49 protein-coding genes (2 of these 49 running past the window's edge) are annotated in these 57,671 nt (G+C 60.0%); 29 read left to right on the top strand and 20 right to left on the bottom strand.

The annotated features are described in order from the left end of the window. The 3 genes from AC1DX3_RS01885 to AC1DX3_RS01895 form a co-directional block, all read left to right on the top strand. Positions 1–907 carry the 3' portion of a M23 family metallopeptidase gene (locus AC1DX3_RS01885; RefSeq protein WP_476987527.1) on the top strand. The gene continues 239 nt to the left of window position 1, outside the view, so 907 of the gene's 1,146 nt are visible here — the last part of the coding sequence; its start codon lies beyond the left edge, outside the window; it ends in the stop codon at positions 905–907. Continuing rightward, on the top strand, positions 888–1,412 hold the full coding sequence (locus tag AC1DX3_RS01890; protein WP_476987528.1) for a bactofilin family protein: 525 nt from the start codon (positions 888–890) through the stop codon (positions 1,410–1,412). The genes AC1DX3_RS01885 and AC1DX3_RS01890 overlap by 20 nt, the downstream gene beginning before the upstream one ends. Positions 1,413–1,530: 118 nt before the next feature. Continuing rightward, on the top strand, positions 1,531–2,577 hold the full coding sequence (locus AC1DX3_RS01895) for a YihY/virulence factor BrkB family protein (RefSeq protein WP_476987529.1): 1,047 nt from the start codon (positions 1,531–1,533) through the stop codon (positions 2,575–2,577). Positions 2,578–2,626: 49 nt separating this feature from the next. Here the strand turns inward: AC1DX3_RS01895 and prfB are convergent. The 3 genes from prfB to AC1DX3_RS01910 form a co-directional block, all read right to left on the bottom strand. Beyond that, a protein-coding gene (gene prfB / locus AC1DX3_RS01900) for a peptide chain release factor 2 (protein ID WP_476987530.1) occupies positions 2,627–3,749 on the bottom strand; the annotation gives its coding sequence in 2 pieces (ribosomal slippage) (positions 2,627–3,679 and positions 3,681–3,749; 1,122 coding nt in all). Positions 3,750–3,967: 218 nt separating this feature from the next. Next, positions 3,968–6,316: a penicillin-binding protein 1A gene (locus AC1DX3_RS01905; RefSeq protein WP_476987531.1), complete on the bottom strand. Its 2,349-nt coding sequence runs from the start codon at positions 6,314–6,316 to the stop codon at positions 3,968–3,970. Between the two features lie 270 nt (positions 6,317–6,586). Further along, the gene (locus tag AC1DX3_RS01910) at positions 6,587–7,783 is read right to left on the bottom strand and encodes an N-acetylmuramoyl-L-alanine amidase family protein (RefSeq protein ID WP_476987532.1); all 1,197 of its coding nucleotides are present in this window, start codon (positions 7,781–7,783) and stop codon (positions 6,587–6,589) included. A 720-nt stretch (positions 7,784–8,503) separates the two neighbouring features. On the opposite strand from AC1DX3_RS01910, the gene AC1DX3_RS01915 reads away from it, so the two are divergent. From AC1DX3_RS01915 to AC1DX3_RS01925, 3 genes are all read left to right on the top strand, one after another. Then, complete coding sequence (locus tag AC1DX3_RS01915; protein WP_476987533.1) at positions 8,504–11,230, top strand: Rne/Rng family ribonuclease; 2,727 nt, start codon at positions 8,504–8,506, stop codon at positions 11,228–11,230. A 185-nt stretch (positions 11,231–11,415) separates the two neighbouring features. Beyond that, positions 11,416–12,843, top strand: a complete 1,428-nt coding sequence (locus AC1DX3_RS01920) for a M48 family metalloprotease (RefSeq protein WP_476987534.1) — start codon at positions 11,416–11,418, stop codon at positions 12,841–12,843. Between the two features lie 9 nt (positions 12,844–12,852). Further along, a complete protein-coding gene (locus AC1DX3_RS01925) occupies positions 12,853–13,641 on the top strand; it encodes a DsbA family protein (protein WP_476987535.1) in 789 nt (262 codons plus the stop codon). Between the two features lie 3 nt (positions 13,642–13,644). Here AC1DX3_RS01925 and AC1DX3_RS01930 read toward each other — a convergent pair whose 3' ends face one another. Further along, the gene (locus AC1DX3_RS01930; protein ID WP_476987536.1) at positions 13,645–14,442 is read right to left on the bottom strand and encodes a thiazole synthase; all 798 of its coding nucleotides are present in this window, start codon (positions 14,440–14,442) and stop codon (positions 13,645–13,647) included. Then, a complete protein-coding gene (gene thiS / locus AC1DX3_RS01935) occupies positions 14,442–14,642 on the bottom strand; it encodes a sulfur carrier protein ThiS (RefSeq protein WP_476987537.1) in 201 nt (66 codons plus the stop codon). Before thiS ends, AC1DX3_RS01930 begins: the two co-directional genes overlap by 1 nt. Before the next feature lie 106 nt (positions 14,643–14,748). Between thiS and aroQ the strand changes: the two genes are divergently transcribed. From aroQ to AC1DX3_RS01955, 4 genes are read left to right on the top strand one after another with little or no spacing between them, the layout of a single operon-like run. Continuing rightward, on the top strand, positions 14,749–15,201 hold the full coding sequence (gene aroQ / locus AC1DX3_RS01940; RefSeq protein ID WP_476987538.1) for a type II 3-dehydroquinate dehydratase: 453 nt from the start codon (positions 14,749–14,751) through the stop codon (positions 15,199–15,201). A 40-nt stretch (positions 15,202–15,241) separates the two neighbouring features. Further along, a complete protein-coding gene (accB, locus tag AC1DX3_RS01945; RefSeq protein WP_476987539.1) occupies positions 15,242–15,730 on the top strand; it encodes an acetyl-CoA carboxylase biotin carboxyl carrier protein in 489 nt (162 codons plus the stop codon). A gap of 6 nt (positions 15,731–15,736) precedes the next feature. Next, positions 15,737–17,107: an acetyl-CoA carboxylase biotin carboxylase subunit gene (gene accC / locus AC1DX3_RS01950; RefSeq protein WP_476987540.1), complete on the top strand. Its 1,371-nt coding sequence runs from the start codon at positions 15,737–15,739 to the stop codon at positions 17,105–17,107. Between the two features lie 21 nt (positions 17,108–17,128). Beyond that, positions 17,129–17,686, top strand: a complete 558-nt coding sequence (locus tag AC1DX3_RS01955) for a cysteine hydrolase family protein (protein ID WP_476987541.1) — start codon at positions 17,129–17,131, stop codon at positions 17,684–17,686. Here the strand turns inward: AC1DX3_RS01955 and AC1DX3_RS01960 are convergent. Beyond that, complete coding sequence (locus tag AC1DX3_RS01960) at positions 17,683–18,318, bottom strand: glutathione S-transferase family protein (protein ID WP_476987542.1); 636 nt, start codon at positions 18,316–18,318, stop codon at positions 17,683–17,685. The genes AC1DX3_RS01955 and AC1DX3_RS01960 overlap by 4 nt on opposite strands. A gap of 103 nt (positions 18,319–18,421) precedes the next feature. Between AC1DX3_RS01960 and AC1DX3_RS01965 the strand changes: the two genes are divergently transcribed. After that, complete coding sequence (locus AC1DX3_RS01965) at positions 18,422–19,003, top strand: TetR/AcrR family transcriptional regulator (protein WP_476987543.1); 582 nt, start codon at positions 18,422–18,424, stop codon at positions 19,001–19,003. Positions 19,004–19,077: 74 nt separating this feature from the next. Then, positions 19,078–19,728 (top strand): leucyl/phenylalanyl-tRNA--protein transferase, encoded by a 651-nt coding sequence (aat, locus tag AC1DX3_RS01970; protein WP_476987544.1) that lies wholly within the window; start codon positions 19,078–19,080, stop codon positions 19,726–19,728. Here the strand turns inward: aat and AC1DX3_RS01975 are convergent. Continuing rightward, positions 19,725–20,471: a DUF2155 domain-containing protein gene (locus AC1DX3_RS01975; protein ID WP_476987545.1), complete on the bottom strand. Its 747-nt coding sequence runs from the start codon at positions 20,469–20,471 to the stop codon at positions 19,725–19,727. The two genes, aat and AC1DX3_RS01975, sit on opposite strands and share 4 nt — an antisense overlap. Positions 20,472–20,473: 2 nt before the next feature. After that, positions 20,474–20,887: an NADH:ubiquinone oxidoreductase subunit NDUFA12 gene (locus AC1DX3_RS01980; protein ID WP_476987546.1), complete on the bottom strand. Its 414-nt coding sequence runs from the start codon at positions 20,885–20,887 to the stop codon at positions 20,474–20,476. Positions 20,888–21,123: 236 nt separating this feature from the next. Between AC1DX3_RS01980 and AC1DX3_RS01985 the strand changes: the two genes are divergently transcribed. Both AC1DX3_RS01985 and AC1DX3_RS01990 read left to right on the top strand, forming a co-directional pair. After that, on the top strand, positions 21,124–23,868 hold the full coding sequence (locus AC1DX3_RS01985) for a TSCPD domain-containing protein (RefSeq protein WP_476987547.1): 2,745 nt from the start codon (positions 21,124–21,126) through the stop codon (positions 23,866–23,868). Positions 23,869–23,933: 65 nt separating this feature from the next. Then, positions 23,934–24,443: a pentapeptide repeat-containing protein gene (locus tag AC1DX3_RS01990; RefSeq protein WP_476987548.1), complete on the top strand. Its 510-nt coding sequence runs from the start codon at positions 23,934–23,936 to the stop codon at positions 24,441–24,443. A 149-nt stretch (positions 24,444–24,592) separates the two neighbouring features. Here AC1DX3_RS01990 and aspS read toward each other — a convergent pair whose 3' ends face one another. Then, the gene (aspS, locus tag AC1DX3_RS01995) at positions 24,593–26,383 is read right to left on the bottom strand and encodes an aspartate--tRNA ligase (protein WP_476987549.1); all 1,791 of its coding nucleotides are present in this window, start codon (positions 26,381–26,383) and stop codon (positions 24,593–24,595) included. A gap of 174 nt (positions 26,384–26,557) precedes the next feature. Here aspS and AC1DX3_RS02000 point away from each other — a divergent pair, with 174 nt between their 5' ends. The 3 genes from AC1DX3_RS02000 to AC1DX3_RS02010 all read left to right on the top strand — a co-directional run bounded on the left by AC1DX3_RS02000 (position 26,558) and on the right by AC1DX3_RS02010 (position 31,174). After that, a complete protein-coding gene (locus tag AC1DX3_RS02000; protein WP_476987550.1) occupies positions 26,558–27,247 on the top strand; it encodes a P-loop NTPase family protein in 690 nt (229 codons plus the stop codon). 59 nt (positions 27,248–27,306) lie between these two features. Continuing rightward, the gene (locus AC1DX3_RS02005) at positions 27,307–29,586 is read left to right on the top strand and encodes an RNA degradosome polyphosphate kinase (protein WP_476987551.1); all 2,280 of its coding nucleotides are present in this window, start codon (positions 27,307–27,309) and stop codon (positions 29,584–29,586) included. A gap of 106 nt (positions 29,587–29,692) precedes the next feature. Continuing rightward, positions 29,693–31,174 carry a Ppx/GppA phosphatase family protein gene (locus AC1DX3_RS02010; protein ID WP_476987552.1) on the top strand — a complete coding sequence of 494 codons (1,482 nt, stop codon included), beginning with the start codon at positions 29,693–29,695 and terminating at the stop codon, positions 31,172–31,174. Here AC1DX3_RS02010 and AC1DX3_RS02015 read toward each other — a convergent pair. Beyond that, complete coding sequence (locus AC1DX3_RS02015; protein ID WP_476987553.1) at positions 31,171–31,680, bottom strand: hypothetical protein; 510 nt, start codon at positions 31,678–31,680, stop codon at positions 31,171–31,173. The genes AC1DX3_RS02010 and AC1DX3_RS02015 overlap by 4 nt on opposite strands. Positions 31,681–31,802: 122 nt before the next feature. Continuing rightward, a complete protein-coding gene (gene rnd, locus AC1DX3_RS02020) occupies positions 31,803–32,951 on the bottom strand; it encodes a ribonuclease D (protein WP_476987554.1) in 1,149 nt (382 codons plus the stop codon). A gap of 115 nt (positions 32,952–33,066) precedes the next feature. On the opposite strand from rnd, the gene purM reads away from it, so the two are divergent. The 4 genes from purM to AC1DX3_RS02040 all read left to right on the top strand — a co-directional run bounded on the left by purM (position 33,067) and on the right by AC1DX3_RS02040 (position 37,898). Beyond that, complete coding sequence (gene purM, locus AC1DX3_RS02025; RefSeq protein ID WP_476987555.1) at positions 33,067–34,104, top strand: phosphoribosylformylglycinamidine cyclo-ligase; 1,038 nt, start codon at positions 33,067–33,069, stop codon at positions 34,102–34,104. After that, a complete protein-coding gene (gene purN, locus AC1DX3_RS02030; protein ID WP_476987556.1) occupies positions 34,097–34,675 on the top strand; it encodes a phosphoribosylglycinamide formyltransferase in 579 nt (192 codons plus the stop codon). The genes purM and purN overlap by 8 nt, the downstream gene beginning before the upstream one ends. A gap of 57 nt (positions 34,676–34,732) precedes the next feature. Further along, positions 34,733–36,814 (top strand): S46 family peptidase, encoded by a 2,082-nt coding sequence (locus tag AC1DX3_RS02035; protein WP_476987557.1) that lies wholly within the window; start codon positions 34,733–34,735, stop codon positions 36,812–36,814. Positions 36,815–36,923: 109 nt separating this feature from the next. Next, positions 36,924–37,898, top strand: a complete 975-nt coding sequence (locus AC1DX3_RS02040; RefSeq protein WP_476987558.1) for an alpha/beta hydrolase — start codon at positions 36,924–36,926, stop codon at positions 37,896–37,898. Positions 37,899–37,992: 94 nt separating this feature from the next. Here the strand turns inward: AC1DX3_RS02040 and ndk are convergent, their stop codons facing one another. Then, on the bottom strand, positions 37,993–38,433 hold the full coding sequence (gene ndk, locus AC1DX3_RS02045) for a nucleoside-diphosphate kinase (protein WP_476987559.1): 441 nt from the start codon (positions 38,431–38,433) through the stop codon (positions 37,993–37,995). A gap of 69 nt (positions 38,434–38,502) precedes the next feature. Between ndk and AC1DX3_RS02050 the strand changes: the two genes are divergently transcribed. Together AC1DX3_RS02050 and AC1DX3_RS02055 are read left to right on the top strand one after the other, a co-directional pair. Then, positions 38,503–40,398, top strand: a complete 1,896-nt coding sequence (locus tag AC1DX3_RS02050; protein ID WP_476987560.1) for an ABC-F family ATP-binding cassette domain-containing protein — start codon at positions 38,503–38,505, stop codon at positions 40,396–40,398. Between the two features lie 273 nt (positions 40,399–40,671). Further along, positions 40,672–42,693, top strand: coding sequence for an SPFH domain-containing protein (locus AC1DX3_RS02055; RefSeq protein WP_476987561.1), 2,022 nt, complete (start codon positions 40,672–40,674; stop codon positions 42,691–42,693). 12 nt (positions 42,694–42,705) lie between these two features. On the opposite strand, the gene AC1DX3_RS02060 is transcribed toward AC1DX3_RS02055, so the two are convergent. The 5 genes from AC1DX3_RS02060 to AC1DX3_RS02080 form a co-directional block, all read right to left on the bottom strand. Further along, positions 42,706–43,440, bottom strand: coding sequence for a sensor histidine kinase (locus AC1DX3_RS02060; protein ID WP_476987562.1), 735 nt, complete (start codon positions 43,438–43,440; stop codon positions 42,706–42,708). A gap of 20 nt (positions 43,441–43,460) precedes the next feature. Continuing rightward, complete coding sequence (locus tag AC1DX3_RS02065) at positions 43,461–43,913, bottom strand: response regulator (protein WP_476987563.1); 453 nt, start codon at positions 43,911–43,913, stop codon at positions 43,461–43,463. Between the two features lie 75 nt (positions 43,914–43,988). After that, a complete protein-coding gene (locus AC1DX3_RS02070; protein ID WP_476987564.1) occupies positions 43,989–44,369 on the bottom strand; it encodes a proteinase inhibitor i78 in 381 nt (126 codons plus the stop codon). Continuing rightward, positions 44,366–44,815 (bottom strand): DNA polymerase III subunit chi, encoded by a 450-nt coding sequence (locus tag AC1DX3_RS02075; RefSeq protein ID WP_476987565.1) that lies wholly within the window; start codon positions 44,813–44,815, stop codon positions 44,366–44,368. Before AC1DX3_RS02075 ends, AC1DX3_RS02070 begins: the two co-directional genes overlap by 4 nt. A gap of 170 nt (positions 44,816–44,985) precedes the next feature. Beyond that, positions 44,986–46,446 (bottom strand): leucyl aminopeptidase, encoded by a 1,461-nt coding sequence (locus AC1DX3_RS02080; protein ID WP_476987566.1) that lies wholly within the window; start codon positions 46,444–46,446, stop codon positions 44,986–44,988. Positions 46,447–46,763: 317 nt separating this feature from the next. Between AC1DX3_RS02080 and AC1DX3_RS02085 the strand changes: the two genes are divergently transcribed. The 6 genes from AC1DX3_RS02085 to rsmA all read left to right on the top strand — a co-directional run bounded on the left by AC1DX3_RS02085 (position 46,764) and on the right by rsmA (position 55,163). Beyond that, positions 46,764–47,927 carry an LptF/LptG family permease gene (locus AC1DX3_RS02085; protein WP_476987567.1) on the top strand — a complete coding sequence of 388 codons (1,164 nt, stop codon included), beginning with the start codon at positions 46,764–46,766 and terminating at the stop codon, positions 47,925–47,927. Positions 47,928–47,938: 11 nt separating this feature from the next. Continuing rightward, positions 47,939–49,081 carry an LptF/LptG family permease gene (locus AC1DX3_RS02090; RefSeq protein ID WP_476987568.1) on the top strand — a complete coding sequence of 381 codons (1,143 nt, stop codon included), beginning with the start codon at positions 47,939–47,941 and terminating at the stop codon, positions 49,079–49,081. Between the two features lie 81 nt (positions 49,082–49,162). Beyond that, positions 49,163–51,718, top strand: a complete 2,556-nt coding sequence (locus AC1DX3_RS02095) for an LPS-assembly protein LptD (RefSeq protein ID WP_476987569.1) — start codon at positions 49,163–49,165, stop codon at positions 51,716–51,718. Between the two features lie 201 nt (positions 51,719–51,919). Next, positions 51,920–53,227, top strand: a complete 1,308-nt coding sequence (locus AC1DX3_RS02100) for a peptidylprolyl isomerase (RefSeq protein WP_476987570.1) — start codon at positions 51,920–51,922, stop codon at positions 53,225–53,227. Positions 53,228–53,331: 104 nt separating this feature from the next. Then, positions 53,332–54,330, top strand: coding sequence for a 4-hydroxythreonine-4-phosphate dehydrogenase PdxA (pdxA, locus tag AC1DX3_RS02105; RefSeq protein ID WP_476987571.1), 999 nt, complete (start codon positions 53,332–53,334; stop codon positions 54,328–54,330). After that, positions 54,327–55,163, top strand: coding sequence for a 16S rRNA (adenine(1518)-N(6)/adenine(1519)-N(6))-dimethyltransferase RsmA (rsmA, locus tag AC1DX3_RS02110; RefSeq protein ID WP_476987572.1), 837 nt, complete (start codon positions 54,327–54,329; stop codon positions 55,161–55,163). The genes pdxA and rsmA overlap by 4 nt, the downstream gene beginning before the upstream one ends. Here the strand turns inward: rsmA and AC1DX3_RS02115 are convergent. The 3 genes in view from AC1DX3_RS02115 to AC1DX3_RS02125 are tightly spaced (at most 15 nt apart) and all read right to left on the bottom strand, a layout consistent with a single transcriptional unit that may run on beyond the window. Continuing rightward, on the bottom strand, positions 55,158–56,360 hold the full coding sequence (locus AC1DX3_RS02115) for a hypothetical protein (RefSeq protein ID WP_476987573.1): 1,203 nt from the start codon (positions 56,358–56,360) through the stop codon (positions 55,158–55,160). The genes rsmA and AC1DX3_RS02115 overlap by 6 nt on opposite strands. A 15-nt stretch (positions 56,361–56,375) precedes the next feature. Continuing rightward, entirely contained in the window at positions 56,376–57,032 is a 657-nt protein-coding gene (gene gmk / locus AC1DX3_RS02120) for a guanylate kinase (protein WP_476987574.1), read from the bottom strand. A gap of 3 nt (positions 57,033–57,035) precedes the next feature. Then, on the bottom strand, positions 57,036–57,671 hold the 3' portion of the coding sequence (locus AC1DX3_RS02125) for a YicC/YloC family endoribonuclease (RefSeq protein WP_476987575.1). Its footprint extends 243 nt past the window's final position; only the last 636 of its 879 coding nucleotides appear in the window; the start codon falls outside the window, past its right edge; its stop codon occupies positions 57,036–57,038.

Consider the following 57,671-nt stretch of genomic DNA (forward strand, 5'->3'; position numbering starts at 1 on the left):
GGCGCAATCCGAGCGCTGGATCGCCGATCGCCAAGCCCGTCTCGATATCGCCACGCAACAGGCAACCGCCAATTCCGGCTCGCTGGAAGACCTGGCCAAGACGGTCGAGAACCGCAACAACGCCCTGATTAAGATCCTTACCGACTTCAAGGGCGTGCCCGGCGCCGCCGTCGCTATGGCCCCTACACCGATCGATGACAGCCTGCCGCCGATTGAGCGCATCTATTCCGTCCGCGCCGAACAGGAACGCATGGTCAGCCAGGCCGAGGTCTTCGCCAAGACGCGCGCCGAACGCCTGCGCCTTGCCTTCCGCCTGGCCGGTCTCAACCCCGCCTCGTTCGCCGGCAGCGGTACGGGCGGCGTCCTGACCAGCGCCAAGGACAACAAATCTCTGGCCAATCTCCTGGGCGTCGATCTCGACTTCGCCGAACGCGTGCGCAACGCCGCCATGGATTTGTCGGATATGCGCGGCCTGCAGGACAGCTCCAACCGCCTGCCCTTCGGCCGTCCGACCATCGGGACGCGTGAAACCTCAGGCTTCGGCGTACGCTTCGATCCGTTCAACCATACGCCGCGCTTCCATGAAGGCCAGGACTTCGCCGGCCCCTATCTCACGCCGATCTATTCGACCGCACCCGGCATCATCTCCTTTGTCGGCGTTCGCACCGGTTACGGCAATGTTGTCGAGATCGACCACGGCAACGGCTTCAAGACACGTTTCGCCCACCTGGCGTCGTTCAATGTCCATCCCGGCCAAAGAGTCGCTGTCGACCAGCGCATCGCCTCGATGGGTAATACCGGCCGCTCGACCGGTACGCACCTCCACTACGAAGTTTGGATTAACGGCCGCCCCCAAAACCCCGCACGCTTTTTAAAGGCAGGAGACTATGTTCAACAAAACCAGTAAACCCGCGTCGCCGGCTGCAAAACCGCAGCCCGTCCCCACCCCGGTGGTCGAGACGCCCAATGTCAATGCCGTGCGTCGTCCCGCGGGCGCCCGCCCATCCTCCAGCCTGGGCGCCGGCCTGATCATCGATGGTAATGTCACCGGTTCCGGCGACCTGCATCTCGACGCCGTCGTGCGCGGCGACGTCAAGGTCGACCACCTGACGGTCGGCGAGTCCGGCAGTATCGAAGGCAAGGTCGACGCCGAGACCATCGAAGTGCGCGGCCGCATCGTCGGCGCCATCACCGGCAAGCAGGTCAAGTTGCAGGCCACCGCCTATGTCGAAGGCGACATCACGCACGAAGCCCTGGCCATCGATGTCGGCGCCTATTTCCAGGGCCGCTGCCTGCAGTCGCGCCGTCCGGAACCGGCACCTACCGTCGCCGCACCGACGACGCCGATTTCCGATTACGGCACCCCGTCGCTCGGCACCTATGACATGAACGCGCTGTCCGACCTGAAATAAGCATCCTGCGCCACCTAAGTTTTAAAAGAGCCGAAAAAGATATTGATCTTTTTCGGCTCTTTGCTTTCCAGTGATCCTTTCGAATCCCTCGCCGATTATCTCCACCGCGGTCCCCATTATGACAGATACCCCGTCCGCGCGAACCTCACAGGCAGACGCCGTACCCGCCGGTGGCAAACGCCGCCCGCCGCTGACCCTGCCGGCCTTCTGGTTCATTTTCAAAGAAACCCTGCGCGAATGGAATGACGATAACGTACCGCGCCTGGGCGCCGCCCTGGCCTTTTACAGCATGCTGTCGATCGGGCCACTGTTGCTCATCGTCATTTCGATGGCCGGGCTTGCCTTTGGCCGCGATGCCGTTTCGGGCTATATTTTCGGCGAGATCCGCGGTCTGGTCGGCGATACTGGCGCCGAGGCCATCCAGAATATTCTCGCTCACTCGCATAATCATGCCGCCGGCATTATCGCCACCATCATCGGCATCGTAACCCTGATTATCTCCGCCACCGGTTTCTTCGCCCAGCTTCAGGACGCGCTCAATACCATCTGGAACGTCAGCGGTCAGCAAAATGGCCACTGGACCTTTTTCATCAAGAAGCGCCTGCTGTCGTTCGCCATGATCCTCGGTATCGGCCTGTTGCTGTTGATCGCGCTCGTCGTGTCGGCAGGACTGACGGCGCTCAGCCATATCATATCGAGTTTCGTGCCGGATTTCGTCATGCACGGCCTGACGCTCATCCTCGACTTCGTCGTCGTCACCGTGCTGTTCGCCATGATTTTCAAGATACTGCCGGACGTCAAGATCAAGTGGCGTGACGTCATCATCGGCGCCGCCATGACGGCGCTTTTGTTCTCGTTCGGCAAGCTGCTGATCGGCATCTATCTCGGCCGCAGCGCCTTCAGCTCGACCTATGGCGCGGCCGGTTCGCTGATCGTCGTCCTGGTGTGGATCTATTATTCGACGCAGATTTTCTTTCTTGGGGCTGAGTTCACCCAGGTCTACAGCCGTTATATGGGGTCGCAGATCGTGTTGAAGAAAGGCCGTCGCAGGGAGGTTGCCCATATCAAGGTGGCGACAGACGGTTCCCATGCCGCGGATGCTGCCGAGGTGGTCAATGTGGCCAAAACGGCGGGCCATGCGGAACACGCCGAGCCGAAGCTTTAGCCAGGGTCACAGACCCTGGACCCGAAACCAACGCGTGTCAGCGATAGTGTTAAACTTCGGCGCCGTCGCGTGTCACGCCGACACGCTGCGCCAGGGAGGCACCCATGAAGGCGTCGAGATCGCCGTCGAGGACACCCTGGGTGTCTGAGGTTTCAACATTGGTGCGCAGGTCCTTGACCATTTGATATGGCTGCAGAACGTAGGAACGGATCTGGTGGCCCCAGCCAATGTCGGTCTTGGAGTCTTCGAGGGCTTGTTGGGCCGCTTCGCGCTTCTGCAATTCCTGTTCGTACAAGCGGGCGCGCAGCATCTTCCACGCTTCGTCGCGGTTGGCGTGTTGCGAACGGCCGGCCTGACAGGCGACGGCGATGCCGGTCGGAATGTGGGTCAGGCGGACGGCGGAGTCGGTCTTGTTGATGTGCTGACCGCCGGAGCCCGAGGCGCGGTAGGTGTCGGTGCGGACGTCGGCCGGATTGATGTCGATGACGATGGTGTCGTCGACGACCGGATAGACCCAGACCGAAGCGAACGAGGTGTGGCGTTTGGCGTTGGAATCGAAGGGCGAAATACGCACCAGGCGGTGAACGCCGGCCTCGGTCTTCAGCCAGCCATAGGCGTTTTCGCCCTTGATCAGCAGGGTAATCGATTTGATGCCGGCCTGTTCGCCCTGGGTTTCTTCCTCGACCTCGATCGTCATGCCGTGGGCGGTCGCCCAGCGCGTATACATGCGCAGCAGGATGCCGGCCCAGTCATTGGACTCGGTGCCGCCGGCGCCGGAATTGATTTCGAGATAGGCGTCGTTGCCGTCGGCTTCGCCGCTCAACAGGGCTTCCAGTTCGGCGCGGCCGGTGCGCGCCTTCAGGTCTTTCAGCAGATTGCGGGCTTCGTCGACCAGGCTTTCGTCGCCTTCCATATCGCCGAGTTCGGCGAATTCGATGGCGTCCTTCAGCTCTTTTTCGATGGTGCGGACGGCTTCGACCGATGCATGCAGCTTATTACGTTCACGCATCAAGGTCTGGGCCGCTTCCGGCTTGTCCCACAGGGTCGGGTCTTCCGACTTGGCGTTCAGTTCATCGAGACGTCTTAGTGCGACATCCCAGTCAAAGACGCCTCCTGAGCAGCCCGATGGACTGCTCGATCTCGGAGGCACTGCTCTCGATATCCAAACGCATGGTCAATTCCTAAAATTCAGAGAGGCGGGTTTATCGTTCCGCGCCCCCGAACGCAACCCCTACTCTTCTTGTCACAAGGATTCGTGGCGTTCGGGTGAGTCGAAAATTATTAGCTCTTGAGGACCTGGGGCCGCCTAGGTGCCGCGACGTGTACTCATGTACACGAGCAAGCGCGCACAAGGAGATGATGATTTGCAGACCGCCCCAACGCCACGAACTCAGTAGAGGTTGGCGGCGTCGTCTACGGTCTTTTTGGGTTTCACCGGCGGTGGCGGGTCTTCGGCCGGCACGACGGTCACAGGCCCCTCATCGCCGTCATCCTTCCAAGTGTCGAGATAAGGCTTGGGGCCATCCTCGGCGTCGGGCGAATAGTCGTATTTCGGCTCGGTACCCGGCTTGAAGGCTTCCTCGATACCGCGCACCGAGACAAAGACGGCATCGCGCGGCTTGGGGAAATCCTTCTTCGGCTTGCCGACATTGGCATTGCGCATGAAGTCGATCCATATCGGCAGGGCCGCGACCGCACCGGTTTCATGCTCGCCCAGGGACCGGTTGTCGTCGAAGCCGACATAGACGCCGACGACGAGGTCGGTGCTGAAGCCGACGAACCAGGCCGAGCGGAAATCGTTGGTCGTGCCGGTCTTGCCGCCGATCGGGAAACCCAGCACCTTGGCCGCCGCCGCGGTGCCGCGAATGGTGACGCCCTGGAGGAAACTGTTGATCTGGTAGGCGGTGATCGGATCCATGACCTGCTGGCCCTGGGGCAGCAGATGCGGGCTTTCGAGGCCATTGAAAGGATCGGAACAGGCGGTCGGGCAGACACGTTCGTCGGCGCGGTAGATGACCTTGCCGTCGCGGTCCTGGACTTCGTCGATCAGGTGCGGCTTAACCTTGCGGCCGCCGTTGACGAAGATCGAATAGGCGTCGGTCAGGCGGTAGGGTGTCACTTCGCCGGCGCCCAGCACCATCGACATTTCCGCCGGCATGGAGTCGAGCACGCCGTAATCGACGATCTTCTGCGTGACCGTCTTGATGCCGACCTTTTGCGCCAGGCGCACGGTCATCAGGTTGCGCGACAGTTCGATGCCGCGGCGCAGGGGCTGCGGGCCAAGATAGTCGTGCTCATAGTTTTCCGGCGACCATACCTTGCCGTCGCCCCCCATCATCGAAATCGGACCGTCTTCGACGATTGAGGCGGGGGTGAAGTCTTTTTCGAGCGCCGCGGCATAGACGAAGGGCTTGATCGACGAACCCGGCTGGCGTTCGGCCTGCGTGGCGCGATTGAATTTGGACAGCGAGAAGGAATAGCCGCCGACCAGGGCCATGATGCGGCCGGAATAGGGATCGATGGCGACCATGGCGCCGTTAACCGCCGGCAGTTGACGCAGGTGATAGCCTTCGGGCGAGGCCTCGACGAATACCAGGTCGCCCGTCTTCAAACCGCGGCCGGCAAAGGCCCAGGCGACGTCGGAGCTCAGGAGATGACCGGTACCGCCGGCCGCCAGCTCGACGCTGACGGACCCGCGCGACGCCGCCGTGACGATGGCCTGCTGCCAGTTCGGCCGCTCGGCCGGACCGTCGTGCTGCAGGGCGATGGATTGCCAGTTGCTGTTGGGCGATTCATTGCCGAAGCCGCCGCGCCAGCCGTGGCGCCGGTCATAGACTTCGAGCCCGTTCATCAGGGCGGCGCGTGCCATGGTTTGAAGCTTCGGGTCGAGCGTCGTCTTGACGTAATAGCCGTCGGTATAGATGCTGTCGTTGAACAGCTTCTTGGCGCGCAGTTCGACTTCGCTGACGAAATAGTCGGCGTCCTGGTACTTGGCGCGCAAGGGCTTGGACTGGATGACCAGGTCTTCCTTCATCGCCGCCAGGGCCTCGGCCTTGGTGCACCAACCGGCCTTTGTCATTTCGCCGATAACCCAGTTACGGCGGGCGATGGCAGCGTCCTTGTGGTTCGACGGGCGATAGTTTTCCGGGCCCTTGGGCAGCGCCCCAAGAAACGCCATTTCGGCAAGGTCGAGCTCATCGACAGATTTGCCGAAATAGTTGAAGGCCGCCGCGCCGACGCCGTAGGAACGATAACCGAGATAGATGTCGTTGAGATAGAGCTCGAGAATCTGTTCTTTCGACAGCGAATTTTCCAGCCGCCGCGCCAGGATGACTTCCTTCAGCTTGCGGCCGACGGTGCGTTCATTATTCAGCAGCAAGTTCTTGGCGACCTGCTGGGTGATGGTCGAGCCACCTTCGAAACGCTTGCCGCGCAACAGGTTGAAGACGTTTTTGGCCATGGCGCGCGACACGCCGCCGACGTCGACGCCGTTGTGACTGAAGAAGTTGCGGTCTTCGGCGGCGAGGAAGGCCTGGGCCAGTTTCGGCGGTATGCGGTTGTAGGGAACATAAACCCGGCGCTCTTGACCGTACTCGCCGATCAGGGTGCCGTCCCAGGCGAAAACGCGGGCGGAGGTGACCGGATGGAAGTCGGCCAGTTCAGAGCCATCAGGCATGTCATGGAACAGCCACGCGGCATAGATGGCTATGGCGAAACCCGCCAAGCCCACAATGGTCATCGCGGCAACGCCTGCCATCTGGAACCAACGCTCGGACGACCTTAACAAACAACCTCCACAGTCAGCACCAAGCACGCAGCCTCGGAGCTTGCGTGTCGATTTAACCATTACACTTAGCAAACCCCGCGTCAGAGGCAAAGCTATTCGGAAAAATTTCATTGCCGGGACAGCGTCCCCGCCAAACAGGGAGGCCGAACGAGGCCGCGATAATGAAAAAGGCCCCGCGCGACAGCGCAGAGCCCTTTATTTTCAGACCTTTATCGCGGGTTTTTAATTCAAGCCGGCAAATGAGGCATAACGGACATCATTGGCGAAATATTGGTCGATCGCCTTGGCCACCTGCCCCATCATCAGCGCGCGGTGCGCCGAATCATTGAGCATGGTTTCGTCACGCGGATTATTGACGAAGCCCATTTCCAGAAGGACGGCCGGGACGTCGGGCGCCAGCAGGACGACGAAGCCGGCCTGGCGCAGATTGCTCTTCAGCAAGGGAGTCGAGCCGCCGATGTGATCCATGACCAGCTGGGCGAAAGTAGCGGAGCGGTTCTTGGTGGCGCGCTGGGTCAGGTCGATCAGGATACGGTTGACTATGGCGTCGGCGCCGTTGGGCTGGTCGGCCAGGGACCAGTCGCCCTTGACCATGGCCTTCCTGGCGGCGCGTTCGGTGCCGGAGTCGGACAAGGTGTAGATGGAGGCGCCACTGGTACCGCCGTCGCCACCGGAGTCCGAGTGTAACGAGATGAACAGATCGGCGTTGGCCGAACGGGCGATGCGGACACGGGCCGGCAGGTCGACAAAGGTGTCGGTGTCGCGCGTCATGATGACATTATAACGGCCAGTCTTCAGCAGGGCGTCGCGCAGGGCCTTAGCGGCGGCCAGGTTGACGTCCTTTTCAAGGGTCGTGCCGCCGTGGGCGCCCGGATCCTTGCCGCCATGGCCGGCGTCGATGATGATCGTCTTCTTGTTATTGGTCGTGACGGACGCCAGTTCGGTCTGTTGGTGAGCGAGCGGCGTGGCAATCACTGGAACGGGCGCCGGCTGCGACACGGAGGTGTCGGCGCCCTTCGGCACCACGTCGATGACATAGCGATAGACGCTGATGCCGTCGGCCGGCGGCAGCAGGAAACGGCGATAGATGCGCGATTCCTTGTTGAAGCTGAGTTTGAGGCGGGTGCTGCCGGCGATATTTTCGATCTTCCAGCCGGCGATCAGCCCCTGGGCGCCGCCCGTGACGGCCTTGCCGACGCCGACGTCGGGGAGCGCCAGAACCTGCTGATCGTATTGATCTTCGCGGGTCACCAGCTTGGCGGCCACGGTCTTGTCGAGCTCGATAACGATGCGCGTTTGCGTCGCATCGCCGCCCAACCGGACCTTGACCACATTGCCGGAAACATTTTCCGCCGCTGCCGGCTGGGCCAGGCCCAGTGAAACACACATCACGCCGGCGGCCATGGCGCCCCACGCCATTTTCGCGGTACTCCGAACGCTACACCCAAAAACGCTACCCAAAGCCTTGAACCTTCGGTTCATGCACGACTCCAACCACCACGTCCGGCATATTTTACAGCGGACCTATTGTTGAAGCCACTATGACGCATGGTTGTAGAAATACGATTAAATGTTACAGTTTTTTCCCCCTTAACTTATTTGGTTGCCAAAGGGTTAAGAAAAAGTTCGCATTTCATTGTATAACGCCGGTTGTGAATACCGGGCGTGGCCGGCCGGGACCTCCGGCGCAGCGCCCCGGACACACCGCGCAAAAGAAATCGGTTGACCTGCTCGCCTTTTTGCCGACATGTTGCAAATTGGTATCGCCTGTTCGAGTCCGGCCATAAGCGCAGACTTTGTGTCATCCCGAACGCCGGCGAACCTTGTGATGACGGGGCTGCGGTATTATCTCGTTTTCAGGTTTGGGCCAAAGCCCGGCGATGGAAGCGCTGAACTCTCACCCGGACCCGAAACCACGCCCTATTAAAAATGTGCGCTCTTCATAAAGCGCAACGCGTACGGAACAATAACTTATGGGCAGTGCCTTGAACATCCTCAACGGATTTTCAGCGAGACCCGGCATCCTGCGAGATGCCTGTGCACGCGCACGCCTTCACACCCCCTATCAGCGCCACGCCCTTGCGGCCTCCGTCACCGACGGATGGCTCGCCGCGTTCGAGCGCTTCGGAGATACTTTTAATGTCCAAGACAATGTTAATCGACGCGACCCACACGGAAGAGACCCGTGTCGTCGTGCTCAACGGCTCGCGAGTTGAAGAATTTGATTTCGAAAGCCACGCCCGCAAACAACTCCGCGGCAATATTTATCTTGCCAAGGTCACGCGCGTAGAGCCCAGCCTCCAGGCGGCCTTCGTCGAATACGGCGGCAACCGTCATGGTTTCCTCGCCTTCAACGAAATCCATCCCGACTATTACCAGATCCCGGTCGCCGACCGCGAGAAGCTGATGGCCGAACTGGCTCAGCAGGCCGCCGCCAATAACGGCCACGGCAGTTCGCACGACGATGACGACGAAGACGAGGACGATCACGACGATGGCGACGACCTGCCAGACGAAGAACGCCGTCTGCGCCAGCACCTGATCCGCCGCTACAAGATCCAGGAAGTCATCAAGCGCCGCCAGATCCTTCTCGTTCAGGTCGTCAAGGAAGAACGCGGCAACAAGGGCGCGGCCCTCACCACCTATATGTCGCTGGCCGGGCGCTACTGCGTCTTGATGCCCAATACAGCGCGCGGTGGCGGCATTTCGCGCAAGATCACCAATGCGCCGGATCGCAAGCGCCTGAAGTCGCTGGTACAGAGCCTGGATGTGCCGCACGGCATGGGCTTGATCGTGCGCACCGCCGGCGCCAAGCGGACCAAGCTCGAAATCAAACGCGATTACGACTATCTGCTGCGCGTGTGGGAAACCATTCGCGAGACCACCCTGCGTTCGAACGCGCCGGCCCTGATCTATGAAGAAGAAGACCTGGTCAAACGCGCCATCCGCGACCTGTTCGACAAGGATTTCGACGGAGTCCTGGTCGAGGGCGAAGAGGGCTACAAGTCCGCCAAGGACTTCATGCGCATGATCATGCCGTCCCAGGCCAAGAAGATTCAGCTCTACAAGGCCAATGCGCCGTTGTTCGCGCGTTACGGCGTCGAAGACCTGATCTCGAAGATATACTCACCGAACGTGCCTCTGAAGTCGGGCGGCTATCTGGTCATCAACCAGACCGAAGCCCTGGTCGCCATCGACGTCAATTCCGGCAAGTCGACCAAGGAACGCAATATCGAGGCCACGGCCTTGAAGACCAATATGGAAGCGGCCGAGGAAGCTGCGCGCCAGATGCGCCTGCGCGACCTGGCCGGCCTGGTGGTCATCGACTTCATCGATATGGATGAGCCGAAGAACAACCGCGCCGTCGAAAAGAAACTGAAGGACGCGTTGGCCGAAGACCGCGCCCGCATCCAGATGGGCAAGATTTCCGGCTTCGGCCTGATGGAAATCAGCCGCCAGCGCCGCCGTACCGGCTTCCTGGAAGGTACGACCATCGTCTGCCCGCATTGCGAGGGTCAGGGCCGTATCCGCTCGGTCGACTCGGCCGCTCTCTCCGTCATGCGCGCCATCGATATGGAAGCCATGCAGAACGGCGCCGGCGCCATCACCGTCAAGGTGCCGATGGATATCGCCCTCTATATCCTCAACGAAAAGCAGGTCCACCTGGCCAAACTGCGCCTCGAATGGGGCCTGAAGGTCAATATCGAGATCGACACCGATCTCGGCCACACCGAAATGGCGATCGTCCGCACGCTCAATGCAGATGAGGTCGATTTCGTGCCGCCGGTCCGTCCGGAACCCATCGCCTTCGACACCACGCCCGACGTCCCCGAGGAAGCCGACGAAGACGAGGACGACGAAGCGGCGATCGAACGCGAAGACACGGACGACGACGAAGCCTCCGAGCGCGTTGAGAGCCGCGAACCGCGCCGCGAACGTGAAGGTGGACGCGACGATAGCGATCGCAAGGGCAAGCGCCGCCGTCGCCGCCGCGGTGGCAGAGACCGTGACACCGACGAACGTCCTGCCAACGCCGCCCAGGCCCCGGTTGGTGACGCCACTGAAGGCGACGACGACGGTGAAGAGGCCGACGACGGCAGCGACGACTTCCGCAAGGGCCGCCGCCGCCGCGGTCGCCGCGGTGGCCGCCGCGCCGGGTTCGAGAACCGTCCGCGTGAAACCTATAGCTGGGTCCGCGCCCGTACGCCCTCGCTCGAAGCCCCCTATGTCTGGATCGACCCGTTCGAAGAGCAGCAGAAGCGTTTCGAGAACGAGCGTCCGCGCCATGAAGCCCCGGTCCAGGCCCAGGACGTTGTCCAGGAAGGCCCGCTCGGCGCCGAAAGTACGCAACCGACCTCACTGGTGCCCGAAGCCCTGCGCGACCAACCGGCGCCCAAGCGCCAGCGCCCGCCGCGCCGTTCAAGGGGTGGTGTCGACGCCGCCAATCCGGTGGCGCCCGACCAGTCGGAATCGTTGACGACCGCCCCCATGCCGACCTCGCATGACGTCGACTCCGGTGTCACGCCCGACCTCGAGCCTGAATCCGCCGCCTCGATCGCTCCGATCGCCGGTGCTGAAATTCCGGCCGAAGTCGGCGACATGGCCGAACCCGTGATCGCCGAAGCCGTGGAAGCGGCCCCGCCCGTCCGCAAAAGCCGCAGCCGCAAGAAGGCCGTGCCCGAAGCGGTGGCCGAAGCGCTTGCGGTTGAAGCACCGGTCCCGGCACCCGTAACGGAAAAGGTTCTCGAAACCGTCGCCGTCGCCGCGCCCGAACCGGTCGCCGCAGAGCCCGTCTCGGCCGAGCCGGATCCGCACGAAATCGCCGCTCCGCCCGAAAAGCCCAAGCGCGGCTGGTGGCGCCGGTAGGGCCTCGGGCCCTACACCCGATAGCGACGCTATCCGATGCCGGTTCACGCCAAGAACCGGTATCGGATGCGTCCAAGTGAATCGAGTGAAAATTGTTCATAGTCGGTTCATCCGACAGGCCTTAGATTTGTCACGCTTGCTCCCTACATAAAGCGTAAGCCAGGCTGCTACGGATCACTCACGTCATGGACGTCATTGCACTGCTTTCCCGCGCCAAACCTATGACTCGGGTTTTGACCGGCGGCGCCCTCGCCCTGACGGCTCTGGCGCTTGTCTACACGCCGGCCCTCGCCCAGGACGATCCGGGCAATTCGCAAAACGTCATCCGCGACACCGAAATCGAAACCTTCCTCAAGACCAAGACGACACCGGTCCTTGACGCCGCCGGGCTCGACTCGTCCAAGGTTCATTACTTGCTCATCGCAAGTGACGATCTCAACGCGTTTTCCACCTTCCATCTCACCATCGGTCTCAATACCGGCCTGATCATGCAGGCCGATACGCCGAACCAGTTGTTCGGGGTTATCGCCCACGAAACCGGCCACCTTAGCGGCGGCCACATGATGCGTACCGACGAAGTCGAGCGCGCTGGTCGTGCGCCCATGGCCATTTCTCTGGGCCTCGGCGTCATCGCCGCCCTGGCCGGTGCACCGGCCGCCGGGGCCGGTATCATGGCGTCGTCGCCGACCTTCGGCGCCCTGGGGTCACTGCATTACATGCAGACCGAGGAGTCGGCCGCTGACGTCGCCGGTGTCAAGGCCATGGAAAAGGCCGGGATGTCCGGCAAGGGCCTGGTCGATTTCTTTTATAAATTCCGCAGTGTCGAGCTGTTTTCCGACGCTGAGCGCTACGAATTTTTCCGCACTCACCCGCTGTCGCGCGAACGTATTCAGGCCTTGCAGGGCTTCGCCAGCAAGCAGCCGCATTACAATGTCGTCGACACACCCGAGACCATCGCCCAGTTCGATATCGTCAAGGCCAAGCTGTCGGGTTTCCTCAACGAACCGCTCAAGACCTTCCAGACCTATCCTTTAAGCGACACCTCCTACCCCGCCCGCTATGCCCGCGTCATCGCCACCTATAAGCAGGGCAATTGGGACAAGGCCCTGGCTGACCTCGACACGCTTCTGACCGAACAGCCGAACAATCCCTATCTGTGGGAGTTGAAGGGCCAGATCTATTTCGAAACCGCCCGTCCCGCCCTGGCCAAGCCGGCGCACGAAAAGTCGGTCTCGCTGATGCCCCAGGCCCCGCTGCTGCAGCTCAATCTCGGCCAGACCCTGATCGCGCTGGGCGACAAGGACGATCTCAACGAGGCTGTCGAGCACCTGCAGGAATCGATCAAGTACGAAGAAGACGACGGCTTTGCCTGGGCGCAACTGGCCCAGGCCTATGACGCGCTGAACAAGCCGGGCGAGGCGCGCCTTGCCACCGCCGAGTCCCAGTTCTATAGCGGCGACTACGAAGCGGCGCGCACCTCGGCGGTGTGGTCGCAGAAATATCTCGACTCCGCCTCGCCCGAATATCGCCGCGCCCGCGATATCGTTCTGACCACCTCATCCGAACTCGGCATCGATCCTGTCGAAGGCGAAACCAAGCGCCGCCATAATTGAAAGCCCCAAGTGACCGAAGAAACCCCGACGACCGAGAACCCCGCCCTCAAAGCCTCGCCTGCAAGCTTTCTCACTGAAGTCTTTTCGCAAGCCAATATCACGACAGGCCTGGCGGTTTTCGCCGTCATCCTGGCCGCAGCGCCCTATGTCGTGCCGCAATTGCAAGCCTATCAGGTTCAGCGCGGTTTGATGGCGCAACCGGCCATGATCGAAGCCGCTCAGGTCAAGTTGCAGAACCAACGCGTCGCCGACAAGGCCAAGGACATGGCCGTACAAATCAAGGCGCGTCATGACTCGATCTTCAACGACAAGTCCGATCCGGTGATCAATCCCGCTGGCAAGATCAAGGTCGTCGAATTTCTCGATTATCAATGTGCTTACTGCCGTGCCGCGACGCCGGCCTTGCACGCTTTCCTGGCTGAAAATCCGGATGTCCAACTGATCATCAAGGAGTACCCCGTCGTCCACCCGCCCTCGTCGGTGACCCTGGCGGCTTACGGCATGGCGGCCTATCAGGGCGGCCATTACGACAGCGTCCACTATGCCTTGCTGACCGAAAAGATCGAGACCCAGACGGCGATGAACGCGGTTCTGACGCGCGCCGGCCTCGATCCGGAAGCGGCCAAGGCGGCGGCGACGTCGAAAGCCGTCACCGACCATATCAATCGCACGATCCAATTGGGCAACGACCTGGGCATCGACGGCACGCCGACCTTTATCGTCGGCAATACGTCGATCGACGGCGCGCGTATCGAGGACCTGAAGGCCGCGGTGGAAGCTGTCCGCGCGGGGAAGTAGAGGCTAAATCAAGCCGCCAAGGGGCGATGACGGATCGGCGTACATCTTCCGTGCCATGCGGCCGGCGAGATAGGCTTCGCGGCCGGCAATGACGGCGTGTTTCATGGCGACGGCCATGCGGATCGGGTCCTGGGCGCCGGCGATCGCTGTATTGGTCAGGACGGCGTCGCAGCCCAGTTCCATGGCGATGACCGCGTCCGACGCCGTGCCGACGCCGGCATCGACCAGGACCGGCACCTTGGCCTGTTCGACGATCAGCCGGACATTGACGCGGTTCTGGATGCCGAGCCCCGAGCCGATCGGAGCGGCCGCCGGCATGATGGCCGCGGCGCCGGCTTCTTCGAGACGCTTGGCGAAGACGACGTCGTCGGTGCAATAGACCATGACGTCGAAGCCGTCCTTGACCAGCAGTTCCAGCGCCCGCAAGGTTTCAGGCATGTCGGGATAGAGGTGGACACTGTTCGACAGCACTTCGAGCTTGACCAGGTTCCAGCCGCCGGCCTCGCGCGCCAGGCGGAGCGTCCGGACGGCGTCTTCGCCGGTGAAACAACCGGCGGTGTTGGGCAGGAAGGTGAAACGTTCCGGCTTGACGAAATCGGCCAGCATGGGCTGGGTGGGATCGCTCATATTGACGCGGCGCAGGGCCACGGTGACGATCTCGGCGCCAGAGGCTTCGGCGGCGGAGGCGTTTTGGGCATAGTCCTTATATTTGCCGGTGCCGACGATCAGGCGCGAGGTAAAGGTACGACCCGCCACGGTCCAGCTGTCCGCAACCTTAGTTTCGCCTAAAGTATCCGCCATCATCCGCCTCCAACAAAATGTACGATTTCCAGCTGGTCGCCATCAGCCAGGCCTGTTGCCAGGTAGAGCGACCGCGGAACGATTTCACGGTTGCGTTCGACCGCAACCTTGCGGCTGTCCAACCCGATGTCATCGATCAACGACGCCACATTGGAGGCCGTAACCTCCCTGTCCTCGCCGTTCAACACTATTTTTACCATCTTTATGCCAGTTTTTTTGAGCTAAACCCTTAGCCAAACGCGCTTGTGCTTGTGACAGGCGGGCCAAACCTATACAAGACCCCCTTCGCAACCGCACGCAGGTTTCATGTCAACAGTTTCGCCGTCACGTTCCATATATGTCTTGAACGGCCCGAATCTCAACCTGCTTGGGGTCCGTGAGCCGGAAATTTATGGCTACACGACCCTGGCCGACATCGAATCACGCTGCCGGGCCCTGTTGGCCGACACTGGCTATCCGCTCGTCTTTCGCCAGAGCAACCACGAAGGCGAACTGATCGACTGGATTCACCAGGCCCGCGAAGACGGCTGCGCCTTGATCATCAATCCGGCAGGTTACGGTCATACCTCGGTCGCTCTCCTGGATGCGCTCAAGGCCTTGACCATTCCGGTGATCGAATGCCACCTCTCCAACCCACAAACGCGCGAGCCTTTCCGGCATCACTCTTATGTGTCGCTTGCGGCCAAAGGGATTGTTGCAGGATTTGGCGCAGTTGGTTATGAACTGGCCATCCAGGCGGCGCTCGCCCTCGTAAAGTAATTAGAGTCTTATTCCACAAGACTTTTTTCAAGGTTTTCCCATGACGACAGCTAAAACCCCCGTTGATTCGATCGACCCTAAACTGGTGCGCGCCCTCGCCGACATCCTGAAGGAAACCGAACTGACGGAGATCGAAGTCGAGCAAGGTGCGCTGAAGATCCGCGTCGCCCGTCAGCTGACGGCCGCCCCCACCGTCACCTATAGCGCGGCGCCGGCCGCCGCTCCCGTAGCCGCCGCGCCCGCCCAGGCTGCGCATGCCGAAACGCCCGCCGCAGCAGCCCCGGCCGCCGTCGCCAAGGACGCCATCAAGTCCCCCATGGTCGGGACTGTCTATCTCCAGGCTCAGCCCGGCACGCCCGCCTTCATCAAGGTCGGTGACAAGGTCAAGGCCGGCCAGACGCTGTTGATCATCGAAGCCATGAAGACCATGAACCCGATCCCGAGCCCGCGCGAAGGCGTGGTGGCGCAGATTCTGGTCAACGACGCCCAGCCGGTGGAATTCGGCGAAGCGCTCGTCGTCTTCGAGTAAGCGAACATGAAAACCTTTGACAAGATCCTGATCGCCAATCGCGGCGAGATCGCGTTGCGCGTCATCCGTGCCGCCAAGGAAATGGGCATCAAGACGGTTGCCGTCCACAGCGAGGCCGACCGCACCGCCATGCACGTCCATCTGGCCGACGAATCCGTCTGTATCGGGCCGGCCGCGGCGTCGAAATCCTATCTCAACATCCCGTCGATCATTGCCGCCGCCGAAATCACCGGCGCCCAGGCTATCCATCCGGGTTACGGCTTTCTGTCGGAAAACGCGCGTTTTGCGGACATCGTCAGCGCCCACGGCATGACCTTTATCGGTCCCAAGGCCGAGCACATCCGCATGATGGGTGACAAGATCACCGCCAAGCAGGCTGCGCGCGACACCGGCATTCCGGTCGTTCCCGGCTCCGACGGCGGCGTCGCCACGGTCGAGGAGGCTATCGAGGCGGCTGAATCGATCGGTTTCCCGTTGATCATCAAGGCCGCCGCCGGTGGTGGCGGGCGCGGCATGAAGGTCGCCAAGGACCGCGATTCGCTGTCCGAAGCCGTATTGAGCGCCCAGACCGAAGCCGCTGCCGCGTTCGGCGACGGCACGGTCTATATGGAACGCTACCTGCAACGGCCGCGTCACATCGAAATCCAGGTGATCGCCGACAGCCACGGCAATGTCGTGCATCTGGGTGAACGCGATTGTTCGCTGCAGCGCCGTCACCAAAAGGTTTTGGAAGAAGCGCCATCGCCGGTTATCGATGACGCTGCGCGCGACAAGATCGGCATGATCGTTGTCAATGCCATCAAGAAGATCGGCTATCTCGGCGTCGGCACCATCGAATTCCTCTATGAAGACGGTGAGTTCTTCTTCATCGAAATGAACACACGTTTGCAGGTCGAGCACCCGGTGACCGAATATGTCACCGATATCGACCTGGTCCGTGAGCAGATCCGCATCGCCGAGGGCTATCCCCTGTCCTTTACCCAGGACGATGTGAAGCTGCGCGGCCACGCCATCGAAGTCCGTATCAATGCTGAAAACGCTCGCACCTTTGTGCCGTCGCCCGGCACGGTGACCGATTTCCACGCCCCTGGCGGCCTGGGCGTGCGCATGGATTCGGCCATGTATAACGGCTATTCCATCCCGCCCTATTACGACTCGCTGATCGGCAAGCTGATCGTCCATGGCCGCGACCGGCCCGAAGCCCTGGCCCGCCTGCGCCGGTCGTTGCAGGAAACCGTGGTCTCCGGCATCGATACAACGATCCCGCTGTTCCTCGACCTGTTGAATGAGCACGATATCCAGACGGGGGATTACAATATCCACTGGCTGGAAAACTGGATCAAGGCCCAGGAAGCCATCGCGCACCCGATCGGATAATCTCTTCCCAAAGGCAGTATCATGACGACCGCCCTGCTGCTGATCGATATCCAGAACGCCATTGTTGCCGGCAAGGCCAGCCCCGCGCGTCAGCCGGCGGTCGATGCGGCCTTGGACGCCATGATCAAACGCTTGAGCAAGGTGTTGTACAAGGCCCGTGCCGCCGGCGTCCCCGTCATCGTCGTCCAGCATGACGGTACGGAGGATCATCGCCTCGCTACCGGCACCGAGGGTTGGGAGTTGCGGCCGGAACTGGCGCCTTTGTCGTCCGAGATGCTGATCCACAAACACTTTAGCGACGCCTTTTTCGAAACGACGCTCGGCGCCTATCTGTCGCGCAAGTTTATCGAACGGGTGGTGATCGGCGGCTGTATGAGCCAGTTCTGCGTCGATACCACTGTGCGAAGCGCTGTCGCCCACGGTTATGATGTCACCTTGCTCAGCGACGGCCATACGACCGGCGACAATGACGTATTGGGCTATGAACAGATCATCGCCCACCATAACGCCACGCTCGACGGCTTCGATGCCGGCGATCGTGACGTTAAGCTTATGGCCTGCGACGAGATCGAGTTTTAGGCCGCGAGGAAGCGGTCTTCCTGCTCGGGCCACGGGTTGGCCCAGGCGGGAATGGTCATTAAACCGTCGAGCCAGCGGATGATATGGCTGTGGTCCTGCATCGGCATGTGGGCCGCGCGCCAATAGGCCGCCATCGACGCCAGTTGGAAATCGGCGATGGTCAAACGGCCACAGGCAACGAAATAGCGGCCCGCCAGATGATCGTCCAGCACCTTGGCGTAACGATGGAAGGCCTCGTCCTTGCCTTCCAGGGCGGCCAGATCGGCTGTGCCGAAAGCGAAGGTCGCCTTGACGACGTGTTCGAAATAGTAGGGTGACACGACGCCGATCCAATGGCAGTCGTTCCAAGACAGCCAGCGCAGGACCTCGGCCTGCTCGGCGGGATTGTCCGCCGGCCACATGTCCGATCCGGCCTTGATGCAGAGATAGGCCATGATGGCGGACGATTCCCACAGGACGGTGTCGCCGTCGACCAGGACCGGCGCCTTCATATTGGGATTGAGAGCAATATAGTCGGGCGTTTTCATGCCGCCCTTCACATCCATCTCGATCAGTTCGGCATCGATGCCGAGATGTTTCACCAGCGCCAGCACGCGCCGCGGTGCCTGGGCCTTGATCCAATATATCTTCATAATTGCGTCCTCCCTCGGGTTGCCGGGACAGCATGACGGCGGACTATTTATGTTCAAGAACATATTATAAAATCGGCTAGACTGACGAAAAGGAGACTTTTCCATGCCTTACAGTGTCGAACACAAGCTGCGCACGCGCGAACGCATTGTCGTTTCGGCGCGACGCCTGTTCAACCGTTTCGGCTTCGCCCAGGTAACGATCGAGCAGATCATGGCCGATGCCGAATTGACCCGCGGCGGTTTCTACAACCACTTCACCAACAAGGAGGAGCTGTTTTGCGAGGCGGTGTCGAGCTACATTACGTGCAACCCGTTGACGACGCGGATCGAGGAGACGGCCATCCACCCCGACACGCCGCGGACCCTGGCGCGCATGCTGATCAATATGTATCTGAGCGACGAGGTACTCGACAACGACGCCATGCATTGTCCGCTCTATGCCCTGCCCTCGGATGTTTCACGCACGGGTTTGTCTCAGGCGGCCTATACCGACCTGATCCGGGCCATGACCGAGGTCTATCGGATGGCGTGCGCTGGCAGTGACGACGCACAAAAGCGGGCCGAAAGCATTGTGTCGCTGTGCGTTGGCGGGATGGTGCTGGCGCGGACGACCAATGATCCGGGTTTGCGGCAATCCTTGCGGGCGGCCGCGAGGGATCAGGCGCTGAAGCTGCTGGATGGGTAACGACATTTCCTCTTGAATAGGAATGGGCAAATCAGCCTAGATGGCGTTTCGCCGCTCACCCTAACCATGCCTGAATGCCCAGCTTTACACTCGACGATCTGATTACCTGCTATCGCACCGGCATCTTCCCGATGTCGGATGCGCGCGATGACGAGTATCTGTTTCTGGTCGACCCACCGATGCGCGGTGTCCTGCCGCTGGACGGGTTGCACGTGCCGTCGCGGCTGGCGCGGACGGTGCGCAAGGACGACTATACGGTTCGCATCGACACCGCCTTCACCCAGATGATCGAAATGTGCGCCGAGGAGGCGCAGAACCGCACTTCGACCTGGATCAGCCATTCCATCCAGGCCCTGTACCAGGCCTTGTTCGCGCGTGGCCTGGCCCACAGTGTCGAGGTTTGGGACGGTGATGAGTTGCTGGGCGGGTTATACGGCGTGGCGATCGGCGGTGCATTTTTCGGTGAAAGCATGGTGTCGCGCGCCCGCGATGTGTCGAAGATCGCCCTGGTGCATCTGGTGGCGCGGCTGAAGGCCGGTGGCTTTACCCTGCTCGATTGCCAGTTCCAAACCGAGCACCTTAGCCAGTTCGGTGTCGTCGAAATTCCCAAGTCCGAGTATGTGGTAAAGCTAGCGGCGGCGATCGATCTCAAGACGGATTTCTACGACCTGCCGACGGGGGCATCGGGCAGGGATGTCATGAAGATCGTGTTGGAAAACGCCTAACTAGCCAAGGGTTTACGGCAGCCGACGACCCAGGCATCATAGACCGGATGCTGGATCGGATTGAGGCTGGGCGTCGAGGCGAAGGTCCAGCCGTGGAAAATTTCCTTGGACTTGATCGCTGCGGCCGTATGGGTGGCGTCAGACGGACTGGTGCGAACCTGCATATAGGCCATGACATCGGGCTGCATTTCGTCGTCCGCCGTCGTTTCGCACGCCTTGACGATATAGATCAGGCCCTTGTAGCGCACAGCCGAGCCAATCGGCGCTTCGAAACGCACGCTTTCGGCGGTGACCTTGTCGAGCGCTTCGATGACCGCCGACGCATAGCGCGTGCGCTTCTTCGGCGTGTAGCTGACCGAACTCGACGAAGACGAGAACGAGGCCTGCGCCATCCGCGTTCCGGCGTCATCGACGGGTTTGGCGGCAACACTGGAGGGCGGCACGAAGGGGTGCAATTCACCCGGCGCCGGCGACGACTCCGCCGTCACGGGCGCCGGTGCGACCGGCACGGACTCGGTGGCGGGCTTGGCCTTCTTCTTTTCCGGCACGTAGGGTTTGTACTGCACGCCGTCGACATAATAGGGTTCGCGGTCGTAATCGGCGCTGTCGACATAGTTCGGCACGCTCTTGCCACCGTCGCCGCGATCCCGTGTCGGGGGCGGCACCTGGGCAGACGCCGGAATGATGGCGCTGGCCACGACCGCGCCGAGCACAAGCATGGACAGGCGGGCGCGACGCATCATGATCAGGGTTTCCAGGCTTCGTAATCGCCGGTTGTCTTTTGCCGTTCGGCGTCGGCGTTCATCGAACCGGACGGGAACTTGGCGTAGGGCGTGCCGCTCATATTGGGCTCGTGCGGCTTTTCCCACTTTTGACGCAGGAGCGGCGCAACCGTTGGCGGTTCGTCGAAAGTATAGTGCATCCAGCCGTGCCAATCGGGCGGGATCTTTGAAGCGTCGGCATAGCCCTTATACAATACCCAGCGCCGCTTGCGGCCGGTGTCGTAGGAGTTCTTCGACGTGCGATCTTCAAAATAGCGATTGCCGAACTCGTCCGTGCCGACCGCGCGGCCACGCTTGCCGACCGTGAACAAGGTCCCGAGCGTTGCACCGTTCCACCAGGTGAAGGAAGGGGCGAGAAAATCAAGCAACCACTGCATCTGTACATCCTTGCGCGGCGCCGTATCGAGGCGCCGAAATCCTTTCCTATCTATAGTCAGACACGCGGCCAAGGTAAAGGCGCAGCGCGTATGGCGATAAAAATATTCCGTCGCGGCGCGAAGACGCAAAAATCAACATATTGTGGACGAATGAACTAAACGGCACCAGATTTATTGCTGCGGGGGAATTTCCTCGCTACATTCCAGCGAATGTCCGGCCGGACCGAGGAAAACTCATGAGCTATCTGTCCCCTGCCCTGCGCGCCCTATGCGGTCAACCCGACCTCGATCTGCGTGAAATCGAGCGCATTGCCGGCTTTGACGAGGTTGTGTGCCCGCGCGCTATGACATCGGTCCAGGTCGAAGCCTGGCTCGACTGGGCTGATTCGCTGAGCCACGACCTGCCTAAGGGCGCGAGCTTACGCGTCGCCGATCCCGAATCCGAGGCTTTTGGAGGCGCCCTCGCCAGTTATGCTCATCGTTTGGGGCAATGGGGCGTGGCACTCGGCTATTTCGACGCCAAGACGGCCGGTCCGTTTGCCGAGGCTATCGAGCAGACGATATTGGCAGGCCTGGCCGCGCCCAGCGCGGGACTGGCCTCCGGACACCGCGTTCATCCGACCGCCGGAGATATCGTCCCGGCCATGGCTGAAACAGCGCCCCTCTATCTTGACGACCATGCCAGCCGCCAGACACTCAACCGCTTGCTGCTCGATGCCCGGGCTCAGGCGTTGAGCGATGCCACCCAAAAGCGCCTCGGCCAGGCGCTCGACGATATCACGGCCGCTATCCAGCGCTCCGAAGGCGAGCATCGCACCAGTTTGAAACATAACCCGGTCCTCGCACGCGCGGCTGCCCGGGCGCGCGGCCTGGGGGCAAGCGATACCCTGATCTCGCGCCAAATACAGGCGGGTTCCGGACATGGCTGGGCCCACGCCGTGGCGCCCGCCGCCGTGCCAGTCACGCACCGCGCTGTTATCGCCGAGCGCGACCTGATCGGCGCCGGCGATCCGTCCGCCGTGCTGCTGGCCGAAACCGCGCTGGAACAGCCCGGCTTGCATCTGGTCTTCGATCCGGGCGATGCCGAAGCCTTGGACCTGCATAATCTGAGCCCGCGAGCGGCGATCAATATCGACAGGTTCTTCGATGACGGTATTTTTCATATTGAGGCCTTTATCGAGACGGTGAACCTGTGGTCACAAGCTCTTGATATCGAAGCCGCAATAGGTTTCAGCGACACGGCTGCCGGCGCCGCTCGGCGCGCGGCGGAGCGCCCGGTCGCCCTGACCCTGGCCGGTGTGGCCGACGCTCTGATCGGACAAGGATTGAGTCTGAACGACAGCACCGGCGTCGACTATGCCGTCCACCTCTACGCCCTGCTTGAGGCCGCCGCGGCCGCTGCATCGGCCGAATTGGCGCAACGCCTGACCGTATATGACGGTTTCGCCAACGACCAAGGCGATCATTTAGCGCGGTTGAGTCAGCGCCTTTATCAGATCACTGCCTTGAAGGGCCACGCCGATATCAAGGCGCGGGCCCTGGATCTGATCCAGTCGGCGCTCAGCCTGGCCAAGACGACCGGCCTGCGTAACCGGCAATCGACGGGGTTGTATGAAGATGCCGATCTGGCCTTGCGGCTGCGCGCGGCGTTGGGCGATCCCGCATCGGGCGATCTGTTCGCCTATATGGAAAGCGAGGATGGCCTGCTGGTGCCGACGCTCAAGGCCAGCGTCATCAACGGTTTCCAGGTTTTGCATGTCGAATTGTCCGACGCGAGGACGCATCTTCTGGGGCATCGCAGCCTGAGTGACGCGCCGCATATCAATACCGCCACGCTCAAGGCCAAAGGGTTCAGCGATTTCGAAATCAGCCGGTTGCAGGAGTCACTGTCGACGGCGTCGAGCCTGGCCGAGGTGTTTTCGACACGATTTATCGACGCCAATTTCATTCGCGACATATGGGGCCTGAGCGAAAGCGATCTGGCAAATCCGGCATTGAACCTGCTAGATGTTATGGGTTTTCTTCCGGCAGAGATCACCGCGGCCGAACACTACATATTCGGTCATCGGGATATCGAGTCGCTGAAGATCCTGGCTGACGCGGCCTGGCATTTGTTAGCGCCGCCGGGCCTGAAGGCGCAGATCGCCTTGCGCCAGCGTATCGAGGCCTTGCTGGATGCGCCGGCGACGGCACCGTTGGCTATTGCCTGGGATCAGGGCGTGACTGAGGCGATGAAGCTTTATTCACTGGTGGCCGCCTCCAATCTGCGCGCGGTCAGTGTCCGCCGGCCCGAGCCGCCGCAGGGATTTGCGTTGGATATTCCGGAGAGCGAGGCGCCGAAACGGCCGGAGCCCTTGGCCCAAAAGGAACCGGCGGCACGCGTTATCGAGAAGATCGTCGAACGCGACCGGGCGCGGCAAAAGCTTCCCGACCGCCGCAAGGGCTATATCCAGAAGGCGGCGGTTGGCGGCCACAAGGTCTATGTCCATACCGGCGAATACGAGGACGGGCATCTGGGTGAAATCTTCATCGATATGCACAAGGAAGGCGCGGCCTTCCGGTCGTTGATGAACAATTTCGCCATCGCCATCTCGATCGGGTTGCAATACGGCGTACCGTTGGATGAGTTTGTCGACGCCTTTGTGTTTACGCGGTTCGAGCCGGCCGGCCCGGTGACCGGCAATGACCGGGTGCGGTCGGCGACGTCGATTCTCGATTATATTTTCCGCGAGCTGGCGATTTCGTACCTCGACCGCGACGATCTCAGCAATGCCGATCCGGCCGAGTTGAACGCTGATGGTTTAGGTGCCGGCGATAATCCGCGCGAGCCGGAAGATGCCATGCCGGCGTCGCAACTGATTTCCAAGGGCTTTGCGCGTGGCACGCATACCGACAATCTGGTCGTCGTGCCGTTCGGGGGCAAGAAGCGCGCTGAGCCGGTTAACAATTTTGTAGCCGAAAATGATATAGAAGAGCGGTAACGGGGATGTCGTAGGCGGCCCCTCTTTTGCTTGGCAGAACGCACAATCAGCGAAGGTGTCCCTTTATGAAACGTATCGCCCTGGCCGCACTGGCCGTTTCCTTGTTTACCGTGCCCGTTTTGACGGGTCCGGCATTCGCGCAAAACGCCGCTCAGGTCGGCAGCGCGCAAAATGGCGCCAGCTGCCCGCGTTGCAATCTATTCCAGGCCGATTTTAACAATCGCACCTTGAAGAACAAGAACTTTTCCGGCGCGCGTTTGCGTCAGTCGGACATGGGTTTGGGCATTTTCAACGGCACGAATTTTTCCGGCGCCGATTTGCGTGACATCAACGGCTCGGCGGCCTTGTTCGGTCGCGCCAGCTTTGCCGGGGCCAATTTGACCAATGCCAATTTCGTCGGCGCCTATCTGGAGCACGCCAATTTCCGCGGCGCCATCCTGACGGGTGTCAACTTCTCGGGCGCCGAGATGAGCACGGCGACGGGTTTGACCCAGCGTCAGATGGATGAGACGTGTGGCGATGCGTCGACGGAGCTGCCGGCGGGTATTCGGATCCCCGTTTGCGTTCAGAAATAAACTTACGGGGTGTGGGGTCCGTGACCCCACAAAAACCTTGCTTAATCTACAAAAAATAGCCCAGGCCAAAGGCCCGGGCTATTTTTTTGTAGATAAGGGAAGTCTTGGGGCCTCAGGCTCCCGGGGGCGCCTAGCCAAACCCCATAAGTTTATACCTTGATCGGCAACGCGGTCCGGATATGCAGTTCCTTCAACTGCTTCTCCAGCACCTCCGAAGGCGCCGACATCATGACATCCTGACCCTGCTGGTTCAGCGGGAAGGCAATAACCTCACGGATCGCCAGCTGACCGGCCAGCAACATGACGATACGGTCGATGCCCGGCGCAAGGCCACCGTGCGGCGGGGCGCCATACTTAAAGGCATTAAGCATGCCGCCGAACTGCGACTCGACGAACGCCTCATCATAGCCGGCGATCTCGAACGCCTTCAACATGATGTCCTGCTTGTGGTTTCGGATCGCGCCCGAACACAGCTCATAACCGTTGCAGACGATGTCGTACTGATAGGCCAGGATATCCAACGGATCCTTGGTCTGCAAAGCCTCCATCTCGCCCTGCGGCATCGAGAACGGATTGTGCGAGAAGTCGACCTTCTTTTCGTCCTCGTTCCATTCGAACATCGGGAAATCGACGATCCAGCAGAACTTGAACTGATCCTCATCGACCAGACCCAGATCGGTACCGACCTTGGTGCGCGCGGTACCGGCGAACTTGTAAAACTCGTCGACCTTGCCGGCGACGAAGAAGGCCGCGTCACCAACGCCGAGACCCAGTTGCGCCAATACGGCCGCGGTCCGCTCTTCACCGATATTCTTGGCGATCGGACCAGCGGCTTCGACAGCGTCCGACCCCTCTTCCTTGCGCCAGAAGATATACCCCAGACCCTTTTGGCCCTCGCCCTGCGCCCACGAATTCATCTTGTCGCAGAAGGCACGCGAACCGCCGGTCTTGGCCGGAATGGCCCATACGGCCGTACCCGGGTTTTCCAGAATTGAAGCGAACACCTTGAAACCCGAACCACGGAAATGCTCGGACACGTCCTGCATCTCGATTGGGTTGCGCAGGTCCGGCTTGTCGGAACCGTACTTGGYGATCGATTCACGATAAGGAATACGCGTGAACGGGTAGCTGGAGACGCGCTTGCCCTCGGCGAACTTCTCGAACACGCCGTGCATCACCGGCTCGATGGCGGCAAAGACGTCTTCCTGGGTGACGAAACTCATCTCGACGTCGAGTTGGTAGAATTCGAGCGAACGATCGGCGCGCAGGTCTTCGTCGCGGAAACACGGCGCGATTTGGAAGTAGCGGTCGAAGCCCGACACCATCAGCAATTGCTTGAACTGCTGCGGCGCCTGCGGCAAGGCGTAGAACTTGCCCGGATGCAGACGCGACGGCACCAGGAAGTCGCGTGCGCCTTCGGGCGACGACGCGGTCAGGATCGGCGTCTGATATTCCAGGAAACCCTGGTCGATCATGCGCTGGCGAATGTCGGCGATGATGCGCGAACGCAGGACGATATTCTTGTGCAGGGTCTCGCGGCGCAGATCGAGGAAACGGTTCTTCAGACGGATTTCTTCGGGGTAATCGGGCTCGCCGAACACCGGCAACGGCAATTCGGCGGCTTCGGACAAGACCTCGACATCGTCGACCACGACTTCGACTTCACCGGTGGCCAGGTTGGGATTGACCACCTCGGCGTCGCGCTTGACGACCTTGCCGTCGACGCGAATGACGCTTTCGGCGCGCAGACGCTCGACCTTGGCGAAACCGGGCGACGACGGATCAAAAACCAATTGGGTCAGGCCGTAATGGTCGCGCAAATCGATGAACAACAGACCGCCGTGGTCACGCTTGCGGTGAATCCAACCGCTGAGGCGGGTCGGTTGGCCGGCGTCGGCGGCGCGCAAGGCGCCGCAGGTATGGGAACGGTAGATGTGCATTTGTGCTTCAGAAGCCTGTTTTGGTACGGAAATCTTTGGCGCGTAGGGCACATGATGCGCCTGCAAAGTCAAGCATTTTTACCCTCGAAACTGTCCCCAGGGCCCTGCCCTTCCTACCCGAAACTTCATCGTCGCGTCATTGTCATTGCCGTCATACCCTCCTAAACTATAGCCATGTCTGTACAACTGCCCCTGGACCTAGAAGCCCCCGACGTCTTCAGCCGTGACAATTTCGTCGCCAATGCCGCTTTACAAACTGTGCTGGACGTTCTGCTGGTGCCCGAAACCTGGCTGGGGCACCATCTGCTGATCCTCGGCCCCAGGGGCAGCGGTAAGACGCATCTTGGTCATATTTTCTCGGCGACGCATGGCGCACGCTTTCTGACGGCAGAACAGACTCACGATCTCGATACGGCCGACCTGGCGGATTTGGCCTTTGTCGTCGACGACGCGGATCGGGCCAGTGAGGAAGCCCTGTTTCATCTCAGCAATCACGTGCAAAAGTCCGGGCAGCAGCTTGTTTTATTGACGGAAAAGCACCATTTGTTGTGGGAACCGAAAATCCCGGACCTGGCGTCGCGTTTGCGCGCCATGCGCCTGCTGACCCTGAGCGAACCCGACGACGAGCTGCTCAGCGCTATCCTGAAAAAGCTGTTTGCTCAACGCTTTATCGAGCCTAATGCCGACACATTGGATTATATTGCCCGGCGCATGCAACGTTCGGTCGGTGCGGCACAAAAAATTGTCACAGATCTGGAGCATTATGCCAACGGCCGTGCCTTCAACCGCGCCCTGGCCCGCGATTTCTTCGACGAATCAGGCCGTCTTGCCCTTGAAGAGCCATCGGAATTCGATAGTTTTTAATGGTTTCCCTTTAAGGTTAAGGCATATTCACCTAACCGAATGCACTTGAAACGACACCCATGACCGATTCGCCTGCCACTGCCCGCCTCGATACGATCGAATCCGAAGCGACTCCGCTCGCCCTGGCGGCGCAAGCGGCCGTGACCGAAGTGGTGCAGGCGCCGACCCAGCCCTTTATCGACATGGAGAGCAAAGAACCGCTCGGCGACGCGCTCTATATCAACCGCGAACTGTCGTGGCTGGCCTTCAATCAACGGGTCATCGAGGAAGCCAGCAATCCGCGCCATCCGTTGCTGGAACGCCTGCGCTTCCTGTCGATCTCGGCCAACAATCTCGACGAATTCTACATGGTGCGCGTCGCCGGCCTCCAAGGCCAGGTGCGCGAAGGCGTCCGCGTTGTCAGCGAGGACGGCCACACGCCGCACGAACAACTCGAATCGGTCAATCGTCACGCCAGTCAATTGATGGCCAAGCAGCAGGCCATCTGGTCGCGTACCAATAACGAACTGCGTGACGCCGGCCTAATCCTGCTCGACCTCAAGGATATCAACAAGACCGACTCGGCCTGGCTGGAAAGGCAGTTCGAAGCGCAACTTTTCCCGGTTTTGACGCCTCTGGCGGTCGACCCGGCGCACCCCTTCCCGTTCATCCCCAATCTTGGTTTTTCGATCGTCCTCAAGCTGCTGCGGCGCAAGGACAACAAGACCATGTACGCCCTGGTGCCGATTCCGACCGGCGTCAAGCGCTTCTGGGAGGTCGAGGTGGCGGCGCGCAAGGCCGGCGACACCGGGCCGCAAAGGCGCAAGTTCATATCGTTGGAGAACTTCGTCTCCCTGTGTTTGCCGCAGATATTCCCCGGCTTCGACATCACGTCGCGCGGCCTGTTCCGCATCCTGCGCGATTCGGATATCGAACTGGAAGAAGAAGCCGAAGATCTGGTCCGTGAATTCGAGGCTCTGATTAAACAACGCCGCCTGGGTTCGGTCGTACGCGTCGAGATCGATCAGACCATGCCGGACGACCTGCGCACCTTCATTATCGAACAACTGCACGCCAAGTCGGAAGACGTCGTCGATGTCGGCGGCATTCTCGGCATGGCCGAGTTGTCGCAACTGATCCCGCGCGACCGCAACGACTTGAAATTCAAGCCGTTCGAGCCGCGTTTCCCGGAACGCATGCGCGATAACGGCGGCGATACCTTTGGTGCCATCCGCGAAAAGGATGTCCTGGTCCACCACCCGTTCGAAAGCTTCGACGCCGTCGTTCAGTTCCTGCGCCAGGCGTCGCGCGATCCCAACGTCATCGCCATCAAACAGACTCTCTACCGGACGTCGAAGGACTCGCCGATCGTCGCGGCGCTGATCGAGGCCGCAGAGCAAGGCAAGAACGTCACCGCCCTGGTCGAAATCAAGGCGCGCTTCGACGAAGAGGCCAATCTGCGTTGGGCGCGGGCCATGGAACATGCCGGTGTCCACGTCGTTTACGGTTTCGTCGAATACAAGACCCACGCCAAGCTGTCGGTCGTCGTCCGCCGCGAAGGCGAGGCCCTGCGTACCTATTGCCACTTCGGTACCGGCAATTACCACCCGATCACGGCCAAGATCTATACCGACTTGTCCCTGTTCACCTGCAATGCCGAGCTGGGCCGCGACGCCATGCGCGTCTTCAACTTCATTACCGGCTATGCCCGGCCGGACGTGATGGAAAAGCTCTATTTCTCGCCTGTCACCTTAAAGGCCGGCCTTATCCATTTGATCGATCAGGAAATTTCCAACGCCAAAGCCGGAAAGCCTGCTCAGATCTGGGCCAAGCTCAATGCCCTGGTCGATCCGGTGATTATCAAGAAGCTGTACAAGGCAAGCCAGGCCGGCGTGCAGATCGACCTGATCATCCGCGGCATCTGCTGCCTGCGTCCGGGCCTGCCGGGCGTGTCCGACAATATCCGCGTCAAGTCGATCGTCGGACGCTTTCTCGAACATTCGCGCATCGTCTGTTTCGCCAACGGCCATACCCTGCCCTCGGACCAGGCGCGGGTGTTTATCTCTTCGGCCGACTGGATGGAGCGCAATCTCGACCGCCGTGTCGAGACCCTGATCCCGATCGAAAACCCGACCGTGCATCGTCAGGTCCTGGATCAGATCATGGTGGCCAATCTTAACGACGAAGCCCAGACCTGGTACCTCAATACGGACGGCACCTATCAACGTCTCGACGTCAGCCATCTCGACAAGCCGTTCTCGGCGCATGACTATTTCATGACCAATCCGTCGCTGTCCGGCCGCGGCCGTGGCGTGAAGGATCTGCCGMAGGCCTTCGACCACGTTGGCGCTCGGAAGTAAGGTTTTCGTGGTTAACCGCCCGCATCCATAAAACCGTCACCAAAAACCTGTTGCGCCTTTAGCCAGAAACCGCCATTAGCCCCGTGTGACAACGGGAGACCGGACCTTGGCGAACTACAACACGGCCGTCATCGATATCGGGTCCAACAGCGTCCGTCTGGTAATTTACCGCATCGAAGGCCGCTCGATCTGGCCCCTTTTCAACGAAAAAGTCCTGGCCGGCCTCGGGCGCGACCTGAAGACGACCGGCGCCTTGCATCCGGGCGGTTTGCGCGAAAGCCTGGTGGCGCTGCGTCGTTTCAAGGCCATCCTCGAATCCTACGACCTCCAGCAACTGCACGTCGTCGCCACGGCGGCGATTCGGGAGGCCCTGGACGGTCCCGATTTCGTCAAGACGGTTCTTGATCTGACCGGGTTTCATATCCGCGTGCTTAGCGGACCCGAAGAAGCCTATTATGCCGCCCTGGGCGTACGTTGCGGGCACCTCGATGCCAAGGGTGTTGTCGGCGATCTTGGCGGATCTTCGCTGGAATTGATCAATCTCGATGGTGACGAAGGCGGCCGCGGTGTCACCTTGCCGCTCGGGCCGTTTGCGCTGGGGGCGCCGCGGCCCGCGGAGCCGGAAAAGGTTTTGGCCGCCATCCGCGTCCAATTGGAGCCTCTGAAGGGGCGGTTCGCCAATACCCAGTTCCATCCGGTCGGCGGCGCCTGGCGCAACCTGGCCCTGATCTGGATGCAGAAGCAGTTCTATCCGCTTGAAGTTATTCAGCAATTCGAGTTACCGGCGCGCGAGGTCCTGTCGATCTCACGGCTGATCGCCACGCAATCGCCATCGTCGCTGGAAAAGCTGCCCGGCGTGTCGAAGAAACGTCTGGAGAACATCGGTTATGCGGCTCTGGTGATGCAGGGCCTGATTGAGGTGTTCGAATACGAGAGCTTGTGTTTCTCGGCGTTCGGCGTGCGCGAAGGCCTGCTGTTCGAAGCCCTGGACGACAGTCTGAAGGGCCAGGATCCGTTGATCGCCGGCTGTGCCGCGCTCGGCACCCGCCTCGGCATCAATGACGATTTGGGCGCCAGCCTGTCGCAATGGGCTGCCGCATTTTATGACAGCACTGATAATGTTCTGATCGAGCGGCCGGACGTCAAGTTGATCAGGGCCGCCGCCAAGCTCTCCGATATCGGCGCCCGGCTGCACCCGGATCATCGCGCCGACCTGTGTTGTGATCAGGTCCTGCGCGCGCCGATCCCAGGACAAAACCATCAGGAACGTGTCTTCCTGGCCTGCACCATCTATACCCGCTATAGCGGCGACGCCTACGGCAAGGAGCCGGTCCTGATCTCGCGCATCCTGGGTGAAGACAAGTTGCAGCAGGCGACGCAACTGGGCCTGCTATTGCGGCTGGGCTGCGACCTGTCGGCCAAATCGGCCAAGTTGCTGAGCTATGCCGAGGTCCGCCAGAGCCAGATGCAATTGATCTTGAGCGCCAAGACCGGCTGGGACGACCTGCTATTGGGTGAACAAACGCGCCGACGCGCCCGGGCACTGGCCCAGGCGCTGAAGCTCAGCCTGAATATTGTCAGCGCCTAGAGCTTAACCCGCGTTATGGCGGCAGTGATAAAGCCGATCGTCATGAAGAGCATGACGTAGAGAATGATGATTGCCAGCCCGAGAATGGTCGAAATCGCACTCATCGCCATACCGAGCCGCGCCATGGCGCCGGCATTCAACAGACCGATACCGACATAGGTGAAAGCGAAGAGCGAGGCGCTCCCCCAACCGACGGCGCTTTGCTGTGGTTTATCGACACGAGAATAGATCCACCAGCCGATCAATGGCGATAGGGCCGCCAGAATGGCATAGGCGAGTGGCGCCAAAGTCATACCCAGCAAGCGGCTTTCGAGATCAAGGACGTTCGTAAGCTGGGCCGAGGCCAACAGGAACTGAACCTCGCGGTGGGCCAGCAATATGTAGAAAAAGTTGAACATTATGCCGGCCAATTCGACCAGCACAAGCAAAGTCAGAGCCACTTTGACGATGAGCCACCCTGTCGAGCGGCTGTTGGCTGTAGATCTTACCGTTGTTTCGGTCGTCATGACGTCACCCCTGTTTGTCTTCGAAACAAGGTTAACAAACAACCGGCAAACGGCAAGGACAATTCGCTCCGCGACCTCAGCGAGACAGAAGGTGCGGCTTTTTAGCCGATCAGGGGTAATGGCTAATCCAGTTCGACGACCTCGACCTTGGTGCCGTTCAGCACCAGGGCCAGTTCGCCGCGCTTCAAACGCAAGGCATCGTCACCGAACACCTTCTTGCGCCAGCCTTCGAGGGCGGGTACCTGGGCCGCGTCATCGAGCGCGATCTTTTCGAGGTCCGCGACCGTGGCGATCAGTTTCGGCGCCACGCCCTCCTCTTCACAGCGGATGCGCAGGAGGACCTTCAACAGTTCGACGACCGAGGGCGGCACCTGAACCGGCGGCGCCGACCTTTCGACCTTCGGCGCATAGGCGTCGGGATTCTTCAGAACGTTACGGATGATCTCCGCCAGGTCCATGCCGAATTTCGACGCGCCGAAACCCTTGGACGTCGAGCGCAGGTGATCGAATGCTCCGACATCGGTCGGCAATTGCGTAGCGATTTCGTCGATGCCCTCGTCCTTGAGGATGCGGCCGCGCGGCATGTCACGTTCCTGCGCCATGCGTTCGCGCCACGCCGCCACCTGGGCGAAGACGGCCATATATTTGACCGAATGCTTACGCGGTTTCAGGCGCTTCCAGGCATCGTCGGGCTTGGTCGAATAAAGGTTTTCATCGGTCAGGGCCTTCATCTCTTCCGACACCCAATCGAGCCGGCCCTGTTTGGCCAGACGATCGCGCAGTTTCGGATAGACCTTGGCTAAATGGGTGACGTCGCCAATCGCGTAATGCAATTGCTGCTCGCTCAGGGGCCGGCGCGCCCAGTCGGTAAAACGCGAGCCCTTGTCGATATCGATCTTCAATTTCTGACGTACCAGCGAATCGTAGGCGACCTGATCGCCATAACCGGCCGCCATGGCAGCAACCTGGGTGTCGAAGACCGGCGTCGGCATGCAGCCCAAATTGACGAAGATTTCCATATCCTGACGGCAGGCGTGAAACACCTTCAACACCTTGTCATCGGCCAGAACGTCGAGAAAAGGCTGTAAATCCAGGTCCTTGGCCAATGGGTCGATGATCGCGGCGTGGTCGTCACTGGCAGCCTGAATCAGGCACAGCTTCGGCCAATAGGTCGTCTCGCGCATGAATTCTGTGTCGACCGTGATGAAAGGCGCCGATTTTATCGTGTCGCAGAAGGCAATCAGGTCTTTGGTATTTGTAATTGGACTCATTTTGTAGCTATAGCAAACCCGATCAAAGGCGAAAGCCCCAAAAGCGCAATCCGTAAAAGTGGCCGCCACTTTTCGGATAAATTGCGCGCTCGCTAAAGTTATACGGGAACGATTTATGTCCGAACAAGGTACAAAGACGAACGGCCTGACCTATGCTCAATCCGGAGTCGATATCGACGCCGGTGAAGCCCTGGTCGATGCGATCAAGCCGCTGGCCAAGGCGACGCGGCGGCCCGGCGCGGAAGCCTCGTTGGGCGGTTTCGGCGCCCTGTTCGATCTGCGTGCCGCCGGCTATGACGATCCACTGATTGTCACGACGACGGACGGTGTCGGCACCAAGCTGAAGATCGCCATCGAAACCCATCGTCACGACACGGTTGGAATCGACCTGGTCGCCATGTGCGTCAACGATTTGCTGGCCCAGGGCGCCGAGCCTTTGATGTTCCTCGACTATTACGCCACCTCGAAACTGGACGTCGATACAGCCAAGCGAGTCGTCGCCGGCATTGCCGAGGGCTGCAAGCGCGCCGGCTGCGCCCTGGTCGGTGGCGAAACGGCCGAAATGCCCGGCATGTACGGCAATGACGATTACGACCTGGCGGGTTTCAGCGTCGGCGCGGTCGATCGCAATAAGGTCCTGCCGCGGCTCGACGACCAAAAGGCCGGCGATGTCATTATCGGCCTGGCGTCGTCCGGTCCGCACTCGAACGGTTACAGCCTGATCCGCAAGGTCATCGAACTGGCAGGCCTGTCATGGTCGTCGCCTGCCCCCTTTACAAAGGATCTGTCCCTGGCCCAGGCCTTGCTGGAACCGACGCGTATCTATATCAAGTCGGTCCTGCCCTTGATGAAGCAAGGCCTGATCAAAGGCGGCGCCCATATCACCGGCGGCGGCCTGATCGAAAATCCCGACCGCGCCGTGCGCGAGGGTTTGACGGCTCAGTTCGATTTCGACAGTTGGACTTTCCCGCCCGTGTTCGAATGGCTGATGCGGGCCGGCGGCATCGATCGCCACGAAATGCTGCGCACCTTCAACTGCGGGATCGGCTTTGTGCTCTATGTCGCACCGGAAGACGTCGATGCCGTGCTGGGCGCGCTACTAGACGCCGGCGAAGACGCCTTTGTTTGCGGTCAATTGGCGGCCCATGCCTAAAACGCGCGCTGCCATTTTTATTTCCGGCCGCGGCTCCAACATGATGGCCCTGGTCGAAGCCGCCAAGGCGCCCGACTTTCCAGCCGAGTTCGTGTTGGTGGTTTCCAATGATCCCACCGCAGCCGGCCTGGAATGGGCCGCGGGACAAGGCATCAAAACGTTCGCGCTGGACCACAAGGCCTATGGCAAGGATCGGGAATCCCATGAGCGCGCCATAGACGCAGCCTTGAAAGCCGAGGGCGTCGAGTTCATCTGCCTGGCCGGCTATATGCGCGTGTTGACGCCGTGGCTGGTCGACGAGTGGGCCGGCAAGATGATCAACATTCACCCTGCCCTGCTGCCCGAGTTCAAGGGGCTGCATACCCATGAACGCGCGCTGGAAGCCAAGGTGGCGGAACACGGCGCCACCGTCCATTGGGTGACTTCCGGCGTCGATGAAGGCGGCACGATTGCCCAGGCGGCAATCCCGGTTTTGCCGTCCGACACGGCTGAAACCCTGGCGGCGCGTGTCCTGGCCGAAGAGCACAAGCTTTATCCTCAAGCCGTCCGGGCAATTCTGGCCAAACCGTAACTTTACAGGTTACTCGCTGGGTCATAGGATACGGCTATAAAGATAGTTGGTAATGCCATGCGTTCCTTGAAACCTGTCCTGGCCGGCGGTGCGGCCTTTGCCCTGTCGTTCTGGGCCCTATCGTTCTGGGCGCAGCCGGCCGCGGCCGACGAAGGCATGTGGACCTTCGACAATGCACCCCTGGCTAAGATCAACCAGGATTACGGTCTGCACCTCGACCAGGCTTGGCTCGACCACCTGCAACATGCCGCGGTGCGTCTGAGCGTCGGCTGTTCGGCCTCGGTTGTCTCGCCGAACGGCCTCGTTTTCACCAACCATCACTGTGTTGTCGACTGCGCGCAAAACCTGTCAGCGGCCGACCACGACTATGTCGCCAATGGCTATATGGCGGCGACGAAGGCAGACGAAAAAGCCTGTCCGGGCCTAGCCGCCGAGATCCTGACCGGCATCACCGACGTCACCAAGGACGTTAACGCGGCTACGGCCGGTCTGACCGGCGACGCCTTCATCAAGGCGCTGAACGCCCGACAAACCGAGATCGAAAAATCTGCCTGCGGCCAGGACGTGAAACGGCATTGCCAGGTCGTCACCCTGTATCAGGGCGGGCAGTACAAGCTGTACAAGTACCGTAAGTATTCCGACGTGCGCCTTGTTTTTGCTCCGGAATTTCAGGCCGCTTTTTTCGGTGGCGACCCCGACAATTTCAATTTCCCGCGCTATGGCCTGGATTGCGGTTTCTTGCGTCTGTACGAAAACGGCAAGCCGGTGAAGACGCCTGACTATCTCACATGGAACGCGGCCGCGCCCGCCGAAGGCGATCCGACTTTCGTTGCCGGCAATCCCGGCATGACCCATCGCCTGCAGACATCCGCGGAACTCGAGACCCAGCGCGACGTCGTCCTGCCGCTGCGCTTGATCACCTTGTCGGAGCTGCGCGGCCGGTTGATCCGCTTTTCCGAAGAAAGCGAAGACAACCGGCGCAACGCGGCGGATCTATTGTTCGGGCTCGAAAACGGCTTCAAGGTCTTTTACGGCCAACAACTGGCCCTCACCGATCCGAAGCTGATTGCCGCCAAGGCAGCGGCCGAGGACGATCTGAAGGCCGGAATTCCGGCCGAACTGAAAGCTGAGATCGGCGATCCGTGGGCCGATATGGCCGCGGTCCAATCCGACTACCGAGCCATCTATACGCATTACTATTTTATGGAACCGGCGCTGAATGCGTCCGAACTGTTCTACAAGGCGCGCCTGCTGGTTCGGGCCGCCGATGAGCGCCGCAAGCCGTCGGCCGAGCGTTTACCGGAATTCGCCGATTCACGCCTGGAGGCGATGAAGGATGACTTGCTGGCGTCGGCGCCGATCTACAAACCGCGCGAGCAGCTGGTTCTGGAAACGCGATTGTCCAAGGCGCGGGAATATCTGAGCGCGGACGCTCCGGAAACTCGAATCTTGCTGGGCAGAACATCACCTGAAGTCCTGTCGAAGTTTCTGGTCGACAACACGCATATCGATGACCGGAAGGTGCGTCAGGCCTTGTGGGATGGCGGGTGGGACGCCGTCCAGGCGTCGAACGACCCGATGATCCAATATGCGTTGAAGGTCGACGCCGAAGCACGCGCCAAGCGCTCGCAGTTCGAGGCCAAGGTTACCGGTCCCGCACGTATCGCCTCTGAAAAGATCGCCCGGGCGCGGTTTGCCGTTTACGGGACACAGACCTATCCCGACGCGACATTTACGCTGCGGCTATCCTACGGCAAGGTCGCGGGCTGGACGCACGACGGAGAGACAGTCGATCCTTTTACCGATTTCAAGGGGCTATATGCCCGTGCGACCGGGCAACAGCCTTACGTTTTGGCCAAGCATTTCGCCGAAGCCGAAGGAAAGTTCGACGAGAACACGGTCTTCGATTACACGACGACCAATGACATTACCGGCGGCAATTCTGGATCGCCGGTGGTCAATGCCAAAGGAGAAGTCATCGGTGCGGCTTTCGACGGCAATATCTACAGCATTGGCGGAGATTTTGCCTATGACGCCGCCTTGAACCGCACGATCGTCGTGTCGACGGCGGCGGTGACGGTGGCGTTGGACAAGGTTTACAACGACCAAACCTTGTTAAAGGAATTGACGAGCCGCTGACCGCCACCCCCGCAGGTCTCATCACACGATTGTTCATTTGACTCTTTTATGCGGCAGTTTGCAATCTCAGGGAGATTGCAAATAGATTGCTATCTTGTGGGAGGTTTCCATGATTTCGCATTTTGTCACATGCCGTAAACCGAAGACGGACGGAACATTGGGTTCGGACGTCGGCGATATTCGCTTTCTCGATGTTCCCGATGACGCCCCCGAGCCGCTGGCGGCGCACGAACGCTATACGACTGGCAGTTATGAGGGACGCGTCAGACGTTACGCGCTCGATATCATCGATAGCTTGCGGGTCGGAACGACCAAGGTCACCAGCGGCGACATCGTCTTTATCGTTCACGGTTATAATGTCAGCGCCAATCACTCATTGGCTTTTCACCGGAAAATTCAGGCGAGATTGACGGAGGCCGGGTATCAGGGGCAGTTCATTTCCTTTGACTGGCCATCCGACGGCGTCACACTGGAATATCTCGACGATCTCGGCAAGATGCGCAAGACGGCCGTCATGCTGGTGAACCAGGTCATGCTGCCGTTCGTCAGTCTCCAGCAACCCGATTGCGACGTCAATCTTCATATCGTCGCGCACTCCATGGGCGTCTATATCCTGGCCAACGCGTTCCATGACGCCGAGCACAATATGACGCTGAAAACCCAGAGTTGGGGCGCCAACCAGGTGATCCTGGTCAGTGGCGATGCGCCGGCGACGGTGTTCACGAACGGCGACAGCATGTCGGTCGCCCTTTATCTCCGCAGCGCGCGTTTGACCAATTATCAAAATGCCGGCGATGCGGTCTTACAGGTATCCAATGCCAAGCGGCTTTTCACCCATCCGCGTGTCGGCCGGGTGGGATTGCCGGACTACATACCGGAATCAGCTATCAATGTCGATGCGACCGGTCTGTGGATGGCGGCGAAACCCACCTATCCGGCCGGCGATCAGTTTGTCGAGAGTCATACCTTCTGGTTCGACTACAAGCCTTTTTACGTCGACCTGCGTTACACCCTGGAAGGTACGCTCGATCGCAACGCCATACCTGGGCGGGTGGCGACAGGGAAGAACCGGTTCAGTATTTGACAAGCGCAGAAAGGCTTATCGGCCGCACGCAAAAACGCCGGAGCTTTCGCCCCGGCGTTGACAAGCGTCAGTTTCGGCAGCGGCGCCTCGCCGCTTAACCGACGATCTGGTCTTCCGTGAAGAACTGCGCGATTTCAATCGCGGCATTCTCGTCCGAATCCGAACCGTGAACCGAGTTCTCACCGATCGACAGGGCGAACAGCTTGCGGATCGTGCCTTCATCGGCATTGGCCGGGTTGGTGGCGCCCATGACTTCGCGATACTTCGGCACGGCGTTGTCGGCTTCCAGAACCTGAACAACGACCGGCTCGGCGGTCATTTGACCGACCAGTTCGCCGAAGAACGGACGTTCCTTATGGACGCCGTAGAATTGCTCGGCCTGGGCCTGGCTCAGCTTGACGCGGCGTTGCGCGACGATTCTCAGGCCGGCGGCTTCGATGACGGCGTTGATGGCGCCGGTCAGGTTGCGGCGGGTCGCGTCAGGCTTGATGATCGAGAAAGTGCGGGACATTAGAAAATCCAATTTATGTTGCATTTGCGTTGAGGCGGCTTATAGCGACACGCGACGCATTCGCCAACCCCGTAAATTTAAAGTTCCTGAGTTATGTTGCAGATCACCAATCTGGTCTTTGATGCCTATGGCCGCCGCTTCTTCGACGGGGCTACGCTGAGCCTGCCGCCGGGCACGAAAGCCGGTCTGGTCGGGCTCAATGGCGTCGGCAAATCGACCCTGTTCAAGCTGATCCTCGGTGAACTGCAACCGGGTGGCGGCGATATTTCGATGCCCAAGTCGTGGCGCGTCGCTTCAGTCGACCAGGAAATCGCCGCCTCGCCCGTCCACCTGATCGATGAGGTGCTGGCGCTCGACGTGCGGCGCGCCGATCTGTTGAAGGCGTTGGAAACCGCCGATCCGATGCACCAGGCGGAGATCCACCACGACCTCTATGCTATCGGCGCAGACCGTGCTCCGTCGAAAGCCGCCGAAATCCTCAGCGGTCTCGGTTTCTCGACCTCCGACCTGACGCGGCCGATCAGCGACTTCTCCGGCGGCTGGCGTATGCGCGCGGCCCTGGCCGGCGCTCTGCTGGCCGAAGCCGACCTGCTGCTGCTGGATGAGCCGACCAACTATCTCGATCTCGAAGGCGCCCTGTGGCTGGAAGCGCGGCTGAAGCGTTATCCCAATGCCGCGCTGATCATCTCCCACGACCGCGATCTGCTCAACCAGTCGGTCGACGCCATCGTCCATGTCGGCGCCCAGAAGCTGGAACTCTATACCGGCGGCTACGACTCCTTCGAACGGTTGCGCGCCGAAAAGGCCCGCCTCAATGCCGCCAATCAGGTCAAACAGGAGGCCGAACGCGCTCACCTGCAGGCGTTCGTTGATCGTTTCCGCGCCAAGGCGTCGAAAGCCGCCCAGGCACAGTCCCGCATGAAGCGCCTGGAAAAGCTGCCGCCGATTTCGGCCACCCTGGAAGATCGCGTTGCACCGTTTATCATTCCGTCGCCCGAAAAGAAGCTGGCGCCGCCGGTGCTGCGCCTGGAGGATGCCAGCGTCGGTTACGATGGCAAGCCCATCCTGCGGCACATGAACATTCGCCTGGATACCGATGATCGTATTGGCGTTTTGGGTGTCAACGGCGCCGGTAAATCGACCTTCGCCAAGCTTCTGGCCGGCGCTCTGACTGAGATGCATGGCGTGCAGTGGCGCGATCGCCGCCTGACCGTAGGTTGGTTCCACCAGCATCAGATCGAAGCCATGGATCCGGAAGACACGCCGTTGGAAATGATCCGCCGTGCCCGTCCGGACGAGACCGAAGCCAAGCGGCGCTCACGCCTGGGCAGTTTCGGCATGGGCGCGACCAAGGTGGAGACCAAATGTAAGGATTTGTCCGGCGGTGAGCGGGCGCGATTGCTGCTCAACATGGTGGCCATGGAAGCACCGCACCTGTTGATCCTCGACGAACCGACGAACCACCTGGATATCGACAGCCGTCGCGCTTTGTTGGACGCCTTGAACGATTACGAAGGTGCCGTGCTCATCATTACCCACGACCGGTCTTTGATCGAAATGGTGGCGGACAAGCTGTGGCTGGTCGATGACGGCACGGTGAAGACCTATAACGGTTCGATGGAAGACTATGCCAAGCTGGTCATCGAACGGGTGAAGACAGCGACGCGTGAGGAAGCCGGCGAGACCAAGGATAAAGGGCCAAGCGTCAATTCCAAGGAAGCGCGCAAGGCGGCCGCGGCGGCACGTAACGCCATCGCGCCGTTGAAGAAGAAGGCCGACGATCTGGAGCGGCAGATCGAAGTGATCAGCAACCAGATCAAGCTTCTGGACCTGAAATTGGCCGATCCGGAGCTATACAAGGACCAGGCCAAGTCGATCGCGCTCGGCAAGGACAAGTCCAAGCTTGAAGCCGACATGGTGCGTCTGGAAGGCGAATGGATGACCGCGGCCGAGACGTATGAGAATGCGAAGGCGGAGGCTGGAGTTTAGCTTCCAAGTCATGGGGTGTGAGGTCCTCGACCCCACGTCTTCTTTTATCTTGTCCTGCCTTTCGCCCCAAACAGGGCAAAGGCAGGACAAGAATAAGAGTAAGTATGCGGGGCCGCAGGCCCYGCCCCCCATGAGTGGGTGTCAAGCACCGCTGTCACATTTTCGCGATCTCTGTCGTGTTTCGCTTTAAGTCCATCTCGCAGGCGCGTAAAATAACCCCTACGCATGCATCGTGTGCGTTCAATGCTTTACGGCCCCAAGGGGGGGCTTACCATGATTACCTATGACATCTTACCGTGGGCGGCTTTAGCCGTCGGCGCTTTAGTGCTGCTCGTCTTGTTCGTCGTGTCCGGTATCGTCCGCTATGTCGGCAATAACCGCATCGCTATCGTTGAAAAGCTGTGGAGCGGCAAAGGCTCGATCGCCGGCGGCCTGATCGCGCTCAAAGGCCAGGCCGGTTTCCAACCCGGCGTCCTGCGCGGCGGCTTTCACTTCTTCTTCCCGTTCCAATATCGCCTGCACGTCCAGCCCCTGGTGACCATTCCCCAGGGCCAGGTCGGCTATGTCTTCGCCCGTGACGGCGCGCCGCTTGAGTCGACGCAAACCCTGGCGCGCAATGTCGAAGCGACAGTGTTCGAAGATACGCGCCAGTTCCTCGAATCCGGTGGCCAGAAAGGCCCGCAGCGCAAGATCCTGCGCGAAGGCACCTACGCCATCAACCTGGCGCAATTCGTCATCATCGCCCATGACCGCATCTACGGCATCCAGTTGGAAGGCAATGACCAGGTTCTGTTCGACGAAATGAACGACATCATCGCCGAGCGCGATGGCTTCAATGCCGTCGTCATTCGCGACGGTGAAGACTCGATCGGTGTCGTCACCGTGCATGACGGCCCATCCATGCCGTCGGATCAGATCATCGCGCCGACCGTCGGCAACGACCAATCGGATCTGGCGACCTTCCACAACAACTTCCAGGATCCGGAAGCCTTTTTGTCGGCCGGCGGTAAACGCGGCCGTCAACTCCAGGTCCTGGTCGAAGGCTCCTACTTCATCAACCGCCTGTTCGCCACCGTCGAAAAGGTCGCCAAGACCGTCGTCGAAGTTGGCCATGTCGGCGTCGTCGTCTCCTATACCGGCGAACTGGGTGTCGATACCTCCGGCGCCGATTATCGCCACGGCGAGTTGGTGGCGCGCGGCAACCGCGGTGTGTGGAGCGAGCCCCTGCTGCCGGGCAAGTACGCCTTCAACCCCTATGCCGGTAAAATTCTGCTGGTACCGACGACCAACTTCATCCTGAAGTGGGACCAGTCCAATGTCGGACCGCACAAGTTCGATGAGAACCTGTCCGAAGTCTCCCTGATCACCAAGGACGCCTTCGAGCCCATCCTGCCCCTGTCGGTCGTCGTCCATATCGACTACCGCAAGGCGCCCCTGGTCGTGCAACGCTTCGGCGACATCAAGAAGCTGGTCGAACAAACCCTCGATCCGATGGTCAGCGCCTACTTCAAGAACATCGCGCAAACCCGTACCCTGATTGAGCTTTTGCAGGGCCGTAGCGAGATCCAACAGGCGTCGGCCGTCCAGATGAAGGACAAATTCGCCGCCTATTCGCTGGAATTGCAAGAAGTCCTCATCGGCACCCCGCGCGCCGCCGAAGGCAACGACCAGATCGAACAGATTCTGAATCAGCTGCGTCAACGCCAGTTGGCCGACGAAAAGGTCGGCACCTATGAGCGTCAGGTCATTGCCGCTCAGAAGGAACGCTCGCTGCGTGAAGCCGAGGCGCAAGCCAAGCAACAGACGGCGATCACCGAGTCGGCCCTGTCGATTCAGGTCCAGGAAAACCAGGGCAAAGCCAATCTGGCGCGCTCGCAACAGGAAGCCAACCAGACCCGCACCCTGGCCCAGGCCGAAGCCGACCGTACCCACCTGCTGGGTGAAGGTGAAGCCAAGAAGGTCGTGGCCCTGGCCTCCGCTGAAGCCGAACGCGTAACCAAGGTCGGTCTCGCTCAGGCCGAAGCGATCAGCAAACAGGTCGAAGCCTCCGGCGGCGCCAGGTACCAACTGACGCGTCAGATCGCCGAACGCTTTGCCGAGGCGCTGGAAAAGTCGGGCGTCGATATCGTCCCGAAGATCGCCATCGGTGGCGGTCAGGGCGCCGATGCCGGCGGCAGCAATCCGCTGATCAATGCTCTGATGGCCATGATCGTCGCCGATAAGGCCGATTTGGTGCCGGAAGCGGTCAAGCCATCACGCGGCAAAAAGGCCGAGGCGGAGTCGACAGAGAGTTAAGCGGCCCCAAAACTAAACCGACGTGAGCGGCACCTTGAGAAGCGTAAAGTAGACCGAGGTGCCGCCCATGTCGGACGGTTCGATCCACATATTACCGCCATCCTGCACCACAATCTTGCGCGCCAGGGTCAGGCCCATGCCAGCGCCGGGATAGGCCTCGTCGGTGTGAAGCTTGCGCAAAGGCCGGAAGACATCGTCATAGAAAAGGCGATCGATACCGATGCCGTTATCCGAGACGCTGAAACACCAGCAGTCGGGGAACTCGGTGAACGAGATGCGGACATCCGGCGCCAGGCCGTCACGGTGAAATTTGAAGGCATTGTCGACAAGGGTATAGAACAGGGTGAACATGCGGTTCGAATCCGCCATCACTTCAGGCATGGTCGGGTAGCTCAGCTTGCCTTTGGTCGCGTCGATAATCGGTTGCAATTCCATATTGCAGCGCGCCACAATGATTTCGAGATCGACGGCCGCCGGAGCCCGCGGCACGGTATTCAGTCGCGAAAACGCCAGCAGCCCCTGAATCATTTCGGCAAGCTTCTGGCCGCTTTCGATAATCAGCTCAAGGTGCAGCCGATCTTCTTCATCGGTAATCGCGCCGGCTTTTTCCATCAATATCTGCGAAAAGCCGACCATCGACCGCACCGGCCCGGCCAGGTCGTGCGACACGATATAGGCGAAATCGCGGAAATCTTCTTCCGGATTCACAACAGCCGCGGGTACGGCAACATCCTGGCATCCCTGCATATCGTCTCTCCGCTTCTTGTTCATAGGCCGCCCAGATCGTATGCCGTTGGCAAGCTTGCCAAAACGAAAAAGAACTGTTCGATCAAGGCGATAGTGTCGCGATACTTCGCCAGATCGTGCGGTTTGATAACGTAGGCGCTGGCATGATGCCGGTAACAACGTGTTACATTATGACCGTCACCAGAGTTGGACAAGACGATAACAGGAATGTGCTTCAATCGGTCGTCCGACTTGATTGCGACAAGGACATCCATGCCGCTCATTTGCGGCAATTGCAGGTCAAGTAAAACAAGATCCGGTACGAGCCCTTCGCCGAATAGTTTCATGGCGGCTTCGCCGGTCGCGGCGTGCAATAGCTCGGTTTCGAAGATTGCCGCCTTGAAGGCATGCGCCGCAAGCAGGGCATCGCCACGATTGTCGTCGATCAGCAGAACCTGAGCCGGCCGTCCGTGTGAAATCATCCGCTTCGTCATGCTTCCATCCTGACTTGAGTAGCGAATCAAGTCTCGCCCCTTCACGTTAGGGTTGCTGTCTCAAAAACGCCAGTTCTATCCGCATTTCACTGAACTGATTAGGCCTGTATCCGAGTCGAACGTAATCGTCTGGCGGTCGGCGCGATATTCCTGCGTGACGATGCACGACGAGCAGACGACGCGTCTGGAACCCGGGTCGAGCGGTACGGGAATGTCGGTGCGCGGTTTGCCGACCAGGTATTGCAAGGCCGCCGCCCCGCACTGGTCATCAGCCATGGGTTTATATTCAGCCTGGGGCGCCGGCGCCGGCGGCCGTTCGACCGGAGGCCGATAGACCGGGGTCTGCATGGCCGGTCCCGGCTGGGCGCGCGGCGCGGGCTGCACGACATCATCCGGCGTCGAAGAACATCCGGCCAGGGCGACGATCGCAAAGCCAAAAATCAATATCCGCTTCATTGCGCTCTCTCCCAACGTCCCATCTCGTTCTGCTTCCAATAGGCCAGGGTCGCCCCCTCGCCTTTCAGCTTTTTCCATGTGGCCCGCGCCCAACCGAGATGCTCGTCGTCATCGCCTTCGAAAACGATCAGACACCGTTCCGTCGCCGACACATCGGGCATGCCAACCGGAGACACCGACAAGTAGCATTGCGGTATGTTGACCATGTCGCCCGATGTCCCCAGGAGAACCGGTTGCCGCACCGCCAGGTCGTCTCCCTCCAGGCCGTGGGCCAGAAACGAGTCGGGGCGGTAGGCCCACAGGTGGGCATTCAAGGCTTCAATCTTGTCATCCTCGTGACCGTGGACATAGGCCCGCCATCCGCGCTGCACGACCTTTTCCAGCAATTCCGGCAAAGCCTGCTGAAGGGGTGTCTTTTCGAGATGATAAAAGAAAATTTCGGGCAAGCCTGGACTATCCTGAGAGGCGAAATAAAAGGAATCCACAGATTACACGGATTGCACAGACTTTTTTTGATACCTCGCGCCGAAGTGATCAAAATTGACAAGTATTGCCGGCAAAGGTCTGAAAAATCTGCGCAATCTGTTAATTCGCGGCTAACCTTAACCTCGAAGATTTAGCCCTCGTAGTACTTGGCGACCAAGGCATCCAATGTGCGCACACCGAAGCCCGTCGCGCCTTCCGGCACGGTCGGAATGCGTTGCTCGCTGGTCCATGCGGTCGGGGCGATATCCATGTGCGCCCACGGCACATTATTGACGAAGCGCTGCAGGAACAGGGCAGCGGTGATCGATCCGCCCGGGCGGCCCCCGATATTGCGAATGTCGGCAATCTTCGACTCGATCTGCTTCTCGTATTGCGTCGGTAGCGGCATGCGCCATGTGTTTTCAGACACCGTCTTCGACGCCTCTCCGATTCTGTCCGCCAATTCGTCATTATTGCTGAAAACGCCGGCGAAGTCGGTGCCGAGCGCGATGATCATCGCACCGGTCAGGGTCGCCAGGTCGATCATGAACTGCGGCTTGAAGCGCTGCTGGCAGTACCACAGGGCGTCGGCCAGGACCAAGCGGCCCTCGGCGTCGGTATTGATGACTTCGATCGTCGTCCCCGACATGGCCTTGACGACGTCGCCCGGACGCTGGGCCTTGCCATCCGGCATGTTTTCGACCAGGCCGATAATGCCGATGGCGTTGACCTTGGCCTTGCGGGTGGCCAGGGCGATCATGGTGCCGACAACGGCGGCCGAACCGCCCATGTCCCACTTCATGTCTTCCATGCCTTCCGCCGGCTTGATCGAAATGCCGCCGGTGTCGAAGGTCACGCCCTTGCCGACAAAGGCGACCGGCGCCGCCTTTTTGTCGGCTGCCCCCGTCCACTGCATGATGACCAATCTCGATTCTTTATCGCTGCCTAGGCCGACGCCGAGCAGAGAATGCATGCCCAGCTTTTCCATCTCGGCAATACCCAGAACCTCGACCTTCATGCCGGTCGATTCGAGCGCCTTGACACGATCGGCGTAGGATTGCGGATAGAGGACATTGGCCGGTTCGGACACCAGGTCACGCGCGAACAGGACGCCGTCGCGAACCGCCGCCAACGGCTTGAACGCCTTTTCGGCAGCCGCCACGTCGTCGCATACCACGGTGATGTGCTTGATCGCCGGCCCCTTCTCCATCTTGGCGGTGCCGAAATACTTGTCGAAACGATAGGAAGCCAGGTGCAGAGCCAGATAGGCATGCGCTACGAGGACGGCATCGCGGCCCTTGAGGTCGAGGCTGACGGCGTCGAAACCGGCGCTCTTGACGCCGTGATACAGACTGGCGGCAATGGTTTCCATGGCCGCGGCGTCGAGCTTAGTCAAGTCGCCACCGCCGACGACGGCGACATTGGCGATCGGCAGGACCTGAACCTTGCCGCGCGCGCCCTTGAACCCGACCGCTGCGAGCGCCGCCGTGATGTCGGCCGCCGAATCGGTACCTGCGGGTACGCCGCCCTCGCCTTCGCCTTCGCCGACGATAATGGCGAGGCAGGACTTGGCAGCCGCTGTGGTGCTGAGTTGCAGGGAAGCGATGGTCATCGGCGAATCTCCGGAAGGCATTTCAGGCGGCGTCTTCGCGCCACCTATTCTGCCTGCGTCTATGCCTTTTTTTCACCAGCCGCAGAAGTGTTTTTTGCAACTTTTTTGTGAGCGCTGATTCAGCTCATACGCCGCATGGCTCCTCGCAAAAGCTCGGGCGGGCGCTTGCCCTAGCCAAACGGCATGCCGCCGTTTAGAGCCTTGTCAGTCCACAACCCGCTGATTTTTTTGTGCACCGCGACGCATTGGCTTGTAATTAACCGAATATGCGGTCAAAAGAGGACCCAAAGTCAGGCACCTCCGAGCTTCTCAAAAGAATGCGCACACTCGACCGCTATATTTTTCGCCAAATGATCATTCCGGTCCTTGGCGCCGTGGCGGCCCTGACGGCGATTGCCTTGCTGAGCCAATCGCTGACCTATGTCGAACTGGTCGTCGAACGCGGCCAAAGCGCCTGGACCTTTATGAAGGTCACCCTGCTCTCGATGCCACAGCTGGGCGGCCTGATCTTCCCCATAGCCATTTTTGTCGGCACCCTGGTGGCTCTGACGCGCCTGCAGGGTGAACATGAGTTTACCGCCTGCTTTGCCAGCGGCGTACCGCTGATGAAGCTGGCGTCGCCGATCATCCGTATCGGCGTCTATTTCGCCTTGATCAGCCTGGCGTCCAACCTGTTCCTGCAGCCGATTACGGCGCGCGCCATGCGCCACGAGTTGTTCAATATCAAGAACGATCTGATCTCGACCCTGATCAAGGAAGGCGATTTCTCGACCTCGGCGACCGGCCTGACCATCTATGTTCAGAAGATCGACCAGAATGGCCTGCTGCGCCAACTGTTCATCCGCACGCCGTCCAATACCGGCCACGATATGACCTATGCCGCCAAGGAAGGCCGCATCGAAAAGATCGACGGCAGTTCGATCCTGATCATGCGGCAGGGGTCGAACCAGCAGATCGACGCCAACGGCCAGGTCGCCCACTATACCTGGGACGAGACCCAGGTCGACATTACGCCCTATTTCCAGAGCGACGACTACCTCCAGTTCAAGGAGGGAGACGACTACATGCACGAGCTCTTCTTCCCCAATAAGGTCAAGGGACCAACCCAGGTGCCGGAAGGCAAGCTGATCGCCGAGGCGCATTCGCGCATGTCCGGGCCCTTGTTCTGTATCGCCTTCGTCCTGCTGGCGCTTGTCAGTGTCCTGGGCGGCCRCTTCAGCCGGAACGGCTATGCCGCCCGCATCGGAGTCGCAGCGGCCGTTGCCGCGGCCATTCGGATCATGGGTGTCGTGGTTCAGACCGCGGCGCAAAGCATGATGATCGTCAACGTCCTGCAATATCTCGTGCCATTGATTCCCATACTGGTGTGCCTGTACTTGATCCGTAAAGCCGACCGTGGACATCGCTCCATCACAAATGTCGGTTCAGGCAGCGCGTTCGACGGGCTGGGCCGCACGCGCGGCCTGCAGCCGTTAACGTGAGGGAGCGGCAAATGGACTGGGCAACCGCTAAAAAGTACCTGAGCTACCTTAATCCCTGGCGCAAAAGCCGGCTGGAAACCTATATTCTTCAGACCTGCATCTCGATGTTTGCCTCGGCCCTTCTGGTCGTCGCCAGCCTGATCTTCCTTATCGACTATGTCGACATCTCCAAAAATATCGCCTCACGCGCGGATCTCAACAGCATGCAGATCATGGGCCTGCTGTTGCAGAAGTCGCCGAGTTCGATCCTGATCCTGCTGCCCTTCGCCTTCCTCTTCGGTTCGCTGTTCGCCTTCGTCAACCTCAACCGCCGCAGCGAGCTGATCGCCATGCGTGCCGCCGGAGTCTCGGCCTGGCGCTTCGTCATGCCGGCGACCGTCCTGGCGTTTGTCTTCGGCCTGGCCACCATCATGGTCTTCAACCCGGTGGCCTCGATGCTGAAGGACAATTATGACAAGGTCGCCGAACGCCTCGATCCCGGACTGCCCCTGACGGCTGGTGGCGCCATCTATCTGCGCCAGGGCGACGGCCATCAGCAGGTTGTCATCCGCGCCACCGGCCGCGACGGCAAGATGATCGGCCATCTCAAGGGCGTTACCTTCTGGGTTTACAATATCGATAAGTCGGGCGCGCCGCAGTTTGCCGATCGCGTCGACGCGGCCCAGGCTGTCCTTTATCCTGGCAAGTGGCAGCTCAAGGCCGCGACCGAGTACAAGCTGGACACCACGGCCCAAACCTACGAAACTCTGTCCCTGCCGTCCAATCTCGACCCGCAGAAGGCGTTCAAGAAATACGCATCGACTCAGTCCGTGCCGTTCTGGCGCCTGCCCGGCCTGATCTATCAGAACAAGGTCTCGGGCTTCTCGAGCGCCGTCTACGAACTGAAACTGCACGAATTGCTGTCGACACCGCTGATGTTTGCCGCCATGACGGCCTTGGGCGCTGTGTTCAGTTTGCGTCTGATGCGCCTTGGCGGACTGACCGGCCTTATCATATCGGGCATCAGCCTTGGTTTCGTCATTTTCTTCGTCAACCAATTGTTCAACAGTATGGGCAAGGCTGACGTGATACCGATCTTTTTGGCGGGATGGACACCGGCCGTATTGGCCATGTTGTCCGCCATGACACTTCTTGTATATACTGAGGATGGCTAAGGGGACGAAAAGACGACGGATTCTAGCGGATTCCGGCGGATTTCGTGTTACTGCTGTTGGGATTGAAACTGTAAGGCCATGATGAAGCGTAGTTCTCTCAAGCTGGGTGCGGGTCTCGTCGCCCTCATGGCCGTCGGCGCCGGTGGCAGCCAGGCCGTGGCCCAGACGCGCGGCGCGCCTTCCAGCGGCACAGCCACGCAGCTGGCTTTTGAACTGGCCATGGCTCAGGTCGCTACGACCGGCGATTCGGTTCCCGCGCCGGCGCCAGCGCCAGCTACAACGTCGGGCACCGGCCGCCCCAAAGTCGCCATCGGCAAGGATGGCCTGGTCGACGGCGGCGCCTATATCGAAGCGGACCAGATCGAACGCACCGACGACGACCTCGTCATGGCCTATGGCCATGTCGAAATGCGTTATAAGGGCAAGACGATCCGTGCCGACCAGATCAGTTACAATTCGACGACCGGCGTCACCAACGCCAGCGGCCACACCCAGACGATCAGCGACGACGGCAGCGTCCAATTTGCCGACAGCATCAATTATGACGACAACATGCAGTCGGGTGTCAGCCATAACTTCGCCTCACTGGGCGCCGACAACGCCAAGATCTTCGCCCGCCGCGTCGAGCAGCTCAATCCCGATACCAACGAACTGACCGACGTCATCTACACGCCATGCCAGCTGTGCGTGAAGAAGGGTGAAACCCAGGACCCGAGCTGGTCGATCGAGGCCAGCAAGATCACCCAGCGCAAAGACAAGCACATGGTCTATTACCATGATGCCATGGTCAAGTTGCATGGCGTCCCGATCTTCTACACCCCTTATCTGTGGACCCCCGATCCCGATCTCGACCGCGCCTCGGGCTTCCTCCAGCCCAAGATTACGTTCGGTAAGAAGCGCGGCTTTTCCTATGAGCAGCCTTATCTCTGGTCGATCTCGAAATACCAGGAACTGCTGATCAGTCCGCAGCTTAATGCCAGCGTCAATCCGCTGCTGAATATGGAATATTCGCGGCATTTCTATTCCGGCATTCTGCACGCCCGCTTCGGTTTCACTAACGAGTCCTTCTTCGACAACAAGGGCAACCGTATCGGTCCGTCGGAAACGCGCGACTATATCCTCGCTGACGGCGCCTTCGACATCAACGAAAAGTGGCGCTGGAGCTTCACCGCCCAGAGCGTCAAGGACCCGTATGAAGGCGGCGGCGACTACGCCAATTTCTTCGAACGCTACAATATCGACAGTCCTTTCAAAAAGGTCGGCGACCTCACGGTCGATTCGCGCCAACTGATCAATCAGATCAACCTTACGCGCCAGGTCGATAACGCCTACCTGTCCGTCACCATGGCCAGCTTCCAAGGCCTGCAGCCGCGCTTCCTGTCGACGGATACGGAACGTCTCCAGCCACTGGCAGCCAATTCAGACCTCTATCCGGTTATTGCGCCGATGATCGAAGGCTACTGGTCACCACGGTCGCGCATCCTTGGCGGACAAATGACCTTGTCGCTCAACGCAATTGGCTTGCAGCACAAGGCCTTTCCCTCCTCGTCCGTCTCAGACATCTTCCCTAATGCCGCGGCAGCGCCGCTGCCTATCGACGCGACGCTGGGGTTCGATACGGCGCGCGCCAGTGTCGGGTTCAACTATACCGGCGACATGACGACCAAGGGGGGGATCAAATGGGGACCGTTCCTCGATCTGCGCCACGATTATTACCACGAGACGGATCTCGTCACCCGCGGGGATTCCGTCAATATCTCGCGCGACCTCGGCACCGCTGGCTTCAATGTCAGCTATCCCCTTTACCGTAAGAGCGGCGGATTGACGACGATCGTAGAGCCGATCGCACAATTGGCCGTATCTCCCGACGCTCAGATCAGTCCCTACCTGCCGAACGAAGACAGTCAATCGGTCTCCTTCGACGACACCACCTTGTTCCAGGTCAACAAGTCGCCGGGTTTCGATATCTATGAAGGCGGCGCCCGCCTCAATCTCGGTGTCCGCACCCAGTTCATTCTGGCCAGCGGCTGGCACTTCGACTCCCTGATCGGCCGGACACTGCGCGACAAGCCGGAGACCCAATACCTGCGCACCCTTACCCATTCGGGCACGACCTATACCTACGACCCGACGGGTATAGGCCGGCAGAACTCCGACTGGATCGTCGACGGCAGTTTCGATAGCGGCAAGGGGCTATACGGCTACACCCGACTGCGTCTCGACAGTGAAACGACACGTTTGTCGCAAGGAGAATTCGGCCTCAGCGTCAAGACCAGCCAGACGGTCGGTACGGTGCGCTATATTTTCAATGACCTGTTGGCCACGCCCCTCGTGATCAACAACAAGCTGGTGCGGTTCGGCGACAATTACCGCAATATGCAGATTTACGGGCGCCACTTCTTCACCGACAACTGGGGCGTGTCGGCCCGTCTCGACCGCGACTTGATCCAGGGCGCGTGGCGCCGGTCGACGGTCAGCCTCATCTACCGGAACGATTGCATCTGGTACGAATTCATTTATGAACGTAACGACACAAACTTGTATCGTCAGGACGGCAAGCCCACATCTTCTTTCCTGTTCAGCCTTCACTTTGCCACATTAGGATCATCAAGTTCCGACTTTACCGATGTCCGTTAAATCAGGTCAAACCTCCGTATAATGCGCACACTTTTCCATACGACTTCCGCCCTTCGCTGTTCCAAGACTAAGGACGGAACGCAAGCCGACAAGGTGCGTGGCACTTTTCGGTTAAATTGCGTGACCCGTAAAAGTGCCCGCTGGCAACGCGCACTCCTGTGCGCCGCCGGTCTGTCATTGACTTGCGCAATGACTGCCGGCATGGCCGGCGCTCAAACCCTTGGTAACCAGCCTCAGGGCTTCAGCCAGACGCCGGATACCGGCGCTGCCGCTGCCGCGTCCGCGCCAGCCGTCCAACCCGACGAGGCGGCTCCGCAATTGCCGGCGCTGGGCGAAGGCATTCTTGTGGCCGTCAATGACGACATGATCACCTCTTACGATCTGAAGCAGCGTATGTTGCTGCTGATCGTCACGTCCGGCATTCAAATTACCCAGGAGAATTATGCCTCCTTCCAACAGCAAGCCCTGACCAGCCTGATCGACGAACACCTCCAAGAGCAGGAAATGGCCCATTGGAAGGTCACGGTCGGTGACGATGACGTCAAGCAGGAAATCGATCGTATGGCCGCTCAGAGCAACCTGACGGGCGACCAGCTTTTGAACGAACTCAAAAAGGTCGGCGTCGACTCTCAGACCCTGAGGGACCAAATTCGTGCCGAAACCGGCTGGAGCCAGCTGGTCGGCGGCCGCTACCATTCCAATGCTGCGGTCGGCAAGGCCCAGGTCGACTCCATGATGGACAAGGCGATCGCCGACGGCCAGAAGAAGCAGTTCCTGATCTCCGAAATCATGCTCGACCCGGCCCAGGCCGGTGGCTTGCCGGCGGCTCAAAAGGGCGCCCAGCAACTTTATCAGCAGATCGCCCAGAAGGTTGCGCCGTTCCAGGCCGTGGCCCGTCAATTTTCCAACGCGCCATCCGCCGCCAATGGCGGTGACGCCGGCTGGCAGGTCGCGGATAATCTCGATCCGGCGATCGAATCCGCTCTGGAGCAGATGAACCCGGGCCAGATGAGCCCGCCGATCACGACCAAGGACGGCGTTTATCTGATCATGTTGCGGCAGAAGACGGACGGCAATTCCGACATGGTCATGCACCTGAAGCAGGCCGCCGTGCCCTTGCCTACTGACGCCTCACCGGCCGCGGTCAGCAGTGCTCAGACCGCCCTGCTCAACTTCCGTTCCAAGGCCGACAGTTGCGACGCCATCGACGCCATGGGCGATCACACACCTTCCAGCGTTTCGGTGACCGACCTGGGTGAAGCCCAACTCAGCCTGCTGCAGCCGACCTATTCCGACGCCTTGCGCCCGCTTAAGGAGGGTCAGGTTACCGGCCCGCTGCGTAATGCTCAATATATGAATGTCGTTTATGTCTGCGACCGTCAGCTGGCCGGCGACAATGCTCTGACGCGTGACCAGGTCGAGAGCCAGTTAGTCAATCAACGCCTCAGCATGCTGGGCAAGCGTTACCTGCGTGAACTGCGCGCCGTGGCGACGATTGAAAACCACTAGGTTGTGACGCTCACTCGTCCTTGCCCTCCCTATTTATGGGGAGGGAGCACCGTCGTATGCGATGGTAAGAGGCGCAGTTGGATTGTCGGAAGGAAGCTTGCCCGATGCCGGCAATGAAACCCCTCGTCCTCAGCCTCGGCGACCCGTGCGGCATCGGTCCCGAAATCGCGGCCAAGGCATGGCTCGCATTGCGTAATGACGCCGGTCTTGCCTTCTGCGTTTTAGGCGACGCCGACCTGATGACGGCGCAAGGCATTCCGGTCAAACGCGTCGCCAACGTGGCCGAGACAGCGGGCACGTTTGCCGACGGCCTGCCCGTCTTGCACTCCCCCCTGGCCATTCCCGTCACGCCCGGTCGCCCAGATCCCGCCCACGCCGCCAATATCGTCGGCTGGATCAAATCCGGCGTTGAACTCTGCCGGGCTAATGAGGCGCGCGCGCTTGTCACCTGCCCCATAGCCAAGTCGGTGCTCTATGCCACGGGGTTCAATTTTCCCGGCCACACCGAATATTTGGCGGAGCTATGCCGCGACGGCGACCTTGTCCCGCAACCAGTCATGATGCTGACGGCCAAGGATCTGCGCGTCGTCCTGGCCACCATCCACACGCCGCTCAAAGACGTGCCCGGGGCTCTTTCAATCGACAGCATCATCGCCATTGCGCGGATCACGCACAAGGCTCTGATCCAAGATTTCGGCATCGCCCATCCCCGCCTGACAATGGCGGGCCTTAATCCGCACGCCGGCGAGGACGGCACGATCGGCCGCGAGGAGATCGATCTTTTGCGTCCAGCCATCGCCGCGTTGAAAGGCGAAAGCATCGACATCATGGGACCGTTTCCAGCCGACAGCCTGTTCCATGACGAGGCACGGGCTACCTATGACGCCGTCGTCTGCATGTATCACGATCAAGGGCTGATTCCCCTGAAGACGCTCGACTTTTGGGGCGGCGTGAATATTACGCTGGGCCTGCCCGTGGTGCGGACCTCGCCCGACCACGGAACGGGTTTCAATATCGCCGGCAAGGGCATTGCCCGTGCCGACAGCCTGATCAACGCTATTCGCGCGGCCGACATGATCGCTGCAAATCGAGCTGCGCCATGACCTTGCCGACCTTACGCGACAGCCTGGAACAGCACGGCCTGATGGCGAAGAAGTCATTCGGCCAGCACTTCCTGCTTGATCTCAATATCACGCGCAAGATCGTCCGTCTGGGCGGTCCTTTCGATGGCGAAGTGGTCATCGAGGTCGGCCCAGGCCCGGGCGGCCTGACACGCGCCTTATTGGAAACCGACGCACAAAAATTGATTGCCATCGAAAAGGATTCCAGATTTCTGGAATTACTTGCCGAATTGAAGCCGGTTTACGGCGAGCGCTTCGATGCTATCGAGGCCGATGCGCTCAAGGTCGACGAGGCGCAAATTTTGGCCGAGCGCAGCCTGCCCGCCAGAGCGCACATCGTCTCCAACCTGCCCTATAATGTTGGCACGCCCTTGTTGATCAAGTGGTTGACGGGACCGTGGCAACCGGCTTCGATGACCTTGATGTTCCAGTTGGAAGTTGCCCTGCGCGTCGTGGCGCCCGTCGGCGATGACGACTATGGTCGGCTCAGCGTCATTGCCCAGGTCCTGTGCGATTGCGACAAGTTGATGGACCTGCCGGCGCGTGCCTTTACCCCGCCGCCCAAGGTCGATAGCGCCGTCGTCAAGCTGGTCCCGAAGGCCGATCGTTTGCCCGACGGCGTCATCAAGAATCTTGAAAAGGTGACAGCCGCCGCCTTCGGCCAACGTCGTAAGATGTTGCGCTCGTCGCTGAAGGCGTTAGGCGGGGAAGCTTTGTTGGAAAAGGCCGGGATCGTGCCGACCGAGCGCGCGGAGCAGGTGGCGCCACAGGACTTTCTACGATTGGCTACCTTACTGAAAATCAATGCGTTATGACGAACAGACATCCACCTGGTAGCGCTGCCATCCCAGCGCACCAGCATTGATATAAACGCAAGCCTCTCCGCCTTTTCGTAGCTTTCGAAAAGTTGCGTGGGTTACCGACACCTCATTGCCGTCCTTGCGCAGCCCCCAACGCGTCAGATGTAATGTATCGACATGATCTCCCTTTTGCATATCAAGCACTTGGACGCGGGTAATTGTAGTTGGGGAGTGATCCCACACGGCATTCATAAACATGAGTGTGCCCCACGCGTACCACATAAAGGCGAAGCCGACGCTCAAAAGAGTTTTCGCATGAAACCGACGCTCAATGACAACGACGATCCCTAGCAACGTGAGACCGACAACAACACCCCATGCCGCGGGCACCTTCCATTCCATAACGTCATCGTCGAGAAAGGCCCGCAAGCCAATTACAGCCGCTGGCCCCAAAGCCATAACCTCGCCAAGCCCCAACTTGCCAGAGGTATTGTCCACGTTAAGCGCCCAACGTCCGCGCGACGCCAATACCATAAGCACTGCCGTAATAGGTAGCATTACAAGAATGGTCAGACAAATTTGATAGGGATGAGGGTGGATTAGTCCCCACAGGACAAGACCGTAAATTGGCCAGCGTAGTCGATTCAAAAGTGCGGTGTCACTGTTGATAGCGTGTTCGCGTTCCCCAATATTGCTTCCAAAAGCCGGATTGGCCAACAAGTATTCGCTTCGTTTAATGTCCGCCTGGACCTCGACATTGGGCAAGGCATTAAGCCAGTCTGCCAAAGTTTCATCCATTTTGCCGAAGTCTGTAATACGCACGCGCTTTGCGCCTGAGCCTTTCAACACCAGGGTGATGACAAAATGACCATATTGCTGAATCGGGCGTACGGTTTCCTTAATATCGATTGTCCGAACAACACGCCTGCCTAATATGCCGTAATATTCAACGCGATCTTCGTATAACTCAAGGCGACCGCGTACGGTTGACACTAGCGCGGCGAGCCCCAGCCCAGTTGCCAACAAACCGATCGGCAAAGCGACCAAGCCAACAGAATCATAGGCAGGTGCGGTGGAGAAAAGCTTCAGACCGGCCCATAAAGCGCCCACGACGCCCGCGCAAAAAATGATTAAAGAGCAACATATCCAGATGAGCCTGGCGATCGGACCGAAGCGATATATACGGGGAGAGCTGAAATTGGATACTGACATGGCCCCCACCAGAAATTAAATATGCTCGCCCATCAGTTCATCCACAAACGGCGAAATCCACAGCCCACGCGACCGGCGCGAAATTTCAGCATGATAGATATGGACCAGTTCGGCATAAGACCGGTCGAAATCGTCATTCAGAATAATATAGTCGTATTCCGCCCAATGCGAAATCTCGCTCTTGGCGCGGCTAATACGACGGGCAATGACATCTTCGTCGTCCTGGGCGCGCACGACCAGGCGCCGATTCAGTTCGGCCATGGACGGCGGCAAGATAAAGACGCGTACGACGTCCCCCGGCGCCTTGGCCGAAATGCGTTGTGCACCTTGCCAATCGATGTCGAACAAGACGTTCTTGCCGGCACTCAGGGCACGTTCAACCGGCTCACGCGGTGAGCCGTAACGGGCGTCATGGACAGCCGCGTATTCGAGAAAAGCATCGCCGGCGATCAGCCTGTCCATCTCGGCATTGTCGATGAAATGGTATTCGCGTCCATCGCGCTCACCGGGGCGCGGTCCGCGCGTCGTTACCGAAATCGACAGGTCAAGATCGGCGTGGTCGGAGACGAGCCGGCGACACAACGACGTCTTGCCAGCGCCCGACGGGGCGGCGACGATCATCATCAGCCCGCGGCGAATCTTCTGGAAACCGTGCCCGTCGCTGCCAGACATCACCTACTCCACATTTTGCGTTTGTTCACGGAACTGATCGATGACGGCTTTAAGCTCAAGCCCTATCTGCGTCAATTCGATAAAGGCCGACTTCGAGCACAGGGTATTGGCCTCACGCATAAACTCCTGCGACAGGAAATCGAGCTTGCGGCCGGGCGCCGTTTCGGTCAGCAGCTGACAGGCCTGATCGACGTGCGCCGTCAGCCGGTCGAGTTCCTCACGGACATCGGCCTTGGTCGCCAATAGAGCCGCCTCCTGCAGGATCCGCTCGGCAAAATCGGCCTGGTCCGGCAGTATCTCGGCCAGACGGCGCACGAAACGCTCGCGAATATAATCGACCTGCTGATCGGCCAGCGTCTTGGCACGATCCACGGCCGAGGCGATAGCCGCCAAATGCCCGCGCAGGACAACCTCCAGGGCGCGGCCTTCGGCGTCGCGCGCCTCTTTCAGGCGATCGAACAGGACGGCCATATCCTTGGCCAAGGCGGCTTCGGCCACGTCGCTCAAGGCTTCGCGCTCGTCGCCGGATGCTTCGATCACACCGCGAAGTGCCAACAGTCCGTCCGCCGACGGCGTCAGGGCCTCCCCGGCGTCGATGAGACCGCGGCAGGCTTCGAGATAGACATCCAGCACATCTCG

Source organism: Asticcacaulis sp. P2_B1 (assembly GCF_056404915.1).

Bases quoted from the DNA above. Each gene is read 5' to 3' on its own strand.
- ndk (WP_476987559.1), bottom strand. From the start codon at position 38,433: ATGCAACATAAATTGGATTTTCTAATGTCCCGCACTTTCTCGATCATC.
- accB (WP_476987539.1), top strand. From the start codon at position 15,242: ATGACGACAGCTAAAACCCCCGTTGATTCGATCGACCCTAAACTGGTG.
- AC1DX3_RS02065 (WP_476987563.1), bottom strand. From the start codon at position 43,913: ATGACGAAGCGGATGATTTCACACGGACGGCCGGCTCAGGTTCTGCTG.
- AC1DX3_RS02080 (WP_476987566.1), bottom strand. From the start codon at position 46,446: ATGACCATCGCTTCCCTGCAACTCAGCACCACAGCGGCTGCCAAGTCC.
- AC1DX3_RS01990 (WP_476987548.1), top strand. From the start codon at position 23,934: ATGAAACGTATCGCCCTGGCCGCACTGGCCGTTTCCTTGTTTACCGTG.
- AC1DX3_RS01930 (WP_476987536.1), bottom strand. From the start codon at position 14,442: ATGGCGGATACTTTAGGCGAAACTAAGGTTGCGGACAGCTGGACCGTG.
- AC1DX3_RS02060 (WP_476987562.1), bottom strand. From the start codon at position 43,440: ATGCAGGGATGCCAGGATGTTGCCGTACCCGCGGCTGTTGTGAATCCG.
- AC1DX3_RS01955 (WP_476987541.1), top strand. From the start codon at position 17,129: ATGACGACCGCCCTGCTGCTGATCGATATCCAGAACGCCATTGTTGCC.
- AC1DX3_RS02095 (WP_476987569.1), top strand. From the start codon at position 49,163: ATGAAGCGTAGTTCTCTCAAGCTGGGTGCGGGTCTCGTCGCCCTCATG.
- AC1DX3_RS02000 (WP_476987550.1), top strand. From the start codon at position 26,558: ATGTCTGTACAACTGCCCCTGGACCTAGAAGCCCCCGACGTCTTCAGC.
- purN (WP_476987556.1), top strand. From the start codon at position 34,097: ATGCCTAAAACGCGCGCTGCCATTTTTATTTCCGGCCGCGGCTCCAAC.
- AC1DX3_RS01920 (WP_476987534.1), top strand. From the start codon at position 11,416: ATGGACGTCATTGCACTGCTTTCCCGCGCCAAACCTATGACTCGGGTT.
- AC1DX3_RS01960 (WP_476987542.1), bottom strand. From the start codon at position 18,318: ATGAAGATATATTGGATCAAGGCCCAGGCACCGCGGCGCGTGCTGGCG.
- AC1DX3_RS02050 (WP_476987560.1), top strand. From the start codon at position 38,503: ATGTTGCAGATCACCAATCTGGTCTTTGATGCCTATGGCCGCCGCTTC.
- AC1DX3_RS01895 (WP_476987529.1), top strand. From the start codon at position 1,531: ATGACAGATACCCCGTCCGCGCGAACCTCACAGGCAGACGCCGTACCC.
- AC1DX3_RS01965 (WP_476987543.1), top strand. From the start codon at position 18,422: ATGCCTTACAGTGTCGAACACAAGCTGCGCACGCGCGAACGCATTGTC.
- AC1DX3_RS01890 (WP_476987528.1), top strand. From the start codon at position 888: ATGTTCAACAAAACCAGTAAACCCGCGTCGCCGGCTGCAAAACCGCAG.
- AC1DX3_RS02040 (WP_476987558.1), top strand. From the start codon at position 36,924: ATGATTTCGCATTTTGTCACATGCCGTAAACCGAAGACGGACGGAACA.
- thiS (WP_476987537.1), bottom strand. From the start codon at position 14,642: ATGGTAAAAATAGTGTTGAACGGCGAGGACAGGGAGGTTACGGCCTCC.
- rnd (WP_476987554.1), bottom strand. From the start codon at position 32,951: ATGAGTCCAATTACAAATACCAAAGACCTGATTGCCTTCTGCGACACG.
- AC1DX3_RS02090 (WP_476987568.1), top strand. From the start codon at position 47,939: ATGGACTGGGCAACCGCTAAAAAGTACCTGAGCTACCTTAATCCCTGG.
- AC1DX3_RS02015 (WP_476987553.1), bottom strand. From the start codon at position 31,680: ATGACGACCGAAACAACGGTAAGATCTACAGCCAACAGCCGCTCGACA.
- AC1DX3_RS02035 (WP_476987557.1), top strand. From the start codon at position 34,733: ATGCGTTCCTTGAAACCTGTCCTGGCCGGCGGTGCGGCCTTTGCCCTG.
- AC1DX3_RS01980 (WP_476987546.1), bottom strand. From the start codon at position 20,887: ATGCAGTGGTTGCTTGATTTTCTCGCCCCTTCCTTCACCTGGTGGAAC.
- AC1DX3_RS01905 (WP_476987531.1), bottom strand. From the start codon at position 6,316: ATGACCATTGTGGGCTTGGCGGGTTTCGCCATAGCCATCTATGCCGCG.
- AC1DX3_RS01975 (WP_476987545.1), bottom strand. From the start codon at position 20,471: ATGATGCGTCGCGCCCGCCTGTCCATGCTTGTGCTCGGCGCGGTCGTG.
- purM (WP_476987555.1), top strand. From the start codon at position 33,067: ATGTCCGAACAAGGTACAAAGACGAACGGCCTGACCTATGCTCAATCC.
- AC1DX3_RS01910 (WP_476987532.1), bottom strand. From the start codon at position 7,783: ATGGCGTGGGGCGCCATGGCCGCCGGCGTGATGTGTGTTTCACTGGGC.
- gmk (WP_476987574.1), bottom strand. From the start codon at position 57,032: ATGTCTGGCAGCGACGGGCACGGTTTCCAGAAGATTCGCCGCGGGCTG.
- rsmA (WP_476987572.1), top strand. From the start codon at position 54,327: ATGACCTTGCCGACCTTACGCGACAGCCTGGAACAGCACGGCCTGATG.
- aroQ (WP_476987538.1), top strand. From the start codon at position 14,749: ATGTCAACAGTTTCGCCGTCACGTTCCATATATGTCTTGAACGGCCCG.
- aat (WP_476987544.1), top strand. From the start codon at position 19,078: ATGCCCAGCTTTACACTCGACGATCTGATTACCTGCTATCGCACCGGC.
- AC1DX3_RS02055 (WP_476987561.1), top strand. From the start codon at position 40,672: ATGATTACCTATGACATCTTACCGTGGGCGGCTTTAGCCGTCGGCGCT.
- AC1DX3_RS02100 (WP_476987570.1), top strand. From the start codon at position 51,920: ATGGCCGGCGCTCAAACCCTTGGTAACCAGCCTCAGGGCTTCAGCCAG.
- AC1DX3_RS02115 (WP_476987573.1), bottom strand. From the start codon at position 56,360: ATGTCAGTATCCAATTTCAGCTCTCCCCGTATATATCGCTTCGGTCCG.
- AC1DX3_RS01985 (WP_476987547.1), top strand. From the start codon at position 21,124: ATGAGCTATCTGTCCCCTGCCCTGCGCGCCCTATGCGGTCAACCCGAC.
- AC1DX3_RS01915 (WP_476987533.1), top strand. From the start codon at position 8,504: ATGTCCAAGACAATGTTAATCGACGCGACCCACACGGAAGAGACCCGT.
- accC (WP_476987540.1), top strand. From the start codon at position 15,737: ATGAAAACCTTTGACAAGATCCTGATCGCCAATCGCGGCGAGATCGCG.
- pdxA (WP_476987571.1), top strand. From the start codon at position 53,332: ATGCCGGCAATGAAACCCCTCGTCCTCAGCCTCGGCGACCCGTGCGGC.
- AC1DX3_RS02070 (WP_476987564.1), bottom strand. From the start codon at position 44,369: ATGAAGCGGATATTGATTTTTGGCTTTGCGATCGTCGCCCTGGCCGGA.